At 41.0% G+C, this 42,423-nt stretch carries 32 protein-coding genes and 1 tRNA gene; 16 read left to right on the plus strand and 17 right to left on the minus strand.

The annotated features are described in order from the left end of the window. From AB4160_RS18480 to AB4160_RS18495, 4 genes are all read right to left on the minus strand, one after another. The coding region (locus AB4160_RS18480; RefSeq protein WP_372005954.1) for a DUF805 domain-containing protein at positions 1-128 on the minus strand (128 nt) is incomplete at its 3' end. Positions 129-302: 174 nt separating this feature from the next. Beyond that, entirely contained in the window at positions 303-2,810 is a 2,508-nt protein-coding gene (locus tag AB4160_RS18485; RefSeq protein ID WP_372005911.1) for a glycoside hydrolase family 15 protein, read from the minus strand. A 63-nt stretch (positions 2,811-2,873) separates the two neighbouring features. Next, the gene (locus AB4160_RS18490) at positions 2,874-4,442 is read right to left on the minus strand and encodes an MFS transporter (RefSeq protein WP_372005914.1); all 1,569 of its coding nucleotides are present in this window, start codon (positions 4,440-4,442) and stop codon (positions 2,874-2,876) included. A 496-nt stretch (positions 4,443-4,938) separates the two neighbouring features. Further along, the gene (locus tag AB4160_RS18495; protein WP_372005917.1) at positions 4,939-7,110 is read right to left on the minus strand and encodes a glycoside hydrolase family 97 protein; all 2,172 of its coding nucleotides are present in this window, start codon (positions 7,108-7,110) and stop codon (positions 4,939-4,941) included. A 475-nt stretch (positions 7,111-7,585) separates the two neighbouring features. On the opposite strand from AB4160_RS18495, the gene AB4160_RS18500 reads away from it, so the two are divergent. Both AB4160_RS18500 and AB4160_RS18505 read left to right on the plus strand, forming a co-directional pair. Continuing rightward, positions 7,586-9,859: a molybdopterin-dependent oxidoreductase gene (locus AB4160_RS18500; protein ID WP_372005920.1), complete on the plus strand. Its 2,274-nt coding sequence runs from the start codon at positions 7,586-7,588 to the stop codon at positions 9,857-9,859. 24 nt (positions 9,860-9,883) lie between these two features. Next, positions 9,884-10,426 carry a 4Fe-4S dicluster domain-containing protein gene (locus tag AB4160_RS18505; RefSeq protein ID WP_102437360.1) on the plus strand — a complete coding sequence of 181 codons (543 nt, stop codon included), beginning with the start codon at positions 9,884-9,886 and terminating at the stop codon, positions 10,424-10,426. A gap of 153 nt (positions 10,427-10,579) precedes the next feature. Here AB4160_RS18505 and AB4160_RS18510 read toward each other — a convergent pair whose 3' ends face one another. Next, the gene (locus tag AB4160_RS18510) at positions 10,580-11,023 is read right to left on the minus strand and encodes a hypothetical protein (protein ID WP_102437362.1); all 444 of its coding nucleotides are present in this window, start codon (positions 11,021-11,023) and stop codon (positions 10,580-10,582) included. 187 nt (positions 11,024-11,210) lie between these two features. On the opposite strand from AB4160_RS18510, the gene AB4160_RS18515 reads away from it, so the two are divergent. Continuing rightward, complete coding sequence (locus tag AB4160_RS18515; protein WP_102437364.1) at positions 11,211-11,843, plus strand: molecular chaperone; 633 nt, start codon at positions 11,211-11,213, stop codon at positions 11,841-11,843. 143 nt (positions 11,844-11,986) lie between these two features. Here AB4160_RS18515 and AB4160_RS18520 read toward each other — a convergent pair whose 3' ends face one another. The 4 genes from AB4160_RS18520 to AB4160_RS18535 form a co-directional block, all read right to left on the minus strand. Continuing rightward, a complete protein-coding gene (locus AB4160_RS18520) occupies positions 11,987-13,963 on the minus strand; it encodes an alpha-amylase family glycosyl hydrolase (protein WP_372005923.1) in 1,977 nt (658 codons plus the stop codon). Between the two features lie 76 nt (positions 13,964-14,039). After that, positions 14,040-15,938, minus strand: a complete 1,899-nt coding sequence (locus tag AB4160_RS18525; RefSeq protein ID WP_372005926.1) for a glycoside hydrolase family 13 protein — start codon at positions 15,936-15,938, stop codon at positions 14,040-14,042. Between the two features lie 19 nt (positions 15,939-15,957). Beyond that, positions 15,958-17,445, minus strand: coding sequence for a tryptophan halogenase family protein (locus AB4160_RS18530; RefSeq protein ID WP_102476640.1), 1,488 nt, complete (start codon positions 17,443-17,445; stop codon positions 15,958-15,960). A gap of 82 nt (positions 17,446-17,527) precedes the next feature. Next, complete coding sequence (locus AB4160_RS18535; protein ID WP_372005930.1) at positions 17,528-20,266, minus strand: TonB-dependent receptor; 2,739 nt, start codon at positions 20,264-20,266, stop codon at positions 17,528-17,530. A gap of 501 nt (positions 20,267-20,767) precedes the next feature. Here AB4160_RS18535 and AB4160_RS18540 point away from each other — a divergent pair. From AB4160_RS18540 to AB4160_RS18555, 4 genes are all read left to right on the plus strand, one after another. Next, entirely contained in the window at positions 20,768-22,396 is a 1,629-nt protein-coding gene (locus AB4160_RS18540) for an alpha-glucosidase (protein WP_102437374.1), read from the plus strand. Positions 22,397-22,526: 130 nt separating this feature from the next. Continuing rightward, entirely contained in the window at positions 22,527-23,792 is a 1,266-nt protein-coding gene (locus AB4160_RS18545) for a sugar MFS transporter (protein WP_372005933.1), read from the plus strand. 161 nt (positions 23,793-23,953) lie between these two features. Further along, on the plus strand, positions 23,954-25,171 hold the full coding sequence (locus AB4160_RS18550; RefSeq protein WP_372005936.1) for an RsmB/NOP family class I SAM-dependent RNA methyltransferase: 1,218 nt from the start codon (positions 23,954-23,956) through the stop codon (positions 25,169-25,171). Positions 25,172-25,421: 250 nt separating this feature from the next. Next, on the plus strand, positions 25,422-27,665 hold the full coding sequence (locus AB4160_RS18555; RefSeq protein ID WP_372005939.1) for an EAL domain-containing protein: 2,244 nt from the start codon (positions 25,422-25,424) through the stop codon (positions 27,663-27,665). Positions 27,666-27,690: 25 nt separating this feature from the next. Here AB4160_RS18555 and AB4160_RS18560 read toward each other — a convergent pair whose 3' ends face one another. Then, complete coding sequence (locus tag AB4160_RS18560) at positions 27,691-28,110, minus strand: secondary thiamine-phosphate synthase enzyme YjbQ (RefSeq protein ID WP_372000811.1); 420 nt, start codon at positions 28,108-28,110, stop codon at positions 27,691-27,693. 397 nt (positions 28,111-28,507) lie between these two features. Then, positions 28,508-29,623 (minus strand): alanine dehydrogenase, encoded by a 1,116-nt coding sequence (gene ald, locus AB4160_RS18565; RefSeq protein ID WP_102476645.1) that lies wholly within the window; start codon positions 29,621-29,623, stop codon positions 28,508-28,510. 178 nt (positions 29,624-29,801) lie between these two features. Here ald and lrp point away from each other — a divergent pair, with 178 nt between their 5' ends. The 6 genes from lrp (at position 29,802) to serS (ending at position 37,152) form a co-directional block, all read left to right on the plus strand. After that, complete coding sequence (lrp, locus tag AB4160_RS18570; protein ID WP_076537850.1) at positions 29,802-30,308, plus strand: leucine-responsive transcriptional regulator Lrp; 507 nt, start codon at positions 29,802-29,804, stop codon at positions 30,306-30,308. Between the two features lie 243 nt (positions 30,309-30,551). Then, positions 30,552-33,320, plus strand: coding sequence for a DNA translocase FtsK 4TM domain-containing protein (locus AB4160_RS18575; protein ID WP_372005942.1), 2,769 nt, complete (start codon positions 30,552-30,554; stop codon positions 33,318-33,320). A 174-nt stretch (positions 33,321-33,494) separates the two neighbouring features. Further along, positions 33,495-34,133, plus strand: coding sequence for an outer membrane lipoprotein chaperone LolA (lolA, locus tag AB4160_RS18580; RefSeq protein WP_372005945.1), 639 nt, complete (start codon positions 33,495-33,497; stop codon positions 34,131-34,133). A gap of 6 nt (positions 34,134-34,139) precedes the next feature. Beyond that, complete coding sequence (locus tag AB4160_RS18585; protein ID WP_102437389.1) at positions 34,140-35,471, plus strand: replication-associated recombination protein A; 1,332 nt, start codon at positions 34,140-34,142, stop codon at positions 35,469-35,471. A 1-nt stretch (position 35,472) separates the two neighbouring features. Beyond that, the gene (gene crcB, locus AB4160_RS18590; RefSeq protein WP_076537957.1) at positions 35,473-35,847 is read left to right on the plus strand and encodes a fluoride efflux transporter CrcB; all 375 of its coding nucleotides are present in this window, start codon (positions 35,473-35,475) and stop codon (positions 35,845-35,847) included. A gap of 18 nt (positions 35,848-35,865) precedes the next feature. Then, positions 35,866-37,152, plus strand: a complete 1,287-nt coding sequence (serS, locus tag AB4160_RS18595; protein ID WP_102437391.1) for a serine--tRNA ligase — start codon at positions 35,866-35,868, stop codon at positions 37,150-37,152. Positions 37,153-37,251: 99 nt separating this feature from the next. On the opposite strand, the gene AB4160_RS18600 is transcribed toward serS, so the two are convergent. From AB4160_RS18600 to punR, 6 genes are all read right to left on the minus strand, one after another. Further along, positions 37,252-37,590, minus strand: coding sequence for a TusE/DsrC/DsvC family sulfur relay protein (locus AB4160_RS18600; RefSeq protein WP_102437393.1), 339 nt, complete (start codon positions 37,588-37,590; stop codon positions 37,252-37,254). After that, entirely contained in the window at positions 37,584-37,874 is a 291-nt protein-coding gene (tusB, locus tag AB4160_RS18605; protein ID WP_372005948.1) for a sulfurtransferase complex subunit TusB, read from the minus strand. Before tusB ends, AB4160_RS18600 begins: the two co-directional genes overlap by 7 nt. Next, positions 37,874-38,230, minus strand: a complete 357-nt coding sequence (tusC, locus tag AB4160_RS18610) for a sulfurtransferase complex subunit TusC (protein ID WP_102437397.1) — start codon at positions 38,228-38,230, stop codon at positions 37,874-37,876. The genes tusB and tusC overlap by 1 nt, the downstream gene beginning before the upstream one ends. A gap of 33 nt (positions 38,231-38,263) precedes the next feature. Next, positions 38,264-38,653 (minus strand): sulfurtransferase complex subunit TusD, encoded by a 390-nt coding sequence (gene tusD / locus AB4160_RS18615; protein WP_102437399.1) that lies wholly within the window; start codon positions 38,651-38,653, stop codon positions 38,264-38,266. A gap of 97 nt (positions 38,654-38,750) precedes the next feature. Then, positions 38,751-39,410 carry a Bax inhibitor-1/YccA family protein gene (locus AB4160_RS18620; RefSeq protein WP_102437401.1) on the minus strand — a complete coding sequence of 220 codons (660 nt, stop codon included), beginning with the start codon at positions 39,408-39,410 and terminating at the stop codon, positions 38,751-38,753. Between the two features lie 266 nt (positions 39,411-39,676). Then, on the minus strand, positions 39,677-40,579 hold the full coding sequence (gene punR, locus AB4160_RS18625; RefSeq protein WP_102437403.1) for a DNA-binding transcriptional activator PunR: 903 nt from the start codon (positions 40,577-40,579) through the stop codon (positions 39,677-39,679). Between the two features lie 126 nt (positions 40,580-40,705). On the opposite strand from punR, the gene punC reads away from it, so the two are divergent. The 3 genes from punC to AB4160_RS18640 form a co-directional block, all read left to right on the plus strand. Next, the gene (punC, locus tag AB4160_RS18630; RefSeq protein WP_372005951.1) at positions 40,706-41,968 is read left to right on the plus strand and encodes a purine nucleoside transporter PunC; all 1,263 of its coding nucleotides are present in this window, start codon (positions 40,706-40,708) and stop codon (positions 41,966-41,968) included. An 80-nt stretch (positions 41,969-42,048) separates the two neighbouring features. Then, a tRNA-Ser gene (locus tag AB4160_RS18635) sits at positions 42,049-42,139 on the plus strand. An 87-nt stretch (positions 42,140-42,226) separates the two neighbouring features. After that, on the plus strand, positions 42,227-42,423 hold a 197-nt coding region (locus tag AB4160_RS18640; RefSeq protein ID WP_198589904.1), incomplete at its 3' end, for a hypothetical protein.

A 42,423-nucleotide genomic window follows, 5' to 3' on the forward strand; every position in this document is an offset into this window, starting at 1 on the left:
ACAAAATAAGTTACAGTCTCCACGATGCAGAAAATTAAATTAATTAGACCAAACATCCAATACTCTTTGCGTCTTGCTCGTCCTGAAAAATCAAAATATTGTTTTAAAACCTTAATATACCAATCCATGGGTTGTTCCTTAACCTTGTTTGTTTATTGTTTGGTTTGCAACAATTTGTTGCGAGAATAGTATTAACTACTTTAGTCAGACATACCAACAATTAAGCACGTTTTTTTGGCCTAAGTGCATAAAAAAGCCGCAAATTTTATTTGCGGCTTTTGAATGTATGTAAACCTTTGCGGTTATTTAGCCAGTTTGTCAGCCACGATAGGGTAATAGTCCCATACGGCTTTATCTGTCATAGAGCGAACCAGTTTCACGTATTCTGCGTGTGTCCATGCAAGTGGTGTCGCTGAGTTGGTGCCATCGCCCATCGCGTAGTTATAACGCGTCGGGTTACCCACACCGTCCCAAGCTTGTTCTGGTAACATCATGCCTTCATTGGCAAAGGTTTCCATGCCTTGAACATAGGTGTTTATAAGCGCTTGATGGCTTTCAGTTGTCAGAGTGTCATTGGCTTTAGCTAACGCCAGTTCATAATGACCACGCTCACCGGTAAAGAAAGGCCATACGCGGCCACGTTGGTCTTCAGTATTCCCTTTTTCAGCATAACTTAAACCGCTAGTGATATCTTCGCCATAACCATCGTTACCATAGCGTCTAAAGCCAGGAATTAAACTGCCATCTTTGGCTTTAAATTCGTACTTAACTCTTAGGTTGTGCTCAAGGCTTGTGTTATCAATTAGCATAACGCTGTTTTGAATCACACTGTCATTAGCGACTTTCACGCCGTAACGTACTAGCTCTAAGAAACCGCCATCAAGAATGACTCTTTGATCAAGACCCGGTTTGCCATTGTTATCTAATAACTTGTCGGCATTGTTTGGGTTACCATTTGGGCTGATTCGAACATAATAAGGTTTATTGTCCTGAGTAAGCTCACCCGTTGTCGTCACCATTGTTGATTCAAGACTGGCTTCTAGCTTACGCGCCAGTTGTAGGTATTTATCAGCATCTTCATCTTTGGCCAGCTTAGCTAAATCACTGGCGGCTACCAGCCCAGCAATAACCGCAGCAGTGGTAGAAGGTGAGAAGCCCGCTTGTTCTTCCCAGCGTTCTTGTTGGGTGCTAGGAGGCGTAATACTGGTGTCATTCCAATCTAGTTTTACATTGCCGCCAGTAACTAAGAACTCTGCCGCAGGTTTAAGCATGTCGGTATACCATTGACTGATTTCAGCATCAGTTAATACGCCCGCTTGCCATAATTTCCAACCGAGCATTATTGGCATTGCTGTTTGATCAAGCTGAACACCAACCCATTCAATTTCACCATCAACATGGGTTTTTTGTAAGAACCACCCTGGAGTGCCGACATATTCAGGTGTTTGTTGGCTGACTTGTACTTTCTTTAAATACTCAAAAGCAACTTTTGGGGTTTGTGTGTCACCCATGGCTAAAAATGCCATGGCGCACTGATAAAAATCACGTGGCCAAACCGCTTTATAACCGGTGCTACCCACCTTTGCAGAAACACTGTCACCCCAAGGGTTAGACAGTGAAGCGATTAATGCGCCTGCGTGGGTTTTATCTTCTTGAGCTTTTAACACAAGAGCACTGGTATACAGCAATTGACCGTTATCAGTGGTATTAACACTCATGTCGTTTAATACCGGTAACGAACTTAAATAGTCTTTCCAGCCGACATGTTTGTCATCGCCAAGATAAGCACTTAATACCTTGTCATAGCCGCTAGTCAATGTGGCATCGACATTGGCTAAACTGCTTTGCTTATCATGACCAAAGCCGATAGCAATATTCATTTCTAGGGTATTGTTATCTGCTGATTTGCTTAAGGTTGGATATTGAGCAGTAAGCGCAACATTGCCAATAACACTGTTATCACTGCTGGTGGTGTTATAGAGGTTATTGAGCTGACCGTTGTCTTTAAGATCAACTAATCCATCAGATTTTCCGACAAAACCGGTACTGGCTTGAGTAAATTCTACATCAGATTTGATGGTCATTACTGATGAGTCAGCATTATTGGTGTATGCCACTAACGCGCCATTTTCAATACTGGCGATATCATTGGCGCCACTATTATCTACATGTGGATTGGCATATAAGTGTGGGGTAATACCATCAGCAAAAGCGGTAAAGATAACTTTCATCATCATGCTGTCACGGTTTGGATCGGTAAAGATATGCTTTTCAATTTGGTACTGACCATTTTTAGCTTTATTGATCACTTTATAGGCTAATGATAATGGGCGGCCTTGTTCATCTTGATGTAAATATTCGATGCTACTGATGGTGTCTTGTTTTTCAGTATCAACAAAGCCATCACCAGTAATGATGAACTGCATTTCTTTTAACTGCGCATTGTGGATCAAGCCATACATGGTTTCTGTTAGCACACCTTGGGCTATGGAAAACCAGACTTTGCTGACTGGGTTGTCTGCTGTGCTTTGGTATTGACCGTTTACATAAGGCTCATAAGAGGTGCCAATACCAGTCTTACCAGAAAATGCCCAGGTTGGATCGATACCCGGAGCGCCGGGGGCGACTTGCTTAATGGTGGTGATCTCAGCCGCTGTTTCAATGGTTTGTTCTGGTGCTACTTCAGCGTCAGAGCAGGCTGATAATGCCAGTAATGAACCCGTTACAACAGCAGTATTGATCGCCTTAGCGACAAATGACTTTTTAAAACAAATTGTTTGTGAGTTATTAATATTTAACATTGCGTTCATGAATAACGTTCCCCAAATATTTTTAAATAATTTTTATAACTTAATGAGTTTTTGATTTTCTGTTTAAGCTTGTGAGCTGGGTTGATCGACAAATAACACCGCAATACCGGCAATAATCATAAATACCCCACCAGTGATTAGCGCAAAAATGGGTTCACCATCGAATAAGCCATTTAAAATAACACCTAAAACACTTGCTGCAAGTAACTGTGGAATAACAATAAAGAAGTTAAAAATACCCATAAATACACCCATCTTTTTAGGCGGTAATATGCCTGATAGCATGGCATAAGGTACGGATAAGATAGAGGCCCAAGCGATGCCGACACCAATCATTGGGATCCATAACATTTGTGGGTCTTTAATAAAGTAAAAGCTAATCAGCCCTAGTCCACCGAGTGTTAAGTTGATGGTGTGAGTAAATTTAATCCCTACGGCTTTAGCTAAAAAAGGAATCATCACAGCAGCAAGGGCGGCAAAGCCATTGTATGAAGCGAATAACATCCCGACCCAGTCAGCGCCGTCGTTATAAGCTTGTGAAACAACATCAGAGCTGCCGTAATGATAAGAGGTCACCGCTGAGGTGGTATAAATCCACATGGCGAAGAGTGCAAACCATGAGAAAAATTGTACTATAGCCAGTTGATGCATGGCTTTAGGCATATGAAATAAGTCATCAACGACGTTAAATACCATACCTAAAGAGTCACGTTTTTTACCCTTGACCCCAGCAAGTACCTTAGCGCAATAAAGCTGTAATGGGCCAAAAGCAAAGATGCCAATACTAAGAATAAATAACTGTTTGTCCCAACCGAGTCCATAAACTAACCCAGTAAATATCGCACCAATAGTCATCCAAACCAGTGCTGCTGTTTTATATTGCGTAGCGGTGCGGCTGCGAGTTTCATCAATACGGTCTTCTTGCTTAGCGGTTTGTTCATGTGCATGGAAGGCACTGATTTCTTCTGGCGCATATTCTTTAGAGCTAACAATCGTCCAGCCGACAGCTAAGAATAATACTGCGCCACCAAAGTAGAAGGCATAACGAACTGAGTCGGCAATCTCCCCAGCAGGTGCTGTGTTTGCAACATCAAAGTAATTGGTAAGAATATAAGGCAGTGCAGAGGCAACAACCGCGCCAATGCCGATGAAGAAGCTTTGCATCGCATAGCCTTGAGTGCGTTGACTCTTAGGTAAGTTATCGCCGACAAAAGCACGAAATGGCTCCATAGCGATGTTGATTGATGCATCCATAATCCACAACATACCGGCAGCAATCCACAGAGTAGGAGAGTGGGGCATGACAAATAACGCCAGCGTGGTACAAATTGCGCCAATTAAAAAATACGGGCGACGACGGCCAAGCCCGTTCCAGGTGTTGTCACTTAAATAACCGATAATTGGTTGGACTATGAGTCCAGTCAGCGGAGCAGCTATCCAAAGAATAGGAATTTCGTCAATTTCAGCACCTAGCGTTTGGAAAATACGGCTGACATTGGCATTTTGCAGTGCAAAACCGAATTGGATCCCCAAAAAACCAAAGCACATATTAAAGATTTGCCAAAAGTTGAGTTCTGGCTGCTGACGCTGCTGAGTATTTGTCGATGTTTGACTAATCGTATCGGTAGACATGTATCTTCCTTTTTATAGGTCGTTCAACTTCATGGCTGAACTCTTATTATCACGTTTGCTAATGTATTAGGTAAAAAAATGGCGAATACACATCTCCCTAAGACGGGTATTCGCCAAAGACCTGGTTTGCACTTCAAAAAGGCTGAAGTAAAAAAAGGCACTTAAAACCTGACACAATCCGATGAAGGTGATGCGCCAGTAACGACCTAGCCCATTTCATCCACACAAGCAGAGGAGAAATTTAGCAGGTTTCATATTAGCCTTGTGTCGGATTTAGGCACAACCAATTACATACGTATTCATCATTTATGCACAACGAAAGCTGATCATATTTGTAACAGGAAGGGGGTAAATAGCGCATTAACCGATATTTGGTAGGTCAATGTAAATGAACAAAAACCTGATGGCAATGAACACAAAAAGTGAACATTGCAATACATCAGGTTTTATTGGGGTAAAATTGTTGTGTTTTGTCTTTAAAGCGCTTTAAAAGGCTTTAATTTAAGGCTTTAAAACGAATCGCAGTACCACCACTTTTTGCTAATACCAGTGACAGATTGTCTTTCGAAGTCACTTTTGTCGTTTCAATGACGTAATCATATGGGTTGGTTTCCCAGTTCGCTTTATCGCCATCACGATATATTTGTGCTTCATATTGTTGGTTATTATCTAAAAATGATAATACAACATCAAAACTGCGGGCTTGTTCATCAGTGAGTGCGCCAAGATACCAATCATCAGAGTGACGGTCTTTACGCGCAAAGGCAACAAAATCACCGACTTCACCAGCAACCGCAATACTCTCACTCCAATCAGTGGGAACGTCTTGAATAAACTGAAAGGCGTCAAGGCGTTCAACATAATTACGTGGTAAATCCGCCGCCATTTGAATTGGACTATAAAGCACTACATACAAAGCGAGTTGCTTAGTTAATGTTGTTTGCACCCGATTAACCGCATCTAAGCCTTCTGGTGCGAGATTAAATATCCCTGGAGTGAAATCCATTGGCCCTGACAGCATACGAGTAAAAGGTAAAATCGCTGTATGTTCTGGGTTATTGGGCGGAGTTCCCCAAGCGTTAAATTCTTGGCCGCGGGCGCCTTCTCGGGCAATCCAGTTTGGATAGGTGCGGCGCAGACCAGTATCTTTAACGGGTTCGTGAGTATTAATACTAATGCCACGCTTTGCGGCTTCGGTAATACTGTGCAGGTATTCATTCACCATAAACTGGCCATCATGCCATTCATGGCGGGTAATACCGTTTTCATCAACACGCTTGATGTCACCCCCATCTGCCACATAACCCGTTTTGATTTGAGTTACGCCGTGCTTTTTATATAAATCATAAGCATCACTCATTTGATTACGGTAATTCGTTACAGAACCTGAGGTTTCATGGTGACCAATTAAGCGCACGTTTTGTTTAGCGCCATATTCACTGACAGCATCAATATCAAAATCATCATATGGCTTGGTAAAGCTAAACACATCGCCATTATGGAACCAACTGCCATCCCAGCCGACATTCCAGCCTTCAACTAATACGCCGTCAAAGCCGTACTTAGCAGCAAAGTCCATGTAACGTTTAGTTTCGCTGGTCGTTGCGCCATGTTTATCACCTGAACCCCAAGTATTTTCATTAAGATGCATTCCCCACCAAATCCCAACATACTTACCTGGTTCAACCCACGACACATCACCGAGCTTGTTAGGTTCGTTTAAGTTAAGGATTAAATCTGAATTGAGTAAACCAGTGGCTTTTTCGGCAATTTGAATGGTTCGCCATGGGGTAGTAAATCCAGGTTTAGTTTTGACTAAGATGCCATCAGACCATGGGGTTAAGTCGGCTTTTAAGGTGCCATCACGGCGTTGATCTAATACCATAGCGGCATAATCTGTTAGCGCCGCTTCGTGAATACTTAAATGAGTGTCTGAAGCGAGTTTATAAGTGAAGGGGGTATGAGCACGGTCGACTTTGTTTACCGTGGTGGTGTTATATAAGTATTCGTATCGATTCCAGCCGCGCCCCGGTATCCACCAAGCAGTCGCATTATGGGCATCAGGAATTGAAAACTCAGTTAGTTCATTGGTAATGTTTAAGGCGGATTTTGAGGCAAGGCCTTTTTGTGTTGGCACTTGATATCTAAAGCCTAAACCATCATCAAATACTTTAAATTCTACGATAAAATTGTAATTGCCGTTACTAAAGCTGGTGGTAAGTTTGTTGTGATGATCTTCAATCCATTCACGTTCGCCCCAAGGTTGTTGCCAGCGCGATTGATTGCTGTCAGTGGCAGTTTTACTGATCTTAAAACCACTGCCAAATTCTCCCAAAGACTCAAAAACCAAACCCATTCGAGATGCGTTTACTACCTGTTCGCCGTTAAAGGTGACGCTATATTCCGGTCTATCAGCATGATCAGATAAGCTGACGGTAATATTGTTACTGGGAGAGCTGATTGTCACCGTTTTTGCCTGAACTCCTGGCGTTATTCCTGACAGGACACAGCTAATGAATATGGAAAGTGCGCTGAGATTAAAAACCGACTGATATTTTGTTTTAGTTTTAGTTTTAGTTTTAGTTTTAGTTTCAGTTACAGGTGTGGTAGCAGCTGTTGATGCCGTAATAGACGGTAAATCAACTAATTTTGATGATACCTCGAGCATGGTGACTCCATATTATTATTCGAATTTTCCTTTCACATACTAGAGCGGTTAAACCAAGTGCTGCAATTTGTTGCATACGTATTCAATATTGAGGCGTTATTTAAGGCAAATATTTTAAATGCGTTGATTGCATTTTTTAGAATGCGTTTGTTTTTTATCCGATACTGGCCAATATCTAGAAAACGGATATTTAATCGAGGTTTTTATATTTGTATCGCTAAAGACATGCTATATCGCCCGCTAAAAAATCAATTTGAAATACATCTGTTATCTAGATGTTTTATAAATAGGCGGCTTGGTTTGATATGCAACAATTTAGTCGTTATGCGCAATAGTTATTTGTGATGTCTGCAATTGCGATGAAGGTCAGTATTTTACTAATTGTTTGAGTAATAAGTGTTTTATTAACAATGTTTGTTCTTGCTTAGCACTGCGTTTGTTATGGTTTTATTGAAATGATAATAAGGGAAATACCATGGCAATGAATAGACGTAGTTTTCTTAAGGGGAGTAGTGCATTTGCATTTTCTGCCAGCATTATGGGGTGTTCTAGTGATGATAAGAATATTGAAGAGCCTCCAGTAATTGATCCACCCATTGAAATACCACCTGAAGCAAGTATTCCTGATGGTGTTTATCACACAACGTGTCCACGTAATTGCGGTGATAGATGTAGTTTGATGGTAACCACAAAAGATGATGTGGCAATATCAATCACAGGCGATAAAACACACCCTGTAACAGCGGGAACCCCATGTGTTAAAGGCCATGCCTATTTACAGTCTGTGTATAGCCCAGACCGTATTCAACAACCAATGAAACGCGTAGGGCCACGTGGTCCAGGTGCAAGCTTTGAACCTATTTCATGGGATGAGGCATATAGCGCCATTGCAGGCCGCTTAAACGAGATTATTAACACCCATGGTGGTAATTCAATCATTCCTTACTCTTATTCTGGCTATAGCGGTATCAGCGCAGGCTCGGGTCCGAACCGATTCTTTAACCGTATCGGCAGTCGTAACTTGCAACGTAATATTTGTGCCAGTGCCGGTTATTCAGGAATGAGCTCTATATTGGGTGAATTTTCAGGCCCAAGCCCAGAAGATTATGTGAATACCAAATGTTTTGTTTCTTGGGGTACCAATGAGCAAGCCACCAATATCCACCATCTTAAATTTATCAATGAAGCCCGTGATAAAGGCGCTAAAATTTTAGTGGTTAACCCGGCTAGAACACCTTTAGCGTCGCAAGCTGATATTTGGTTGCAGCCGACACCAGGTACCGATGCCACGTTAGTTGTGGGTATTAGTAAAGTGCTGATTGAAGAAGGTTTGCATGATACAAACTTTATTGAAGCCCATACCCAAGATTATGATGCGCTAGTTGCCCGTCTGGAAGAGTTTACCCACGAACAAATCGAGCAAGAAACGGGTGTTTTGAGAAGCGAATATCAAGCCTTTGCTAGAGCTTATGCTGGAGCTGAATGTGCCATGATCCGCATTGGTTATGGTTTACAACGTACCTTGAATGGTGGCCGAATGGTTAAAGCCATTCCAACGCTTGCAGCGTTAACCGGTAATATCGGCAAAGTGGGTGCAGGTGTTGTGTATCTTAATACTCAAGCTGGTGGGATGTTTGATTGGGCTTATTGTAATGCGCCGCATCTAACACCTGAAGATGCAGTAAGAGACACGGTCAATATGAATGAGATTGGCAGGTCGTTACTACCTGAAGATTATCAACATGAAGACGGTCAAATTGGTCCGCTTGCTTTTGGTGAGCCGTGCGATCCAATTAAAGCAATGATTGTATATTCAAGTAACCCAATGGCAATTGCTCCTAACACTGAGCTAATTGAAAAAGGCTTGATGCGTGACGATTTGTTCTTAGTGGGTATTGATTTATTCCAAACCGATACCATGGATTATGTTGATTACTTGCTACCGACGTCTAGTTTTATGGAGCAATCAAATCTCATTGATAGTTATCATTGTTATTACTCTAAGCATAGTGCGCAAGCCATTATGCCACTCTATGAATCCAAACCTGACACAGTCATCTTTAATGAACTTGCTAAAGCAATGGGTTTTGAAGATGCAGAGTTCAATGAGTCGATTGATGAAATTTTACGTAACACTTGGAAAGGTAATATTAGTTACGATGCGCTATTAGAGCAAAAGTGGGATAGCCCAATTGTACCGTATCCATTCCGTAAAGATTACGACTTCCCAACGCCAAGCGGCAAGATTGAATTTAAAGACACCAGCGGCAAGTACTTTGACCCTGAAAAATTCAATCCAGTAATTGATACCGGCACCCCTGAAAGCGATGCTGCTGATAATAAAGGGATGACCGATGCTGAAAAAGCGCGTGAGTTCAGATTAATATCACCAGCGCACCCTAAATTAAGTAATTCTCAATGGGCCAATGTTAAATATATTGCTGGGACATTACCTCAACATACTGTTTATATTCATCCTTTAGATGCTGGCAGCAAAGGGATTAATGAAGGCGATCAAGTGACGTTAACTGCAAGTCGCTATGGTAACCCGAGTGTACAAATTCAATATGTAGCAAGGGTTGAACCAATGACACCTGTGGGCACATTGTTTGTTTGGAAAAATGCCTGGAAAAAACTTAATGATAACGGAAGTAATACCGCGGTTAACCAGCTGGCAAACTGTGATTTAACTGATATGAACAACTGTTCTACCTTCCACTCAACCCGTGTCGATATTGCACTGGCGTAATTATAATCATTAAGGAACTTTCTAATGACTGAACAAAAAGTTTTTGTATTTCGCCAAGAAAACTGTGTTGGCTGTGAAGCTTGTACTGTGGCATGTCAGGCTGGCCGACAAGCGAATGAATTTGTCACCGTAAGAGATATCTCTCAAGGTGAAAAAACCAATCATTTAGGTAAGCAAGTTGCGGTATTTTTATCGCAATCTTGTCATCACTGTGAAGAACCTATTTGTGTTGAAAAGTGTCCTGTTGGCGCAATGGTTAAACGCGATGATGGCATTGTCCATATTGACGAAACGCTATGTGTCGGTTGCGGAGCATGTCGTATGGTGTGTCCTTATGATGCGCCAAAACTTGACGCTAAGCGTGGTATTTTATCGAAATGCGACATGTGTAAAGACAGACTCGATGTCGGTGATAAACCATTTTGTGTTACCGGCTGCCCAGTGCAAGTGTTAGATGTGATGGATCAATCAGAAGCATTAAATTTGCCAGGGGCAAGTTTAAATGGTGATGGCTATGAAGATTTAGGCACAGGTCCGACAACAGTATTTATTAAATTAAGAGTCTAATACTTAAGGCTTACTTTAAATGCCAACCCTAGGGTTGGCATTTTTATTTAAATAATAAATTTTATAAATGTATTTGGCGGTGTAATAATAATAATAAAAAGTGCTATTAATGAAATAATAGGTAAATTTAAGTTATATTTAATAAAGCAGTGGCTAAACGGTAAATCTAATATTGGCGCGTTGATTTGATTTTATAATGTGTTTATCCCAGTTATTGGATAATTGAATAACTGATACTGCATGATTAATGAGGTCTTGTTGATGTGATTGATCTACCAATGCTGAAAACTCTCTGGCTAGCGCGATGATGATGTAATCATCTTTCGTTAATATTTCACCATTAAGACTATTGTTGATCAAAATACTGAAACTATTGAAAAATGTAGACATTAACTCCTGTTCACTCAAACGCTTAGGTAGATTGTCTACGCGTCTAAAGTCATTAATAACCATTAGAGAAATCTTTCTGCAAATGGTTTCTAGTGAGCTCCTTGGGTATGAAGAACCGACCCATACTGAGTGTGGCTTAAGGCTTACCTCAATAGCACTACTGAGTTCTGCAGCACGCCATCTTTCTTTAAAATTCATCAGTAACATAACTTTGCCTATATAAGCTGTAACACATCTATCTTACACAATATTCATAGACCGAATATTTACCTAAGTCACTTTTATTAAAATGTCATAATAATTGTTTAGATAAATAGGAACCTATCACAGATATTTATAATAACCTGAAATAAAATAATGGTAATTAAATAATTTAAACAAATGGAATTTAAACATGAATAACGATGAATACGTTAAAAATATGGCAGGAATGTTTAATTTTCTAGCTGAAGTATTTTATCAAAAACCAAGTGATGAATTAAAGGAAACTATTTCAATACTAGAGTTACCCTTATTTATAACAAAAGAAAACAATATAGATAATCACTTTAGGGAAAAATTAGATACCTTAAAACAATTGAGCCAAACTTTGGTGCTGGATGACATTAAACAGGATTACAATGCCTTATTTATCAGGCCAAAAGGTAAACTTGCTTATCCATGGGGATCAGTTTATTTAAGCAATAATAATCGTTTGTTTGACCAGTCAACCCTGTTATTTATGGATTTCTGTAAAAAAAACCACTTGAACTTTAACTTACCACAACATCAACCAATGGATCATTTTGGTTTGATGCTAGTTGCACTGGTGTATTGCTTAGAACTTGACTTGCAAGACGGTCAACAAAGAGTGAAAGAACTATTAGAACAACACTTGCTTAGCTGGAGTGACCGCTTTTTAAGCTTGGTGATTGAGCATAGTACAAGTCACTTTTATGGTGTTTCAGCCCAGTTATGCCAGCTATTGTTAACTGAGCTAACACTTAGCAAGGAGCTTGAGCTAAAGCCCGTCACATTGTACAAGTAAGCTGAACTGACTGTGGTAGCAACAACAAGAGTCGTAGGCGTTATGAAAAACCTGCAATAAGGTTAATTATTGCAGGTTTAAAGGCGCTTAGGCAGGTTTAAATCTTGCTAGCACGAATTAGCAGCACGAATTAGTAATACTTATTACCAGGTAATAACTAACACTTGAGATTCTAGTGGTTGCAGATTAATCGCTATGCTGGCTTGTTGCTTTACCACATTCATAGGATGTATTTCGTTAGCACCAATGGTGAGCAAGTTTTCTATTTGATAGCTACCATCCTTGATTTGGGCTTTGGTGATTAATGCTCGAGGTAGGTGTAAGTTGATACTCGCAGCTTGGCTGTCGCTAAAATTAGTGACTACCAGCATAAACTGCTCGTCGTTATAACGGCTAAAGGCAAAGGTATTATCGTTATAGCCTTGTTGATTGGTTTTTTGGCTAACAGCACGGTTAAAAGTATCAAGCTCAAAGTACTCGCCTTGCAGGGCTGGCGCCGTGTGACTTAAGTTAACCAAGGTTTGATAATAACCGCGAAGGGCTTTTTCAGCATCCGTTGATTGACCGCCATCAAATTTGCCGTTATTCATCCAACGTTGATGGGCCGGTACTCCAACGTAATCAAAAATACTGGTACGGCTGGCTTGGCCAAAACCGGCATCTTGCTCGGCTTTTTCACCGACATCTTGACCGAAATAAAGCAAGGTCGGTGAGCGACTTATGGTGGTAGACACCACCATCGCAGGCAAGGCGGCTTCGGCGCTGCCAGCAAAGTCGCCAGTATTAATTCGCTGCTCATCATGATTTTCTAAAAAGTTGAGCATGTGCTGCTCAATATCTGCAATTTTTGCTTGATCGGCTGCAATCTCAGCCGTCGACTTTTTACCATGGATAATGTCTTTTAATGTGTCGTATAAATCGACTTTATCGTACAGATAATCCATCTTTCCTAAATGAATATAATCACGGTAAAGACTTGGGTTATACACTTCAGCAAGTAAAAAAGCATTGGGGTTTAGGTGTTTGATATTACTGTTGAGATAACTCCAAAATTCAACTGGCACCATTTCGGCCATATCGTACCTGAAGCCATCAACGCCTTTTGCTAGCCAGAATTCGGTGATGTGTTTAAATTTAACCCAAGAATCAGGGATATCGCTCAGTGGTTGAGTCTGCCAAAATTGGTAATGCTGCGCAGAAGACATCTGGGCATATTCACTTGGCAGAGTAGGGAAGTCGTAGCTGCCATCAGGCTTAACGCCATAGTTAACCTTAACGGTTTCATACCAATCATTGGCGTCTGGCTTGGCTAAACGTGAGCCATTACCGGTCCATTTAGCTGGTGTTTCAATCAACTGACCGTCAGCGAGGGGATGAGACTCACCGCCTAAGGGCTGATAGTTATCTTTGGCATCGGGAACAGAGAAACTCTCACCGACAATATAATAGAAGTTATTGTTTTTATCGTATTCAACAGCGGTATTGTCTTGCTCACCAAAGTTGCGATTAGCTGGAAGCGGCGAATTTTGTGGGGCAGATTGATATTGGCGAGCCACATGGTTAGGCACGATATCGATAATCACCTGCATGCCGTTTTGATGGGTACGTGATATAAGCGCTTCAAATTCAGCTAATCTGTTAGCCGGGTCATTAGCTAAGTCAGGGTTAACGTTATAGTAATCTTTTACCGCATAAGGTGAGCCAGCGCGGCCCTTTACCACATCTGGGTCGTCATTACTGATCCCAATGTCAGTGTAATCATTGATCAATGCGTGATGGGGTACGCCGGTATACCAGACATGGGTTGTCCCTAATGACTTAATGTCTTGCAGGGCAATATCGGTAAAGTCACTAAACTTGCCGACACCGTTGTCTTGTATAGTGCCCCAAGGTTTATTGCTGGTATTAGTATTACCATAAAGGCGGGTAAAAACTTGGTAGACAACAGGCTTACCGGTTAAAGGTTGTGCAGCAGCACTTAGCTGCTCAGTACCGCTCTGTTTAACCGTCTCATTGATACTGGCTTTATCTGTGGCGCAACCAGCAATAACCATACTGACTCCCGTTAATACCAGGCCTAATTTTATCGGTAAACTTACGCTGAATTTTTGTAAATACATATGCTTCTCGTGGCAGATTTATATTATTTAACTAAAGGAGATTAACAAGCTTTAGTTATGATCTAGAGTTTAACCGTTATTTGATTAACTTAAGAATAATGACACCTTTTTCTTTTAATGTGAGCGGCTTAGTTAATGAATACGTTTGTTGTGTGATGATATCTTTAGCCACAGTATGTTGTTTAATTACTGGTGCGAAACGGCTTAAATCAAGCTGGTATTCTTGCTGATTTTTATTGTAAATAATCAATAAACTCTCTTTGTTGCCTGCTTGATTATATTCACGGGCTTGCAGGTAAACACCCTCTTTAGGAGCAAAGTGTTTAAGGCTGCCTTGTTGTATCGCTAATGAGTTTTTACGATAGTTTAAAAGCGCGCGATTAAAGGCAAGCGCATCTTGTTGTTGGGCGGACAAAGACGATGGCTTGAATACACTGAGTTTATCTTCAGCAAACCCGCCGGGTAAGTCACTGCGAACTAAACCGTCATTACGATCTTTTGTCGGACTTTGCATCAAAACTTCGGTACCGTAGAAAATTTGCGGAATGCGGTTACTGGTTAACACATAGGCCATAGCCATTTTATACAGGGCTAGATCATTGTTCATCAGACTGTATAAACGGTTAGTGTCATGGTTGCCTTCAAATAATACTAAATCAGTGGGCTTAGCATAAACCACATCATTGGCGAGCATTTCATATAGATTAATAAGCCCGCTACCCCAACTTTCTTCGTCAGTTAAGCTTTTAATGAGCACTTCATAAAGTGGAAAGTCCATCATGCTCGGGGTATGTGAGACATAACCATCAGCATTGTGTTTACCCGCTTGCCAGTAGCTTACTGTAATGGGGTTATCGCTCCATTCCTCACCAACAATATTAAAGTTGGGATATTCATCCATTATGGCTTTTGACCAGGTGGTTAAAAAGCCTTTATCAGCATAAGAGTAGGTGTCTTCGCGAATACCGCTAAGCCCGGCATATTCTACCCACCAAATACTGTTTTGAATAAGGTAATTTGCCATAAATTCATCATTTTGATTCATGTCAGGCATGGTGTCAGTAAACCAGCCATTTTCGAATTCTGCAGTATCAGATGGCATAGCGTATGGATCTTGAACTGTGGTTCTGCGATGGCTGGTATACATGATGTCTTGAGGGTTTTGTTGCCATTTTTGTTGGCCATTTATCCAAGTTGAAGTTGGAAAATCAGCCATCCAGCGATGCCCCGAACCCATATGGTTAACAATCACATCTTTAATAATACCAATACCAAACTGCTTCGCTTCTTCTACTAAGGATTTGTATTCTTCGTTGCTACCAAAACGTGGGTCAATTTTATAAAAATTAGTGGTGGAGTAACCATGGTATGAATACTGGGCTTGGTTATTTTCAAGCAGCGGGTTTATCCATAACTGTGTGATACCTAGATCTTTGAAGTAGGGTAGTGACTGACGAATACCGAGAATATCACCACCATGTCGGCCATCTTTATCGTCACGATTGGCTGTTTCTAACATGTCTGGGTGATTATCGTTGTCAGGATTACCATTTACAAAACGATCAGGAGTGATGAGGTAAATAACATCTTTGTTAGAAAACCCTTCACGCTGGCGTGAATCTGCCGCTCGGGCCTGAATAGGGTATTCAAGGGTTTGAACTAGCTGATTGTTATCAAACAAACCTATTTTAATGGTTTGCGGCTTTGCATCCTTTAAGTCTAAATCGATAAAAAGATGATTGTTACTTGCTGACTGATGAACCGCTTTAAGTGCCACATTGGCAGATTCAACAAGTTTGACCTCATAGGCGCTAATACCTTCGCCATAGACTAATAACTGCAATTGACTGTTTTGCATATCAGCCCACCAAGATTGTGGTTCAACGGTGACATTATTGATTTCAGCAGTAGCAGCAGCGCTAGTCATTAATACATTAACCATCAAGGCTAGCGGAGCAAGTTTTCTAATAGTCATAAGTTTACCTTTGATGAAATTACAATTTATCAATAAATTGTTGATGAGACGGCATAGCAGCAACAGCCCTATTGATGATTTGCTTAATATTGCCCAGATAATCATGTAAGTCAGCATCACTTACACTATTAGCTAACGGGTTATAGTCATTAGGCATAATGCCTTGGCCGAGCATTACCTGTATCCAAGCAGCTTCTGTAAACAATTCATCTTGGTAGCGACTGACAGTGCCAGTGGCTTTAAATAGTTCAATTTTTTGTTTAAGGCTGTCAGGTATCGCCATATCACGGCATTGCTGCCATAAATCATGGTGTGAGTCTTTTTGATTCAGGTGATAGTGCAAAATAATGAAGTCACGAATTTGTTCAAACTCAAGTTTTGATTGGCGGTTAAACTCATCAACATTAGCTTGCTGAACGCCATTGTGGGGGAACAGCTTAGACAGACGTATGATGGCTGATTGAACTAAATGTAAGCTGGTGGACTCAAGTGGCTCTAAAAAGCCGCTTGATAAACCAATGGCAACACAGTTTTTATGCCACTGCTTTTCACGGCGTCCGGTTTTAAAATTGATTTTTCTGGGCTCTGCCAGCGGTTTTCCATCGAGGTTTTCAAGCAATAACGCTTTGGCTTGCTCATCAGATAAATATTGACTGCAATAAACTAAGCCATTACCAGTACGGTGTTGCAAAGGAATACGCCACTGCCAACCTGCATCATGGGCGATAGAGCGAGTATAGGGGGTTAATGCTTCAGTTCGTTCACAAGGTACGGCATAAGCACTGTCACAGGGCAGCCAATGCTGCCAGTTTTCATAACCCACATCTAATTGCTTTTCAATTAATAATGCAGCAAAGCCTGAGCAATCGATAAAAAATTCAGCGCTAATTATCTGGCCATCTTTTAATGACACGGATTCAATGCTGCCGTCATTGGCAAGGGTTGTGGAGGTGATTAAGCCTTCGATACGCTTAACTGACAGCTTTTCACTGTAGTTACGTAATAGCTTAGCGTAGAGGCTGGCATCAAAGTGATAAGCGTGGGTAATACCTGCTAAGGGCGAACCTTGTACCTGGTCCATTATGGAGAATTTATTATTTTTAGCTGCTTGGTAATTTAATGAGTAATCCCAGAATTGATTGACATCGGTTGGGTTAGATTTTTTCCAATAATGATGAAACTGAGTAAAGCCAATATCTTTACCGATATTGCCAAAAGCATGCATGTAGCTTTGTTGCTGGTTGCCCCAATTTTCAAACTCAATGCCCAGCTTAAAAGTGGCTTGGGTTTGCTTAATAAAGTCTGACTCTTTAATGCCTAAAACATTATTAAATATTTGCAGTGGCGGAATAGTCGCTTCACCGACACCAATGGTGCCGATATCTTCTGATTCAACCAAAGTGATATTAAGCTGGTGTTTGAATAACCTTGCCAGCATGGCAGCAGTCATCCAGCCGGAAGTGCCGCCACCAACAATTACAATGTTTTTGATCTTGTTATTATTCATGGTAATCGCCTTATATTTTTATTGTTTTTAAAGTAAAAAAGCCCCTGTAACAGGTTACAGAGGCTTTATTTCTACACTAAGATTAGAACTTGTAGTTCGCACCTAGCATGAAGTTACGGCCGTAATTTTGGTAATCACGTACATGACGAGCATCTTCACCCGTGTATGACGTGAATGGCTCGTTAGTTAAGTTATTCACTTGGAATAGCACTGATAGACCATATAGGGCATCAATACCACTTTCAGAGAAGTCATAACCAATTTGCGCATCTACTACGGTTTCAGCTTTAACATTAACATTTTGACGGGTTAAGCTGATTGCGGTTACTTCACCTAAGAAGTCACTACGGTAGCGTGAGCTAACACGTGCTTCAAAGCCTGAGTTTTCATAGTAAACCGTCGCATTGAAGGTTTTCTCTGAAAGACCAGGTAAAGTTGTTGGCTCGCTATCAGCCGTTTCTTTCACTTCACTGTCGTTGTAAGAACCACTTAATACCGTACCAAAGCCTTCTAGCGCATCAGCCCACATACCAAAGTCCATAGAGAATGACGCTTCAATACCTTGAACATAACCGCCTTGACCATTTTGCCATTGCTCAAAAGAACCAATTGGGTTGTCTGTGTCTGGGTTTTGTGGTGGCACGATGTCAGTAAAGTCGATAAAAGATGTTTGCTTGTAAGTGTAGTTTTCTAAGTCTTTATAGAATACTGCCAAGGCAAAGTAGCCTTGGTCACTAAAGTAGTTTTCGTAACTGATATCGTACTGACGGGCTAACCAAGGACGAAGTTGAGTATTACCCGCCTCACCAGTCCAATTCACACCCGTTGTTGGTTTTTCTTCATAGCTATAGCCAATGTTGGAATTCATTTGGTCCATACGAGCACGGGTTAAGGTACGAGCTGCAGATACACGCAACATTTGGCCTTCTGCAACTTCAAAACCTAAATTAAAGCTAGGTAACCATTCAGTATAAGATGCGCTGTCGTAGTTGGCGTTAGTAACAAGTTTACCTTCTTCTTCGTCCAAAGTAGATGCTGTACCGTTAGAGCTCTGGTCTGTTTGAACCGCTTGAATACCAAAGTTACCCGTAAAAGGAATATCGTAAACATCGGTATCTATCGTTGCCATAACAAAAGCGGTAGTCACTTCTTCGTTAACATCCCATGAGTTTATTGCTCGGCTAGCATCAACATCAGCAACATCAGTTTCAATGTAGTTGCCATCATTGTAAAAAGCTAAAGAGTCATAGCTTAATACGTCACCCATACCAAAAAAGTCTAGTGAAGTTGATCTTAATAGGTATTTATCAGGGACCGTCATAACATAGTTTGGATCGGTGCCGTCATAACCTTTTAGGGTTAGGAAGTAGCCTTTATCTAATTTTGATTTTTCACGCTCAGTGTAATTAACACCAAATTCGATGCTACGAATCGCGCCGTCATCAAAGATGTATTCAGCGGCTAAACGGAAAGACTGTAATTCATCTTCAATTTCTGGCTTGTTGATAAAACCATCTTGAGTGTTTGTTCCTTCACCTAATGGGTTACCCCAACCAAGTGGATCGCCTAGCTTGATGACATTTGGATCTGAATAATCTAAACCGTGAGTAAAGTTATAGCTACCATTACCATTGTAAGCAAAACCTAAGTCGTCGACAGCGCCAACACCGGTGCCGCGGCCAGTACCACTGTAACTTTCCATACCAATATCAGTACGTTCGGCTTTAGATAGACCGATGTCAGCTTCAACATTCCAGTTATCATTGATTTGAAATTTGTTATTCCAGCCAACTGATAGCGATTCAGCATCACGTTTGTTGACATCGTTACGTACTACTACTTCAGCGCCACGAATGACGCCTTCAGTAACAAGACCATTTTCAATGTTAGTTGCTTCGATACCACCGTTAGCACCCCAAGCAGCTGGGATTTCAATACCACGTAAACGTTGGTCATCAGTAAACTTAGAGTAGTAAAGGTCAACTTTTGTTTGGTAGAAATCATTTGGCGCATATTCAAATACAGCTAAAACACCATCACGCTCAAGTTCTGATGAACGAACGAAAGGTTTTGCACCACCTAATACACTGTCGCCGGCAGCATTTTCTGGGTAACCCCATGCTTGCCAGCGCTCTTCTTGGTTAGGCGACATCATGCGTGCGTAACCTAATGCAATACCAATAGTGTCATCAGCAAATTGGTCAATATAAGAAATACTGCCACGGTAACCGGTATCATCAGAACCGCTATTTAACGCACCAAGGTCATTCATTTCACCACGTAAACCAATAGCGAATGTTTGTTCACCATGGGTTAGCGGGCTGATTGTTTGCATATCAACCGTGCCACCAATAGCTTGAGCCATAACGGTTGCATCAGGTGTTTTGTATACCACAACACGATTTAATAATTCAGAAGGGTATTGGTCAAATTCAACACCACGGTTATCGTTAACAGACGCTTGTTCGCGGCCATTAAGTGTCGCGGTAGTGAAATCCGGCCCCATGCCACGGATTGAGATGACGTTTGCGCGGCCATCAAGGCGCTGAGCTGAAACACCTGGTAGACGTGCAAGTGATTCTGCGATACTGACATCAGGTAATTTACCGATATCTTCTGCAGAAATAGCTTCAACGATTGAAGATGAAGACATTTTTAATGATTGTGATTCTTTTAAACTACGACGAATACCAGTGACTTTTAATACTTCAATTGATTCATCAGCAGTTGCAACATCTTCTGCTTCAGCAGCGTAACCGTACATACTTGTACTGGCAGCTACCATTGCTAACGTTAGTAAGCTTGGTTTAAATAGCGACATCCATCTTTCCCCTTCTGAATGGCCAGCAGCCCTTTTTATAAGGTCGAGCTGCTAGATTTCTATTATTTATAATTACAGTCTTTATAGTATTTTTACTTCAGCTTGCTTAAATGACTGCATAAGCGCTGAGGTTTATTTCCACTTTGTTGCGGAACAGTAAAGATACTACTCCTAGCATTCTTTCATCGACAACGTTATGCATACGTATTCAAAGCTTTTGTAGACTTTAAATGGCCACTTTATTACTTTTTTTTAACATTCAAAAGATAGTTTATGTATTGGTTAAGTTATTGAATATTAGCATTTAAGTGCTTGGTTTGTATTTTTAAAATTCGTATTAATTCTTTGCATACGTATGCAGCTCTATTGAACCTAATTTCACTATTCACGTATCCTCGAGGCAATTAAATAATAATGACGACCAGTTACTAGGTCGCAACATAGGGTTAACCATGGGTGAGGTAGCTATATGGTTAATGCTTTTATTACAGAGGGCGAGTAATGAGTCAGTTATCATGGTGGCGCGGCGGAGTGATATATCAGGTATATCCACGAAGCTTAATGGATTCAAATGGCGACGGAGTCGGTGATCTACAAGGAATAATTACCAAACTTGATTACATTGCTAGTTTGAATGTTGATGCAATCTGGATATCGCCCTTTTTTAAGTCGCCAATGAAAGATTTTGGTTACGACATCAGTGATTATCTCGATGTTGATCCTATGTTCGGCACAATGGAAGACTTTGACGAACTGATTGAAAAGGCACATAAGCTCAATATCAAAATAGTCATCGATCAGGTATTAAGTCATACATCTGACGAGCATGCCTGGTTTAAACAAAGTAAATTAAGTCGTGATAACGACAAATCTGATTGGTATGTTTGGGCCGACCCTAAAGAAGATGGCACCGCGCCTAATAACTGGTTAGCTATTTTTGGTGGTTGTGCTTGGGAGTGGGAGCCGCGTCGTCAGCAATATTACTTGCATAACTTCCTAAAAAGTCAGCCTGATTTAAATTTCCATAACCCTGAAGTTCGCGCTGCAGTGCTTGAGAATGTCGATTTTTGGCTTAAAAAAGGCGTTGATGGTTTCCGCTTAGATGCGATTACTTTTTGCTATCACGATGAGCATCTGCGTGATAATCCAGCTAAACCCAAAGATCAACGCCAAGGTCGTGGCTTTAGTGAAGATAACCCTTATGCCTACCAATATCATTATTACAATAATACCCGTCCACAAACTGTCGGCTTTATTGAAGAGCTGCGCGCACTTATTAATCAATACCCAGGCGCCGTGACTTTAGGCGAAGTGTCAGCAGAAGATTCTTTAGCGACCATGGCTGAATATACCCAAGGCGATGATCGTTTGCATATGGCCTATAGTTTTGAGCTATTAACCAATGATTTTAGCGCGGCTTATATTCGCCAAACAGTTGAAGAACTGGAAGCCAGTATTGGTGACGGTTGGCCGTGCTGGGCTATAGGTAATCATGATGTGCAACGCGTTGCGACCCGCTGGGGCAAAGGTGAAACTAATCCCGCCATGGTTAAAATGCTCAATGCGATGTTGTTTTCGCTGCGAGGCAGCGTATGCAGTTATCAAGGTGAAGAATTAGGCTTAACGGAAGCGCCTATTGAGTTCAGTGAGCTGCAAGATCCATTTGGGATTACCTTCTGGCCAATGTTTAAAGGCCGTGATGGCTGCAGAACCCCAATACCGTGGTCGAAAGATCATCAACAAGCGGGTTTTTCTGACAGCAGTAAACCTTGGTTACCTATTCCTGCTGCACATAAAGCTATGGCTGCAGATGTTCAAGAAGCAGATACACAATCCAATCTACATGCTTATCGCCGCTTTTTAAAATGGCGTAAGCAATATCCTGCATTGGTGATGGGTGATATTAGCTTTATTGATGTGGATTCTAACCTTTTGGTATTTGTACGTACCTTTGAAACTCAAAAAATGCTGGTAGTATTTAACTTAGATAATAGTGCCAATACATTTGATGCCTCTGCATATGACATTGTTGCAGTTAAAGATGATCACGGTCTTGAGTCTGCATCTTTGCAAGCTGATGCTAAACTAACATTAAACGCATTTGGAAGTTTCTTCGCATTAATTAAATAATGTAACGATAAAACAGCAGCTTAATCGGTTGCTGTTTTTATATGTGTTGTAGGTTTTTAATAACAAGATTCAGTTGCCAGTAGACATGCTAGTAATTGGTGATAACAACGATAACAAGAGAGTTCATATTATGGCTTCAGCTATTCCAACGGGTTCAACAACAGTTAGCAGTACTGGCGACGGTAGTTACCGTTTCGCACTAGTATCGTTAACCTCACTATTTTTTATGTGGGGATTCATTACCTGTCTTAATGACATACTAATCCCTCATCTAAAGGCGGTATTTTCATTAAGTTACACTGAAGCCATGCTGATTCAGTTTTGTTTTTTTGGCGCTTATTTCTTAGTGTCATTACCTGCTGGCAGTCTGGTTAAAAAGATTGGTTATCAAAAAGGCATTGTGTCCGGTTTAGTTATTGCTAGTATCGGTTGTGCCTTATTTTACCCTGCTGCAGCATTGGAAACTTACGCGTTATTCTTAGGGGCATTGTTTGTTTTGGCTTCAGGTATCACCATTTTACAAGTGGCCGCTAATCCTTATGTAAATGCACTAGGCTCTGAAGACACAGCCTCAAGCCGCTTAAACTTAACCCAAGCATTTAATGCGCTTGGCACCACGGTGGCGCCATACTTTGGCGCTGTGTTGATTCTGTCAGTCGCAACGGGTGCCGTCGGTGAGTTAAGCCATGCACAAGCTGAAGCTGACGTGGTAAAAATGCCATATCTATTTTTATCTGCCACGTTAGCAGTTTTAGCTGTGATTTTTTCACAATTAAAGTTGCCTATTATCCAATCTCATACCGCAGTTGAAACAGATGGTAAGGTTACTTACAAAGGTAAAACCAGCGCGTTGCAAAGCATTCACTTAGTATTGGGCGCGGTGGGCATTTTTGTTTATGTTGGCGCTGAAGTATCAATTGGCAGCTTTTTGGTTAACTTTTTAGGTGAAGAGCACATTGTAGGGCTGCAAGAAGCTGATGCAGCAAAATACATTACCTATTACTGGGGCGGGGCGATGATTGGTCGTTTTATTGGTTCAGCGCTTATGCAAAAAATACCTGCAGGCACCATGTTAGCCTTTAATGGTTTAATGGCTGCGACCTTAGTATTAGTTGCTATTAATACCAGTGGTGAAGTGGCCATGTGGGCAATTTTAGCGGTTGGCTTATTTAACTCCATTATGTTCCCAACTATTTTTAGTTTGGCTTTAAGAGACTTAGGCCCACATACTTCGCAAGGCAGTGGCTTTTTATGTTTAGCGATTGTTGGTGGAGCAATCATCCCATTATTACAAGGGGTAATGGCTGATACCATGGGCATACAACCGGCGTTTATTCTTCCTGTAGTGTGTTATGCATTTATCATATTTTACGGCGCGAAAGGCTCTAAAATGTAACCTTTAAGCTGACGCTTTATATCAGGCAGCCTAACGGCTGCCTTTTTGTTATTTCGCCGCCAATAAATAGGAATCAATACTTGCTTAAAAGGCGGTTAACTCCTATGATCCATGCGCTTTTTCTGTTTTATCTTATTTCTATAACTCGTTGAGATCCCCCAATGCTAACTTACCCGCTCTCAGGCAGTTCATCTGAACTGGTCATTAATGTGTTAACTATGGTGCTAACTGAAGGAAAACCTTTAGATCGCGCTTATTCACATAACTTTTCAGGTATGCAATATCCACCTGCGGAGCTAGCAAGAATTACTCTCGTTACTGGTGATATTTTGCGTCGTTTGAACCTTTACTGCTATTTGGTTGATATCAAAGTAGAAGATATTGAACGTACCGGTTCTAAATTATTAAACGGCTGGCATTTATTCCACGATCTTGATTTACCAAAGATGGAATATGCATTACAAGTTGATAGCGCACAGTTTGCCGAGCGTCTAGAGGTTGCAAAAGCGCAACCGGCTTTGTGGGATGGCTGCCCAGAGTGGCTTGACGAGTTAGGTGCTGCGCAACTAGGCGAAAAATGGCCAGCAGAAAGAGCGGCTTTAGCAACAGCGCCAAAACGCTATATTCGCGCTAACAGCTTAAAAGGCACCCGTGAAGAATTAAAGCAACGGTTAACTAAAGAGTTGGTCGCTACTGTAGAGGTTGAAGGCGTTGAAAGTGCGTTAGAGATACGTTCAGATTCTGCATTATTCAAAACTGAAGCCTTTAAACAAGGCTATTTTGAACAACAAGATGCCGGCTCGCAGCTCGTTGCTGCTGCAGTTGATGCAAAACCAGGTATGCGAGTTGTTGATGCTTGCGCCGGCGCTGGTGGTAAAACTTTGCACATTGCCGCACAAATGCAAGGTAAAGGTCGTTTACTTGCTATGGATGTTGAGCAATGGAAACTTGATAACCTCAAAATTAGAGCAAGAAGAGCAGGCGCGCATAATGTTGAAACCCGCATTATCGCTAGCAGCAAAACCATTAAACGGATGAAGTTGACTGCTGACAGAGTCCTACTCGATGTACCTTGTTCAGGTTTAGGGGTGTTAAAACGTAACCCAGATTCTAAATGGCGTGACACGCCAGAAAGATTACCGGTATTAATTGAGCTACAAAAAGACATTTTGCAAAGCTATAGCCGAATGGTAAAAGTGGGCGGAATATTAGTCTACGCTACCTGTTCAATCATGCCTGATGAAAACAGAAATCAAGTTGATGCCTTTTTAGCTGCAAACCCACATTTTACATTATTAGATGATGAATTAATCTTGGTTTCTGAGCATGGTTTTGATGGTTTTTATTTAGCAAGAATGGAACGCATAAGCGAAGTGTAAATTCATTGTTTTAAAATAAAATCATACCGAATAAAAACAGTGCAGTTAGATAACTTCACTGTTTTTTTATGCCTGCGATATATAGCCAATAAATGTAGCATTGCTTTAGTGATAAATGTTAGTGACTAGTCGAAGAGATTCATAATAAACAGATAGTTACTCGCTTAGTGTTGCAATTAACCTTAAGAGTGAATAATCTGCATTAACGGTAAGTAATAAAGCCAGATGGTTTATTCTCATAAGGAATTTTATGGATAGCGGGCAAACTTTTGCATCACAATCAGCAAACTATGATGTGTTAACAACATGTGCTTCTAATAATGACCGTTATAGCCAAATTCTTACCATGCTCTTAGCGGGTTCCCCATTACGAGAAATTCTCCATTCATTAGTCTTATCAATCGAAGCGCAAAAGATTGGCACCAGAGCGTCAGTGCTATTAATGAGCAATGACAAGAAAAGGTTGTTAACCGGAGCGACCCCCAGTTTACCGGAACAATATAACCAAGCTATTAATGGCATTGAAATTGGGCCGATAGTCGGTTCATGCGGCGCTGCAGCAGCCACCGGCGAAAGAGTTATTGTTGAAGATATCGCCACTCACCCGAATTGGGCACCTTATAAAGAATTGCCGTTAAAGGCAGGGCTAAAAGCTTGCTGGTCAGAACCCATTATCGACTCTACTGGCAACGTATTGGGCACTTTTGCCATGTATTACGATACCCAAAAGTCACCATCAGCATTGGATCTAGAACTGATTCAAGAAGCCGCTCGATTGGCAAGTCTTGCCATTGAACGAAGCCAAGGACTACACCTACAAACACTCACCAGTAAAATATTCAGTAAACTGCCTATGGGCTTATTGATCGTTAACGAAAACAATACCATTTTGTTTATTAACCCTGAGTTTAAAAGTATCTGTGGCGATATTACTGTTGACTCAGAGAGCTTTGAACCAAAGCGCTTTTTCGAACATTCTCAGCAAGAAAATATCACGTCTTTAATGAAAAACCTTGCTATCGGTAGAACTTGGCAAGGTGAGTTAACAGGCCGCAAACGTAATGGCAAGACCTTTGATGCTGAAGTAACGGTAACCTCATTTAGGGATTACCATGGTGAACAAAATTGTTTTTCTTGGTTAATTGCTGATATCAGTGAACACAAAGATGCCAGCAAGCTTATCCATTTTCAGGCTAATAATGATGCATTAACCCGCTTGGCCAATCGTCGTTATTTTGTTGAGAAAATCTATGATTATGTTTGGCAGCAAGAGCGCAGCAAGCAAACTGGGGTAGGTTGCTCAATCATATTGATGGATATTGATAATTTTAAACTGATAAATGACAGCTTAGGTCATGAGTGTGGTGATCGATTATTAATTGAGGTAACCAAAAGATTAGCCCCGCTGTTTCCTGATATGTGCACTTTTGCCCGAATAGCAGGTGATGAATTTGGCGTGTTCTTACAAGGTAAAGTGTCTGCAGACGAACTCATTGAACTTGCCAAACAAATCAATCAAGTTGTAAGTGATGTTTTTTGGCTTGATCGTAAAGCTATCCAAACTTCTATGAGTATTGGTATCTCACGTTATCCTGAAGATTCTACTGAGGTTGATGCTTTAATTAATTGCGCCAGCCAAGCAATGCATAATGCTAAGCTTAAAGGCCGAAATGGTTATCAATTTTTTGATCAAAGCATGCAGAAAAATGCAGAAAGAACCGCTTTTTTAAACATGGAATTAAACAAAGCCTTAAGTCATGATGCTTTTGAACTGTATTTTCAGCCCATTTTGTCGGCTAAATCGACGCATGTTGATAGCGCTGAAGTGTTACTTCGTTGGCCGCTTAATGGTGAGTTCATTTCGCCAGAAGAATTTATACCTATTGCTGAACAATCAGGGCTGATTGTCCCAATCGGTAAATGGATTAGGCGACAAGCGCTAGATTTAATTTATGACTATTGGCAACAAGGACGTGCGATTAGTTTGTCAGTAAATGTCTCTACTAGTGAATTTATCACTGCAGAGTTACAACAACAATTCATTAGCTTTTTTGAAGAGTATCTGCTGGAAAAATCCATAGCAAACTTTCCATTTCATTTATTAACCATAGAAATAACTGAGTCAGTAATGATGGAGCAGCATGAGAAGGTTGAACAGCTGCTGAGTCGATTAAGAAATTGGGGCATCAAAATTTCAGTGGATGATTTTGGTACCGGCTATTCTTCTCTATCCTATTTAGCTAACTTTCCGGTAGATCAAATCAAAATCGATAAAAGTTTTATTCAAAAAATTGAGCAGGGTCCTAGACATAAGGCGCTAGTGGAAGCAATTACGACCATGAGCCATGCACTTGATTTATCAGTCACTGCAGAAGGTGTTGAAACCCAAGCACAGCTGGATTTTGTTAAGCAAAACAATGTTGATGCTATTCAAGGCTACTATTTCTATAAGCCTTTGCCTAAACAGGCGCTCATCGAATTACTCGCACAATAAATTCAGCAATAGTAATACAGTAAAACTACTTTCCTTGTATTGTGACAAGTAGTTTTCTGCTGCCGCCATGATTGCGATGTTCACCTAAATACAGCCCTTGCCACATTCCTAATGCTAATTGACCATGGGTGATGGGTAGGGTTAATTCACAGCCCAGTAAACTTGATTTTAAATGGGCTGGCATATCGTCACTGCCTTCATAAGTGTGGATGTAATATGGTTCATTCTCTGGCGCCACATTATTAAAGTATGCTTCAAAGTCTTGCCGAACAGTTGGATCTGCATTTTCGTTTACAGTAATGGAAGCTGAGGTGTGTTGCAGCAATATGTGCACTAAGCCAATATCAAACCTTGCTAATTCGGGTAATTGAGTTAATACCTCTTCAGTAATTAAATGAAAGCCACGAGCTTTTGGCTTTAATGATATTTGTTTTTGGTACCACATATAAGTCTGCTTTTAATCGCTATTTTGATGATGAATTGTAGTGAATTTCAGCGATTTGACCAACAGTAGAAAGCACTAATTTTAAACATTGTAGTAGGATAATGAACTGTAAGCATAAAGTATGACTAAAATGACTCATATTAGCCATTGTAATTACTGTAACCCTTGCTGAGTGTTGGCTTGAGGTGCTCACTGGTTTTAATTAATAAACGCTAACTAAAATTGCGCATTTTATTAAGTTAGCAAAGTGCTTGCTCAGTGGTGCTGATAAAGTGAACGATTCTGGATGAATATTGCTTGTAAACAGCTTAAGATACAAATTGTTGCATAATTGTTTAATCCATAAAAAAAGCTGCTCATTGAGCAGCTTTTTAGTACTTAAACCATCAGATATTGATTAGTTTAGCAGGCTTGTTGGCTCGGTAAACTCAAGTGCTAATGCTTCAGCAACTTCTTTACAAACAAGCTTTCCGTGGATGACATTTAAGCCATTTAGTAGGTGCTTATCTTGAAGCAATGCAGACTTATAACCTAAGTTTGCAAGCTTAATAATGTAAGGCAGCGTGGCATTGTTTAATGCAAAAGTAGAGGTGCGAGCCACAGCGCCAGGCATGTTTGCAACACAATAATGAACTACATCATCAACGATATAAGTTGGTTCTTGGTGAGTGGTTGCATGAGATGTTTCAACACAACCACCTTGGTCAATTGCGACATCAACAATTGCGCTGCCAGGCTTCATACGGCTAATCATATCGCGGGTCACAAGTTTTGGCGCAGCAGCGCCAGGAACCAGTACACCACCAATGACTAAGTCTGCTTCTAATACGTGGCGTTCAATGGCATCAGCAGTAGAGTAAATGGCTTTAACTGCAGAACCAAATTGTACATTTAAACGACGTAGAGCATCGATGCTACGATCAAGCACAACCACGTCAGCGCCCATGCCTACAGCCATTTGTGCAGCATTAGTACCAACCATACCGCCACCAATAATGACTACTTTGGCTGGTTCAACACCTGGAACACCGCCCAGTAACATACCGCGGCCGCCTAGTGATTTTTCAAGTGCACGCGCGCCTGCTTGAATCGACATACGCCCAGCAACTTCTGACATTGGCGCTAATAAAGGAAGGCCACCACGGTCATCTGTTACGGTTTCATAGGCGATACAAACAGCCTTACTTTTTATCAAATCTTCAGTCTGTGGTAAGTCTGGTGCAAGGTGTAAATAAGTGAATAGAATTTGGTCTTCACGCAGCATGGCGCGCTCAATAGCTTGTGGCTCTTTAACCTTCACTATCATATCTGATTGAGCAAACACTTCAGCTGCGGTTGCTAAGATTTCTGCACCGGCATCAATATAATCTTGGTTAGTAAATCCAATGCCAATACCTGCATCTGATTGAACAAATACATCATGACCTTTAATTGTTAATTCACGAACGCTTGAAGGAACCATACCAACACGGTATTCATGGTTTTTGATTTCAGTAGGGATACCAATAATCATTTTGAGCCTCTAATTGATTTTTACTCGTTTTTACGAGCCAGTAGTTATTATATTCGATGACCTGAACGTGCTTATTTCAGGGAAGTCTAGTATAGTGCCCCTGACGCAGTTTATGCTGCTAAACTTTACACATTAAAAGATGAATATGTTGTTTTTGTGCTAAAGCAAGGTTAATAATATGGCAAATAATAAGAAAAATTCTGTGAAAGATTTAGATCGGATTGACCGTAATATCCTCAACGAACTTCAGATTGATGGTCGCATATCAAATGTGGAGTTATCTAAGCGTGTTGGCCTGAGTCCAACACCATGTTTAGAACGAGTTAAACGTCTTGAGAAACAAGGATACATTAATGGCTACACTGCATTAGTTAATCCTCATTACTTAGGTGCATCGTTACTTGTATTTGTGGAAATCACCTTAACTCGAGATACCCCTGATATTTTTGAACGCTTTAACAAAGCCGTTCAGTTGTTAGATGATATTCAAGAATGTCATTTGGTTTCTGGCGATTTTGATTACCTACTAAAAACCCGCGTATCAGATATGTCAGCTTATCGTCGTTTGTTAGGTGAGACATTACTTAAGTTACCATCAGTTTCTGATACTCGTACTTACGTGGTTATGGAAGAAGTTAAGCAAACTAATAAAGTTGCCTTAAATTTATTAGCTGATACTTACTAAATTTAATAACCAATAAAAATAAAGGGCATTGCCCTTTATTTTTTTGCCAAAAATTTACAGCAAGCTTAATCTTAGGCTTAAAAGTAACCAACTTAAGCCAGATTAAAATTATTTATCTTCTACAGTCATCTATCTGAAAACATTAGGTTGAGCTTGGCATCCGCGCGTTGCATAATCACTGCATACACATTGATATTCTGTTATTGTTATCATTCTTTTTAAATCTTATTTGGGTGTTTTCGTTTGTCTCAGGGAAATAGTCTTCAAACACTTAGTGGCCTTCAGCGTCTTTTGGAAGGTGGGTTGATCATTTGTTGCATGACTGCAACTTATATTCTTATTGCACTTAGCAGCTTCGATCCTAATGATCCCGGCTGGAGCCAGTCGCATTTCCAAGGTGAAATCAGTAATCTAACTGGCGCAGTTGGCGCATGGACAGCAGATGTTCTATTTTATTTTTTCGGCTTCATAGCCTATCTCATACCAATAATTATTGCTGCTTCTGGCTGGTTCATTTTTAATCGTACTCACAAGCTGTTTGAAATCGACTATTTTTCTGTCGGTTTAAGGATTATCGGTTTTTTACTGGTGGTATTTGCATTGGCAGCGTTAGCGAGTATGAATGCCGATGACATGTATGTATTTTCTGCTGGCGGAGTGGCAGGGGATGTGATCAGCCAAGCAATGATGCCTTACTTTAATAACCTTGGAACAACTTTATTACTGCTATGTTTTATCGGCGCAGGCTTTACTTTAACTACCGGTATAAGCTGGCTAACCGTTATTGAAAGTACAGGTCTAGCCACTATTTGGTGTGTTAAAAAGATCATTAGTATCCCAAGTTATTTATCAGCTAGTAACGAAACCGAAGATACCCGCGGCTTTATGTCTGTCGTTGATAAATTTAAACAGGACCGTGGTGACGATGCTGGCAACGTAAAGCATGACAAAGCTGAGCTTGATGCTGCAGCAATTGATCTCACTAGTATGCCGCATAATGAGGCTGAAGTTACTGCAGCAATAGAAACTGATGAATTAGAAGAAAAACCCTCTCTTTTCAGCCGTATTAAATCGAAAGTGAAACCCAGTCGCGACAAAGAAGAAACTAATTTGGCTGCTGACTTAGAGCAAGATGTAGAGCCAAGCTTTGGCGCTGAAATAGACCATGAGGCTAAATTAACGCCACATAATGGTAGACTTGAACCCAAATTAAACGCCAGCAATGATCACCAAGACGATGATAATTTAACCCCAGCTTGGATCGCATCAGGGGATGCCCCCGCAGCTGATTTCACACAAGCGAATCATCATTTAAGTGAACAGTCTGAGGCTCATGTTAGTCATAGCGACTCGTTAGGTGAAGCATTCAGTCAAGCTAATAGCACAGGTGCAACAGCGACCTCGCAGCCAAACCCTGCCACTACAAAAGCTGTTGAGCAAGCGCGTATTGTTGAAGGAATTGTGGTGTTGCCAGGCCAAGAACCCCAAATAGTTTATGGCCAAACTAAAGTTGAAATGCCGCCACTGCCAAGTATCACCTTATTAGATGTACCTGATAGAAAAGAAAACCCAATTACCAAAGAAGAACTAGATATTGTCGCGAGGTTGGTTGAAACTAAGCTGGCTGACTTTAATATTGTCGCTAATGTTGTTGGGGTATTCCCAGGCCCTGTGGTGACTCGATTTGAACTTGAATTAGCCCCTGGTGTCAAAGCCTCAAAAATCACTAATTTGTCGAAAGATTTAGCCCGTTCATTGTTAGCAGAAAGTGTCCGCGTTGTTGAGGTTATTCCAGGTAAAGCCTTTGTGGGTCTTGAATTGCCTAATAAATTCCGTGAAACGGTATTTATGCGCGATGTTTTAGACTCTAAAACCTTTGAAGAAAGTAAATCTGATTTATCCATGGTGCTGGGACAAGATATTGCTGGCGATCCCGTGGTGGTTGATTTAGGTAAAATGCCGCATTTATTAGTTGCCGGTACTACAGGTTCGGGTAAGTCAGTTGGCGTCAACGTGATGATCACCAGTATCTTGTATAAGTCTGGTCCTGATGATGTGCGCTTTATCATGATTGATCCGAAAATGTTGGAGCTTTCCGTATATGGCGGTATTCCACATTTGTTATGTGAAGTCGTCACCGATATGAAAGAAGCGGCTAATGCACTACGTTGGTGTGTTGGTGAAATGGAGCGACGTTACAAGTTAATGTCAGCGCTTGGCGTACGTAATTTAAAAGGTTATAACGCTAAAATTAAATCAGCCATAGAAGCAGGTGAACCGATAGTTGACCCATTATGGAAGTCATCTGAAAGTATGGATGAACAGGCCCCTGAGTTAGAAAAATTACCCTCTATTGTGGTAGTGGTCGATGAATTTGCTGACATGATTATGATTGTCGGTAAAAAGGTTGAAGAGCTGATTGCCCGTATAGCGCAAAAGGCCCGTGCAGCGGGTATACACTTAATCTTAGCCACCCAAAGACCTTCAGTGGATGTCATTACTGGTTTGATTAAAGCAAACGTGCCAACACGTATCGCTTTTCAAGTGTCATCAAGAATTGACTCTAGAACAATTTTAGATCAGCAAGGCGCAGAAACACTACTCGGTATGGGTGATATGCTGTACTTGCCACCAGGTACCAGCGTACCTATTCGTGTCCATGGTGCTTTCATTGACGATCATGAAGTCCATAAAGTCGTTGCAGACTGGCATGCTCGTGGTAAGCCACGTTATATTGAAGAAATCCTTAATGGCGTCAGTGAAGGTGAGCAAGTATTGCTGCCTGGTGAAGCTGCAGAATCTGATGATGATACTGATCAGTTATATGATGAAGCGGTTGCGTTTGTCACTGAAACCCGCAGAGGTTCAATTTCAAGTGTGCAGCGTAAGTTTAAAATTGGTTATAACCGCGCGGCGCGGATTATCGAAATGATGGAAACCCAGGGGATTGTCAGTACACAAGGTCATAATGGTAATCGTGAGGTTTTAGCTCCTCCGCCACCGAGAAACTAACCTCGGACCGAACATAACAATCACTGCGCTTATAGCCAGTTTGGCCAAATAAACCGTTATAATGAAGCCATTAATAATCAACCTTATAAAGAAAAAGCCTTAGTGACAAAAAGCATAGCCACTAGCCTTAAAAGTTTATCGCTAAGAATTAGCAATACAGTATTAGGAATTTATATGAACAAGCGTTTTGCTGTTGTTACAGCCTTAGCATTATTATTGTCAGGCAACGCGTTAGCTGATGAATCAGCGCAATTGCGTGATCGCTTAGCCAAAGCCGACTCATTAAAAGCTGATTTTACTCAGCAAGTTACCGATATAAACAATAAAGTCATTCAGTCAGGTAAAGGGGTATTTGCCCTTGCTTATCCAAACAAATTTTACTGGCATTTAACTGAGCCTGATGAGTCGCTCATTGTGGCTGACGGTAAAGATTTATGGATTTATAACCCTTTTGCTGAAGAAGTTTCAGTCATGGACTTTGCTGATGCTATCGACGCGTCGCCAATGGCGTTGCTGGTGCACCGTGATGAAACTACCTGGTCTCAATATCGTGTTGAACAAATTCAGCCAGAGTCAGCTAAAGCTTGTTATTCCATTAAGCCCACAGCGGATGATTCAAGTGTGGTGACTGTCACTGTGTGTTTCAATGAGGCAGAGCTTACTGATTTTAATTTGTTAGATGAGCAAGGCAATTACAGTCAGTTCACGTTAACAAATCAAACCAAGGTTGCGGCAGACGAAAACGGCTTATTTGAATTTACCGTACCGGCAAACGTTGATATTGACGATCAACGTTCAAGCCTAGCTCAGTAGGTTATAGTGTCTACTTTAGGTTTCGATTTTGCCCCAGACTTTCGTCCTTTAGCCGCAAGAATGCGCCCAAGGGAGATAAGTGAGTATGTAGGGCAGCAGCATTTACTCGGTAAAGGGCAACCACTGCGCCAAGCACTTGAGGCCAATCGAGCTCACTCTATGTTGTTATGGGGCCCTCCTGGCACAGGTAAAACCACCTTAGCTGAATTGGTGGCGCATTATGCCAATGCCCATGTAGAGCGCATTTCGGCGGTTACCTCAGGGGTTAAAGAAATTCGCGCCGCCATTGAGCAAGCTAAAGCGGTAGCTCAAAGCCGTGGTCAGCGTACATTATTGTTTGTGGACGAAGTCCATAGATTTAATAAAAGCCAACAAGATGCGTTTTTACCTTTTATCGAAGACGGTACTGTTATTTTTGTTGGCGCGACCACTGAAAACCCATCTTTTGAGCTCAATAACGCCTTATTGTCTCGTGCCAGAGTTTATTTAATCAATCGCTTAGATGGCGATGATATTGCCGCGATTATCAATCAAGCATTAATGGATACTGAGCGTGGTTTTGGTAAACGTGGTTTTACTATTCCTGAAACAGTAATGCAGCAGTTAGCTTCAATTAGTGATGGTGATGCGCGCAAAGCATTAAATTTACTCGAGTTAATGAGTGACTTGGTTGCTGATAACGGTGAATTTACTCAAGAGATGCTGACGCAAGTCGCTGGGCATCAAATGGCCGCTTATGATAAAAATGGCGATCAATTTTATGATTTGATTTCTGCGGTGCATAAGTCAGTGAGAGGCTCAGCTCCTGATGCTGCTTTGTATTGGTATTGTCGAATACTTGAAGGCGGCGGCGATCCTCTCTATGTAGCACGTAGATTATTAGCTATTGCCTCTGAAGATGTAGGAAACGCCGATCCTACTGCAATGAATATTGCGCTTAATGCTTGGGATTGTTATCACCGCGTTGGGCCTGCTGAAGGTGAGCGTGCTATCGCCCAAGCGATTGTTTACTTGGCCAGTGCGCCAAAAAGTAATGCGGTTTACACCGCCTTTAAAGCAGCAAGAATGCTTGCAAGCGAAACAGGGCATGAATCAGTGCCAGATCACTTACGTAACGCACCGACTCAATTGATGAAAAATATGGGTTTAGGGGCAGGGTATCGCTATGCTCATGATGAACCAGGTGCCTACGCAAATGGGGAGAATTACTTCCCTGAGTCAATAAAAGATAGCCAATTGTATTATCCAACCGAGCGCGGCTTTGAAAAAAGAATCAAAGACAAACTTGCCCATTTAGCAGAACTAGACCGAACCAGTGAGGTAAAGCGCTATGATTAGCATGAGCAATATCATGTTTGTGGCCCTTGGTGGTTCAATTGGGGCTGTTTTTCGTTATCTAATCTCAATTTTCATGCTTCAGCTATTTGGAAGCAGTTTCCCTTTTGGTACACTGTTGGTAAATGTATTGGGATCATTTTTGATGGGTGTGGTTTATGCCATTGGTCAAGCCAGCCAGTTAAGTCCTGAATTAAAAGCCATGATAGGTGTTGGATTGTTAGGCGCCTTAACGACTTTTTCTACTTTTTCCAATGAAACATTATTGCTAATGCAAGAAGGTCTTTTTGCAAAAGCTATTCTCAACGTGTTGTTGAACGTTGTACTGTGTATTTTCATGGTATATGTCGGTCAGCAGCTAGTTTTTTCTCGCATTTAACTATTAAGAATATAAAACATGTTAGATCCAAAATTTTTGCGTAACGAACTTGAAGTCACCGCTGAGCTGTTAGCTAAGCGTGGGTTTATCCTTGATATTAGCCGCCTTACCGCTTTAGAAGAAAAGCGTAAGTCGCTACAAGTGGCCACAGAAGAATTGCAAGCATCCCGAAATGCAATTTCTAAGTCCATTGGTCAAGCAAAGGGTCGTGGTGAAGATGTCAGTGAAATCATGGCTAAAGTAGGGGACTTAGGTGCTCAACTGGATGCGAAAAAATCTGAACTAGCTGAATTGTTAGCTGAGTTAAATGCTATTGCTATGAGCATGCCTAACTTACCAGATGACGCAGTACCAGCCGGTGCTGACGAAAATGATAACGTTGAAGTCCGCACTTGGGGCGAGCCAACTACATTTGATTTCGAAGTAAAAGATCATGTGAAACTGGGTGAAGATCTAGATGGGTTAGATTTTAAAAACGCCGTTAAAATCACCGGTTCTCGCTTTGTGGTAATGAAAGGCCAAATCGCACGCCTAAACCGCGCTGTGGGTCAGTACATGTTAGATCTACATACTGAAAATCACGGTTATTCAGAAATGTATGTGCCATTACTGGTTAACGAAGAAAGCTTATTAGGCACAGGTCAGCTACCTAAGTTTGGTGAAGATTTGTTCCACACTAAACCGGCCACTGAAGAAGGCCAAGGCTTAAGCTTGATTCCAACTGCTGAAGTACCTTTGACCAATGTAGTACGTGACACTATCGTTGAAGAAGCTGATTTACCACTTAAAATGACGGCATTAACGTCTTGTTTCCGAAGTGAAGCGGGCTCTTACGGCCGTGATACTCGTGGTCTAATTCGTCAGCATCAGTTTGATAAAGTTGAACTTGTTCAAATTGTTAAACCTGAAGATTCAATGAATGCGTTAGAAGAGCTAACAGGTCATGCTGAGAAAGTACTAGAAGGGCTAGGCCTTCCATATCGTACTGTGATTTTATGTACTGGCGACATGGGTTTTGGCGCTTCGAAAACTTACGATATTGAAGTGTGGTTACCTGCGCAAAACACCTACCGCGAAATCTCTTCTTGTTCAAACATGAAAGATTTCCAAGCACGTCGTATGCAAGCACGCTACCGTGGTGTTAATGACAAGAAACCAACTTTGGTTCATACCTTAAACGGTTCAGGCCTTGCTGTTGGTCGTACAGTAGTTGCTATCCTTGAAAACTACCAAAATGCAGATGGCTCTATTACCGTGCCTGACGTATTACGTCCGTATATGCGCGGCCTAGAAAAAATAGGCTAAGTCTTCGCTAGCGTTAAGGCGTTATCTGAGCCTAAAAAAACCAAACATCATGTTTGGTTTTTTTGTGCCGTAAATTTAGCAGGTCTGGTTACATGATAGTTAAAGGCACTTAGCAGGTTTTGGTAAGCCTGCGATTTTAGTCGCCTGTTTAGCTGGGCCCACAGGAAAGAGGGTATAAAGGTATTTTGAATTACCTTTATCAGGCCCTAACGTCTGACCTATGGCTTTCACTAGCACGCGGATAGCAGGGCTTGTCTTGTATTCAAGATAAAAGTTACGCACAAAATTAACCACTTCCCAATGTTGCTCGGTTAATACGATATCTTCACCTGCAGCCAAAATAATTGCCATATCAGGTTGCCAATCAGCAACGTTTTTTAAATAACCTTGAGCATCAACTTCTATTTGTTGCCCATTAAATTCAATTGAATTTACCAAGTAATCACCTTCGTGTGTTTCAATGTAGCCAGTACATACTGGTCATAATCAATAATTGAGATATTAGCGCTGCTAGGTAAAAGTGCTGTTAAGCCTCGAGCTTGTATATCTTCAGATAATATATAAATCCGTATATCTAGCAATTTTTGCTGCCAATGGCTTTGTAATAAGCAATTAATCGCATCGTCAGCAAGGATGATACTGTCTTCACTAGCGATATAACGTAAGCAGCAATTTAGCGCGTTGTCAGTGGTGGCTGAGGTTTGAATGTGATGTAAAATCATTAGTAAACCACCACTTCATCACTTTGCGCTAATAATTGCTTAATGGCATTGCTATCAGCTAATTGCGCCTCAAAATTAAACTTGTCTTCAGTGATGCCAAATTGTTTTGCTGACTGCTCACACACTAAAACGGTTTCAATATCATAAATATTAAGAGCTTTAAACGTCGATAGGTAATCTTTACTGCCGACTAATTCTGGCTGCTGATCTGCTAGCAGGTGCAGCACAGCTTCATCAGTAAAAACCACGCTAACTTGTTGCTCAAAACTGGCACTGAGTAACGCAAAGTCTAAGCCTTCACGGCTGGAACTATTGCCCAACGGGCTTTGTCTGAAAATAACGCAAATTTGCTTCATGTGGTTACCTTGCCAAGCAATTTATAATCAGCATTAAAAGCACACTAATCGATCTGATGTTTCAATACCTGTGACCAGCTCACCTAAACCACCCATTTCAAATGGGGCGCTAGAATTGAACTGTGATTTAGTGTTTTCGATGGCATCTTGCTGTGACAACACACCGCGGCGCAGCGCTGCTGACACACAATTTATCAACTGAATATTGTGTTCAGTTGCCAAGTTTTTCCATGCTTGGTGCAAGTCATATTCATCAGAGGCAGGACAGATTAATTGGCTACTATTAGTCACGCCGTCTTGATAAAAGAAAATACGCGTAACTTGATGGCCTAATGACAATACACTTGTCGTAAAGCGCAGCGCTCTAAAGCTCGCTGTTGAGCCATAAACCGTGCCATTAACTTGGATAATAAATTTATTCATAACAATAAAAAATGGCTCCTGTAAGGGAGCCATTTTAGCGTAGTAAGCCGATTAATCACAAGGTCAGAACCAAATGAATAATCAAGTAACTTAACGCCTAGTCATCATTACCCATGCCCATCAAGTGTAATAGCGCCATGAATAGGTTGATGAAGTTTAAGAACAACGAAATCGTTGCACGGATATAGTTAGTTTCGCCACCATTTACAATACGGCTTGTATCATAAAGGATTAAGCCTACCATCAACATTGCTACAGCAGCTTGAATAGCCATAAATGCAACACTGTTACCAACAAACATGTTGATCAGTGATGCGCCGATAACCACAATCAGACCAGCAAAAAGGAAGCCGCCCATGAAGTTGAAATCTTTCTTAGTGCTAATTGCATAAGCTGATAAAGAAATGAAGATAACTGAGGTTAAGCCAAACGCTTGCATAATAAGTTCAGGGCCGTTAGCTAAACCTGCGTAGTGGTTTAAAATGTATCCTAATGATGCACCTTGCATACCCGTAAAGGCAAAAATCCATGCAAGCCCTGAAGCATTGTCTGCTTTTTTCAGGGTCACCATCATCACCACGATACTACCAAGTGATAGTCCGATTGACATGAAAGGGCCAATGTTCATCATCATTGCTACACCAGCCATTACAGCGGCAAAGGCAAGCGTCATCGACAATAGCATGTAGGTATTTTTGATCAGTTTATTGGTTTCCATCGTTGTAGCTTGATGGCCCGATAAAGTTTGTTGATTCATAACAGTCTCCATAGACTCGAAAAAAACTGTAATGACGCAATAAGAGTCACTACAAAAGATATTTATTAAATTATTTAGATTTATAATACCTTAGCTTTAACACAGCTTAAAGGTATATAAGTGTCACTGTCATGTTAACTATTATTTAATGACACATGTTCATATAAAAAATTGTCCTAAACAACATTTTTACTAAGAAAGCTGAACTGAACATTAAATTATCATTACAACTTGTTAATAATGTCATCAAGATGCTGGCTTTGTGGTTATGCGAGCCACTCTTGATGTAACTTATCGGTATCACCTAAGTATTCTAAAACCCACTCAAGGGCTGGGGACATCTTTTCTTGATTCCACGCTAAACAGCAAGGGCTTGCATTTCTTGGATGTTCTAAGGTTTTTTCAATTAACACCCCAGAGTCGATAAAGGGTTTTGCCAGGTTTCTAGGCATATAGCCGATACCTGAGCCATCACGGAAACAATTGAATGCTCTTATCCAGTCAGGCACCACTAATCGGCGCTGATTGGCCAGCAACCAAGTTGTGCGTTTGGGTATTTCCCTTGAAGTATCTTCTAAGCAAATAGAGGGATAGATGCGTAATTCATCGTCTGTTAATGGGCGATCAATTTCAGCTAGAGGGTGGTTACGACTGACTAAAAACGACCATTGAATCTCGCGCATATCTTTATACTGATATACGCCGCCCACAGGAATAGCTGTGGTTGCACCTATGGCGATGTCACTGCGACCTGTTGCTAATGCTTCCCAGACCCCATTAAACACCTCAATACGGATGATGAGTTCAACATCGTCAAAGTGACGATAAAAGTCTGCAATTAGTACACTAATACGATCAGCGCGGACAATATTGTCTAAAGCGATAGACAGGGTGGGTTGCCAGCCATTAGCGACACGTTGAGTGCTACGCTTTAAGTCATTCATGTCACCCAATAGCTCTCTTGCGTGGGCGACAAAATGTTTACCGGGTTCCGTTAAGCTGACACTGCGATGATGCCTTTCAAACAAAATGACACCAAGTTCATCTTCGATTTGTTTTACGGCATAACTGACTGCTGAAGGAACTTTGTGTAATTGATTGGCTGCTGCCGTGAAACTACCTAAGCGAGCGACAATGTCGATCATTTCCAATGCTTGTTCTGAAAGCATAGCTTGCTATCCTTTGCTGTGAAAATTTATGAATGCAGTCATCAAAACTAAACGTTTCACATTGCTTTTGCAAGTGATTAGACTGCACGCTGATTTTTAATTAAGCCACTTTCGGACACTTTTTTTATGAAAAAAGCATCATCTACCTCTGCCAATGTGCAGTACTTTATTTTATTAGGCTACTTAGCACTGTTAAGTATGCTGGGCTTTATTGCCACCGACATGTATTTACCTGCATTTCAAAACATAGCTGACTCATTTGATACCAGCTTAAACAACGTCGCTTTTTCATTAACGACTTTCTTAGCGGGTTTAGCTATCGGCCAATTACTTTATGGTCCATTAGTTGAAAAAGTAGGCAAACAAAAAGCCTTAATAATTGGTTTAGTTATCTTTGCAGCAGCCAGCGCCTTAATTGTCGCCAGTAACTCGATTATTATGCTTAATATCGCACGTTTTTTCCAAGCGTTAGGTGCCTGTAGTGCTGGTGTAATTTGGCAAGCTATTGTCGTTGAAAAATATGATGCTGAAAAAGCGCAAAAAGTGTTTTCAAACATCATGCCTTTAGTTGCGCTATCACCTGCTGTTGCACCTCTCATTGGTGCATCAATTGTTGATACATTTGGCTGGAGAGCAGTTTTCATTACTTTAGCAATACTTGCGGTTTTGCTTATCGTTATGACCAAGCTGTTAGTTGCACTAGAGAACAAACAAGCAGAACCACAAGAAAACATCAGCTATAAAACCATCTTAAAAAACACCCGGTTTTTAGGTAACGTGGTTATATTTGGTGCATTGTCTGCAGCATTCTTTAGTTATTTAACGGTATGGCCAAGTGTAATGATTAAATTTGGTTATGAAGCTAAAGCCATTGGCTTGAGCTTTATTCCACAAACCATCATGTTTATCGTGGGTGGTTACATGAGCAAAGTACTTGTTAAAAAATTCGGTACCACACAGGCGCTTAATTATTTATTGGGACTGTTTTTCTTCTGTGTTGCAACCATTGCAATAGCGACTTTGGTAATCCCAATGGAATCAATTTATCCGCTATTGGTAACCTTCTCATTACTTGCTGCAGCTAACGGTGCGACTTATCCTTTGGTCGTCAACAATGCCTTACAGCAGTTCAGTAAAAATGCCACCAAAGCTGCAGGTTTACAAAACTTCCTTCAGATTGGTATGGCGTTCGGCGCATCAAGTATTGTCGCGATGTTCGTACAATATAATGAAGTGACTATCGGTTTAGGTATCGTATTGAGTGCTGTTGTTGCTTACTTAGGCTATTTATTGTCAAAGCATGATAGTTGGGCTTCAGTAACAAATAACTTCATAAAGCCAGATCCTGCTAGCATCGCACTTCACGCTAATAAAAACAGCGCAGATTGATGCTAACTTAAGCAAACAGTAAAGAATCTTAAATTTATGCTTTACAGCAGCGAGTGAGATAGCTATTATTTCGCTCGTTCGGAGAGATGGCAGAGTGGTCGAATGCACCGGTCTTGAAAACCGGCATGGGTTTGTAGCCCATCTAGGGTTCAAATCCCTATCTCTCCGCCATATTAAATACGAGAAAAGCCGTTGATTATCAACGGCTTTTTTTGTTTCTGGCATTTGAGGGGCTTTCTGAGAGGATTGACTCAGACAATGTACCTTTATAGAGCTCCCAATAGTGTGTACTTCACACGTATCTGTTTAGCCAAATCGTTACGCGATAAAGGCTTTCCTTTTGATATTAAAGTTTCTTTGTTGACTCGTGACAGAGCACAAGCGGTTATTCGTAATATCGATGTCGCAGGCACACTGAAAAAAATCATCAATACCATAGACCATCAAACCTGTAT

It is taken from the genome of Shewanella sp. 10N.286.51.B8 (genome assembly GCF_041469325.1).
Taxonomy (GTDB): domain Bacteria; phylum Pseudomonadota; class Gammaproteobacteria; order Enterobacterales; family Shewanellaceae; genus Shewanella.

What these genes read in the sequence shown, in the direction of transcription:
- AB4160_RS18485 (WP_372005911.1), bottom strand. Translation starts at nt 2,810, where the DNA reads ATGAACGCAATGTTAAATATTAATAACTCACAAACAATTTGTTTTAAA.
- AB4160_RS18490 (WP_372005914.1), bottom strand. Translation starts at nt 4,442, where the DNA reads ATGTCTACCGATACGATTAGTCAAACATCGACAAATACTCAGCAGCGT.
- AB4160_RS18495 (WP_372005917.1), bottom strand. Translation starts at nt 7,110, where the DNA reads ATGCTCGAGGTATCATCAAAATTAGTTGATTTACCGTCTATTACGGCA.
- AB4160_RS18500 (WP_372005920.1), top strand. Translation starts at nt 7,586, where the DNA reads ATGGCAATGAATAGACGTAGTTTTCTTAAGGGGAGTAGTGCATTTGCA.
- AB4160_RS18505 (WP_102437360.1), top strand. Translation starts at nt 9,884, where the DNA reads ATGACTGAACAAAAAGTTTTTGTATTTCGCCAAGAAAACTGTGTTGGC.
- AB4160_RS18510 (WP_102437362.1), bottom strand. Translation starts at nt 11,023, where the DNA reads ATGTTACTGATGAATTTTAAAGAAAGATGGCGTGCTGCAGAACTCAGT.
- AB4160_RS18515 (WP_102437364.1), top strand. Translation starts at nt 11,211, where the DNA reads ATGAATAACGATGAATACGTTAAAAATATGGCAGGAATGTTTAATTTT.
- AB4160_RS18520 (WP_372005923.1), bottom strand. Translation starts at nt 13,963, where the DNA reads ATGTATTTACAAAAATTCAGCGTAAGTTTACCGATAAAATTAGGCCTG.
- AB4160_RS18525 (WP_372005926.1), bottom strand. Translation starts at nt 15,938, where the DNA reads ATGACTATTAGAAAACTTGCTCCGCTAGCCTTGATGGTTAATGTATTA.
- AB4160_RS18530 (WP_102476640.1), bottom strand. Translation starts at nt 17,445, where the DNA reads ATGAATAATAACAAGATCAAAAACATTGTAATTGTTGGTGGCGGCACT.
- AB4160_RS18535 (WP_372005930.1), bottom strand. Translation starts at nt 20,266, where the DNA reads ATGTCGCTATTTAAACCAAGCTTACTAACGTTAGCAATGGTAGCTGCC.
- AB4160_RS18540 (WP_102437374.1), top strand. Translation starts at nt 20,768, where the DNA reads ATGAGTCAGTTATCATGGTGGCGCGGCGGAGTGATATATCAGGTATAT.
- AB4160_RS18545 (WP_372005933.1), top strand. Translation starts at nt 22,527, where the DNA reads ATGGCTTCAGCTATTCCAACGGGTTCAACAACAGTTAGCAGTACTGGC.
- AB4160_RS18550 (WP_372005936.1), top strand. Translation starts at nt 23,954, where the DNA reads ATGCTAACTTACCCGCTCTCAGGCAGTTCATCTGAACTGGTCATTAAT.
- AB4160_RS18555 (WP_372005939.1), top strand. Translation starts at nt 25,422, where the DNA reads ATGGATAGCGGGCAAACTTTTGCATCACAATCAGCAAACTATGATGTG.
- AB4160_RS18560 (WP_372000811.1), bottom strand. Translation starts at nt 28,110, where the DNA reads ATGTGGTACCAAAAACAAATATCATTAAAGCCAAAAGCTCGTGGCTTT.
- ald (WP_102476645.1), bottom strand. Translation starts at nt 29,623, where the DNA reads ATGATTATTGGTATCCCTACTGAAATCAAAAACCATGAATACCGTGTT.
- lrp (WP_076537850.1), top strand. Translation starts at nt 29,802, where the DNA reads ATGGCAAATAATAAGAAAAATTCTGTGAAAGATTTAGATCGGATTGAC.
- lolA (WP_372005945.1), top strand. Translation starts at nt 33,495, where the DNA reads ATGAACAAGCGTTTTGCTGTTGTTACAGCCTTAGCATTATTATTGTCA.
- crcB (WP_076537957.1), top strand. Translation starts at nt 35,473, where the DNA reads ATGAGCAATATCATGTTTGTGGCCCTTGGTGGTTCAATTGGGGCTGTT.
- serS (WP_102437391.1), top strand. Translation starts at nt 35,866, where the DNA reads ATGTTAGATCCAAAATTTTTGCGTAACGAACTTGAAGTCACCGCTGAG.
- tusB (WP_372005948.1), bottom strand. Translation starts at nt 37,874, where the DNA reads ATGATTTTACATCACATTCAAACCTCAGCCACCACTGACAACGCGCTA.
- tusC (WP_102437397.1), bottom strand. Translation starts at nt 38,230, where the DNA reads ATGAAGCAAATTTGCGTTATTTTCAGACAAAGCCCGTTGGGCAATAGT.
- tusD (WP_102437399.1), bottom strand. Translation starts at nt 38,653, where the DNA reads ATGAATAAATTTATTATCCAAGTTAATGGCACGGTTTATGGCTCAACA.
- AB4160_RS18620 (WP_102437401.1), bottom strand. Translation starts at nt 39,410, where the DNA reads ATGAATCAACAAACTTTATCGGGCCATCAAGCTACAACGATGGAAACC.
- punR (WP_102437403.1), bottom strand. Translation starts at nt 40,579, where the DNA reads ATGCTTTCAGAACAAGCATTGGAAATGATCGACATTGTCGCTCGCTTA.
- punC (WP_372005951.1), top strand. Translation starts at nt 40,706, where the DNA reads ATGAAAAAAGCATCATCTACCTCTGCCAATGTGCAGTACTTTATTTTA.